Genomic DNA, 57,671 nt, shown 5'->3' on the forward strand with positions numbered 1-57,671 from the left:
AACGCCCTAATAAATTAGCTGCGCTCGAGCCTCCACAACTAGACATTACTATTTTTTGTGTACTATCTATTTCTACTAATTCTACCATAGAAGAAATCGTATCTGGCAAATCCTGCCAGTTTTCTTCTAATCCTTCAAAATCCTTATCTGTAAGTTCTAATAAATGTTTTCCTTCTTTTATAGACGAAACTAATTTTTTATGAAGAATTGATTGTATCGAAGACCATTTAACCTCTTTTACAGCTACTTTTTCTTGTTTATATGGTAGTAAAAGGTCATCAATAATCTGACTCACATCTCCAGAGTCTTTATCTTGTAAAAAACCAATTCCTAGTTCTACATCAAGCGCTTTTGATAAAGACACCTCTCTACTCTCATAACGTTCATAAAAAGCTGATTTAAATCTAGAAATAAATGTTTCTTTCGGAGGCAAGGTCAATTTGTTAAGTAATGATAACCCTCTTCTTATTTTTCTTATCGTATCATAACTCAGTGTGTTCTTCTCCACAGACAAATTCATATCCGTTTGAAACATATATTTTAACTCAAAACCAGTTTCTAACTTCTTAAGAGATTCGCTAAGATTGATATATTCTTGGGCAGAATTACCCATTTTTTTATCAATATGTTCCAACGTTTCTCGAGCATTTTCCAATTCAGAAATAATATGATCAGTTCCTGATAATTTCTTTAAAACCGGCATTATCTGATCCAAAAATTCTGGTCCAGAAACAGAAGGTTCTAATTCACTAATTAATAATTGACTTTCTACCAATTGATCAATATATCCAGAAGCTTCTTCATAAGTAATTTCATCGTCTACTAATACTTCCGCTAAATCACTAAGTAATGCTCCTTTTTTTACTTTAGTTAGTACCTTTTGTAAATATTCTGAGTCCTCTACTGCAACAATATGATGCACCCTTCTACTGTTTATATAAGAATATTCTACATACCTAAGTTGTTTTCCTGCTTTATATATACTGGTATTAGGGTAAAACAAGAGTTGATTCCGGATTTTCTTATCTTTTACGATATCCTGAGATAACGCTACCAGATAATTCATATCTAATCGTGTATGCCGATTATTCTTAGACTTATCAGAAAGTTCTATAGATGTTATATTCGAAAATTCTCCAACCGCAGTACCGGCAAAAAGACCAAATGGAGTACATCTGGAAGACATCCTACTAAGATATTTCAAAACAGAATACATCATACGTTCTGATGCTGCTTTCTCCTTGATTTCTCCTTTTAGCCACTTTTCAAACTCCTGATATAATGAAGGAGATGCTAAAAAAATCGCTTCTTTAACAATTTTATCTGTACAAACTGCTTTTAGTTCTTCTTCACTTAGTTCTTCGTTTTTAGTTAACTCTTTATAAAATGAAAAAGAAAAGAGCGGTGTTCTTAAAACGTACTTAGAAAAGTTTTTATAGCTCATAGTTTTGCTACTTCGAATTAACTGATTAATAAACACTCATCCCATTTCGTCTCGAATGGTGCTAAATAAGAGATGATACTCAGTCCAATTCCTGCTACACCTTCTAATAAATTGATTTCTTTTCTCCAACCTTCATCCGTTCCCCCATACCATTGTTTATAACCTACATATCCATCTTCGTGAACAGCCATTTTAAGTCCTTGTTCCATCCAATAATCTGCTGTTTCTTTGAAAATTACTTTTTTTGTTTCTTTATACATATAATTATAAATCTGTACCATACCAAAGGTACCATGACATAGACCATTGTCTTTTACTTTAGCCTCTATAAGATCCCTTCTTTTACAAGAGTTTTCCACTGTGTCTATTCCTTTTTGAATAATTGTATCATTTTTTAAAACTTTTCCAACTCTCCATAAGGTTAAACCAATACCTAAATCCCCATAACACCATGCCAATCTCTCATTATCATTCTTTCCCTTTCCTTCATATACCCAACTTGGAAAAAACGAAGAACAAGATACATCTTTGTTTTCATTACTTAGAATAAACTGAGTAGCTTTCTCTATTATAGATATTACTTCATCATAAAAGTCATCATAAATTGCCAAACGCGATAAAAAGTTTATTATACTCGACATTCCATGAGAAAGACTTAAGTTACAGCCTTTAACTTCTTTATTTTCTACGAGATAACTTTCCCATTTCATCATACTATTTTCTTCAATAGCAGTTCTTTTAAGAGAAGCCACAATCTCTAAAAGTTTTACTTTATAGTATTCTTTTAAATCTACAGATTTTGTCCTCTGATATCTTTTAAAAAAATAAAATCCAATCCCTATTACTCCATGAAGAAAATCATAAAATTTATCTTTCTCTCCCATTTGTAAGATAGCACTGCTTAAATAATCATCCAGGTCCGATAGAAGTTCATCACTATCTACATCAATAAACTCTTCTTCCTCTAACAATTCTATTACCCAACCTGCTCCAGCAATTCCAGTACAGAAAGTAGGAAAACTATATCCTTCATTAATTTTTTCAATTACAGAAGATATCATCTCTACTCCTATATAAGCATGAGATTCTTGATTAGTAAACTTAGAATAATAAAAATTAAACAATGCAATTCCAGAAATACCTGATAAAACACCAACATGTTCATTCATCTTATAATTTTCAGAAAGAATGACACTAATTTTTTCTAATTTATCTAACAATATAGGTTTAAATGTATTCATTTATTTTTCTTAATGTAGTATTATAAAAAAACTGCCTAAAATTAAGGCAGTTTTCGCGTTTAAAATATTAAAAAAACTTGTATTAAGACACATACAATGACATCATTTTTAAAAATATGTCAAAGTATGACCCATTGGTTTTTAGAAACAATATCTTCCTGGAGGAGGACAGCTATTAAAAGCATCTAGGGTAGGACAACAATGTGTTGGATCAATACCACCCTTTATTTTATTAAGGTTTAAGTCACTAATCGTTTGTTTTTTAAGCTCCAATTTTTTCAATGATTTTTTCATGATATTGTATAATTTTTAAAATTACCTACTCTGTTTATGGTTTTCGGCTTCCCCATTTTTTTAAGAATTAATTCTAATCAAGAATTTTGCTACTTTAAAATTATTGACAAAATAGGGTGATATAAAATTTAACCTACGTATTTTAAACAAAATAAGGCATAAAAAAAGCCTCATTACTGAGGCTCTTCTTACTTATCTAATGATCTTTTATTTTAATATACTTCTTTGGTTGATTCACAATATACGTATGAATCACAGTGCACCTCTGTTGGCAGGCAATCTCCACCTTTTACTTTTTTCATAACATCTATATTTATCCTAGCTATAGTAAGCTTTTTAAGTGTAATCGTGTTTCTTTGTTTGTTCTTCATGAGTATATGTTTTATGTGTTATTTATTCCTTTAAAAAAGTTTGGAATAAATAATAATTAGACACAAGAAATATACTTTTTATCGCTATCAAATCATAACATGTAAACCTCATTTTGAACAAAATGCGGTGCTCATAACTTCATTTAAATATCATTAGATCCAGAAGGTAATTTTTCTATATTTTTTATATAATAAGATGGATTAAGCCCTGTTTTTGCTTTAAAATGCTTTGTAAAAGAATTATCACTTTTATAGCCTATTTCTGATGCAATCGAAGTTATCGAAAACGACCGGAATTTTTTATCATTCTTTAGTCTTTTAAGAGCATAGTCAATTCTAAGATCATTTATATAATCATTAAAACTCTTCGCTTTATAGGTATTAATAATTTTAGAAAGATACGTAGCATTTGTTTTTACCTTTTTTGCAATTGACCTCAAATTACAATCTAAATTTAAAAAATACTCTTGTTGTTCCATCTTAAGCAATCCTTTAAGAACTTCGTTGATTTTTTCATCATCTATTATAATCTCTTTTGCTACGTCTTTTCTGGATACTGGTTCTATTCTTTCTCTAGTTTCTAAATCTGATATTTTTTTTACAAGCTCATTAAATACAATTTTATTTGATTTCTGTTTTCGGAAATACACAATTAACACTGTAACCATTATTAAAAAAACTAATATCAAAATTCCTAAAATATACTTCTTATACTGTTGTTCTTTTACTCGTTTTTTTTCTAATTTTTTAATTTGATCGCCCAATTGTTGAGTGTTTTGATCATATATTTTGTTAACGGTTTTGTCTTTATCTTTTTGGAACTGATCCTGTAATTCTTGATGCTTAGTAAACCAGTGAATAGATGCATCGCCATCTCCTATCTCTTTATAACTTTTGGCCAGAAGTACATATGCATCAATAACTCTGTTCTTTCTTAAATCACTTTCTTTTAAAGCATTTATAGTTTCTAACAAATAACTAATTGCTTTATCATAGGATTTATGATCGTAAAAATAACTTGCCAAAAAATAATTAACGTTGATCCATTGATTTGATCTTTTACTAACCTTTAGGTTCTCTAAAATGCGTTCTGCTTTATATAAAAAATCTAACGCTTGATCAAAATCTTTACTTTGATAAAAAACAATACCTTTTTTAATATATAGATCAGCAATAGCTATTTGATAATCCAAAAGTTCACTCATTTTTATACCTATATTGGTATATTTAACAACAGAGTCAAATTTTTCTAAATCCAAATACACTTCGCTAATAATAGTGAGTACATTTACATGATTTTTACCATTCTTAAATGATGTTTTATCGATAAAACTTAGTAATTTATTACAATCAACTAATGCATTATCCAACTGATTCATGCGCCTTAAAACTATAGCAATATTAGATTTAGCAACAATCTCATTTTTAAGATCTCCTTTTTTCTGCGCCATTCCTAAGACCTTATGATACGCATCTAATGCTTCTTGATTTTGCCAATCTTGTAAATAAGAATTTCCTTGACGTTTATATGCCTCACATAGAGTTTTATCATCATTATTTGCTGAAGAAATTTTTATAGCTTTATCTAAATAAGATAAGCTTCTCTCGGATTCTTCTTTCTTATAGAAATAATATCCAATGTCGGAATATACAATGGCAAGATTTGTATTTGGTATCCTAGATTTATTTAGAGCTACTTCATAAACTGCGCTTTCATCGATCCTAGAAGTCTTGATCAAATCAATTAATTCTGTAACCGTTTTGTTTTTTAAACTATCAACTACTACTAAACCTTTTTCCTGAGCTTGAATTTTTATCGTAAAAAGACTTGATACAAACAAACAATAAAGTAGAAACTTTGGGATATATCTATTAACAAAAAAAAACATTCAGATTGATATTGTGTGATCATCCAAATGTAATGATTCTTTTTAAGCTGTTTTGAATGCCTTATTCTCAAAAAAGATTTCGCTTATCTAAAATTGATCGTACAACTTTGCGATTGCCCAAACCACTTTACTCTGTTACGAGAAGCTAATTTATAAATCCCATCACGGAACATTCTTGGTATAAACGCTAATAGAGCAGCTACTCGTTTCCATTTTGGGATTTTAGAAACAATTCTTAAAAAGCCGTCTGAATGTGTATGAGATCCATTTTCGTCAATAAGAATTACGGTATCTAATTGCTCTGTAGGATATCCATATTTTTTTAGGTATTCTTGACCTTGAGGTGATTGAAACGGAGTAAAATGGAAAAGATCTTCTGGAGCAAATTGCATTAACCAACCAACTACACCATTACACAGATTACATTCTCCATCGAATATAATAATACTTTTGTTTAAAGAAGTTTCCATTTTATTGATTTTTAAGTTTTTACAACTCTATAGTCGTATAAAACCATCAATCATTTCAATACTACGATGAGAATTAAGATAAATTTTAGGATTGTGCGTTGCAATTACTACCGCTTTATTTCTAGATCCGGTAATTTCTTTTAATAATTCAAATATCATTTCAGAATTTTTCTGATCCAAATTTCCTGTCGGCTCATCAGCTACAACCAAAGAAGGATCATTGATTAGTGCTCTAGCAATAGCTACCCGTTGTTGTTGTCCTCCAGAAAGTTGATATGATGGACGCTTTGCAAAATCTTTCATACCTACTTCTTCCAACAAGATAAAAGCATCTTTTTTAATTTCTTCTTTACTTTTTTCTGATAATTTCATCGCTGGAAGCATTACATTCTGCAATACGTCAAACTCAGGAAGTAAATAATGAAACTGATATACAAAACCGATATATTTATTTCTAAAATCGGTAAGTGATGAAGGCGTTAAGTCTTTAACATCTTGATTATGGATATTCAAAATCCCTTCAAAATCCATATCTAGGGTGGATAGGATATATAACAAGGTTGATTTTCCGCTTCCGGATTCTCCAAATACCGAAACCAACTCTCCTTCAGAAATTGATAAAGAAATATTCTTTAATACCTGATGCTTTTCTGGATTAAGAAAGTATTTGTTAATATGTTGTGCCTCTAATATCATATTCCTCTAATAATTGTTACTGGATCCACTTTACTTGCTTTTCTAGAAGGGAAATATCCAGAAACAATAGTGGTCAAAACACCAAACAAAAACCCTAAAATATAGTAAGACATTCTAAAATTAATAGGATATGTATCTACAATGATGAAATCAGAAGTATCCAATGGTGTTGTCGAAATCATATAACTAATTACATACCCTAAAATTCCGCCAAAAAACGCTCCTAAAACTCCAATGATCAATGATTGTATTAAAAAAATGAAAACAATATCATTGCTAGAATATCCAATAGTTTTTAATACTGCGATATCCTTTCTCTTCTGAATTACTGTAATATTTAGAATATTATAGATCCCAAATCCAGCAACTAAGAGTAAGGCAAAAGAAACAGACCAAGTAAGAATGTCACGCACCTTATTTCCTATTACAATAGTCTTATTACTATCTTTCCAATCTTCTGTGGTAATTGTATCTATGTTCTTTATGAGATCTTCCTTAAGATTCACATTATTTCTGTCTTTTAACTTAATATGAATATTGGTTATACCATTTTCGTTTCCTAATAAATTTCGCAAAGTACTTGCAGAAACATATGTTCTAACATTATCAATAGTGGTTATCCCAAAACTAAAAATACCAGAAACTTTTAACGCTTGATTCTTTCCATTGGGAAGTATCATTTTAATCGTATCACCCACGGATATTTCTAATCTCTTTGCCAAGCTTATCCCTAAAAGAATTGTATTTTCATTTAACAAACTAGAAAAACCTTCTCCTGCTATCAAACGTCTTTCTAGATCAACCACGGTTTGCTCTTGGTCAGGAAAAACACCATTGATACTTCCTGGAAATTGCTTTGTATCACTAATTAAAATTGCTGGTGAAATTATCTGTTGCGCAAAAGAGTGTACATTTTCATGATTTGCTAAAAACATATTGATTCTTTCACCGTTTTCTATATAGTTAGACGGTACTAATGAATTGTTTTTTAATTCGATGTTTGTTTTTTTACTAACAATAATATCTGGACTACCATTAAAAACAGCATCATCCAAAAAGTCATTGACACCCGTCATGAAATTAATCATTACAATAAAAGTAGTCACACCCAATAACACACCAATAGTAGCTAAAAAGCTTTGCTTTTTCCTTGCAGAAAGATATTGTAATGCAATAAATACATTGGTTTTATTAAAAACTTGATTTGACATATTTCTTAGGTCGCTATAGCAAGAATATGATTACACTAATTAATAATAGTATATTTCTGTAATTTCGAACCTTACCAATATTCAAAACCAAAAACTAACTATTTATTTCTTTTACTACTTTTTGCAATAGGGTTAAAATCCAGACATAATTGTATCCAATATTCTAGGTCCTTATCTAAATCGAACCCATCTGGAGTAACAAACGCATACCCTTTCATAGGTCTACCAGTAAAATCCATAGGATAACACCCTTCTCTTTTTATAGCATTTTTATATGCTTCCTCTCCAATACGGGCCATCAGTAAATCTGTTTCCTTTTTCTTGTCATAATGAATCCCACAACACATCTTATCATCCACCATAAAGCAAAGGCCTCCCATCATTTTTTTAGTATAAAAGTTAGCTCTTTTATCTCTAAAAATCCGGTTGATTCTATCCGCCAAATATTCATTATATGCCATTAATATATTGCTTTAGTTAAATATTCATTCATTGGACGCATCACCTTCCAATAATCCATAAGCTTATCTATCAAAGATTCACTGGTAATGAGATCTGGAGATTCTTCACCAACAAAATAAAATTGTTTATTAGCAATTAAAGGCTCTTTTTCGAAAGCTTCTTTCCACTCTTTAGGGACGCGCTTTAATGCTCGTCCTTTTATGCTACCAAATTTTTGAACAAAATCATCGTCATTTAATAATTTTCTAAATCCTGAAGAATCTTGGCTAATTTTAGTTCGTATACCGTGTAATTGTTCTTTCGAAACACCAAAACACCCACCCATCACACCTACCATTTCTGGAGAAAATCGTAAAAACATTCCCGGAACGCTCTTATCTTTGCGACCTCCTCTAGATACAAATGCTGTATAATGGATATTATATGGAGTTTTATCTTTAGAAAAACGAATATCCTTGTTAATACGAAGTATACAATCCTTTGCTTCAATTTCTAAAGTAGGATCATATTTTTGTATTTCCTGAATCATCCTATCCACAAAAACCTCGAAAGGTTTCTTAATACTTAAGTCGTATCTTTTCTTGTTAGCGTGAAACCATTCTTTATGATTGTTTTGTTCAAGTTCTTTAAAAAAGTTTACAAAATCTTCAGTAAAATATTGCATAAGTGAAGTTATTAATATTTAAATATAATCAAACTAGAAATTAGAACGAAATCAAAACGTATGTGTAATTCTTGTCCGTTTCAACAAAAAATCAATGGCGCTGTGATTTCGTTCTAGTAGATGGTTTTTCATATGTTAAGACATAGAATGAAATGCTACTCGATTACCTTCTGTATCAAGAAAAACGGCCATAAAGCCATTTTCTCCGATAGAAGTTTTAGGCATTAAAATTTTTCCTCCGGCCTTTTCCACACGAGCTAATGGAATAGATAAATCCTCCCCTCCGTTAAGATATGCAAAGGTTCCTTCTTGAGAAGGTGTATTACCATTTCCATGAGTAATACATCCTCCGACACCACCTTCTTGATATGGAAAAAAAGCCATTTTGAACTCCATTTCCATAGGTTGTAATTCTGCATCTAACAGTTCATTGTAAAATTTCACTGCTCTTTCAAAATTAGTACTTGGTATTTCAAACCAACTAATTGCATTTGACATAATAATATATTTTGTATTGATTAAGAATATCTCAAAGGTATATGATAAGGATCGTTTAGAAAAACATTATTTTTGACAAAACATAGGTTTCTAAAATGAAAAAAAATGAAGAATTATTCTACCTAATTAAATCACTAAGTAAAAGTGAAAAACGCTATTTCAGACTTAGCTCAAAAGGCGGAGAAGACTCAGAATACCTGTTATTGTTTAATGCGATAGAAGAACAAAAAACATATAACGAAGCTTTAATAAAAGAAACATTTGCAAACAAATCTTTTATAAATCAGCTAACTACCATAAAAAACTATTTAAAACAACGTATTTTACAATCTTTACGAAATTATCACGCTAGGATTTCTATACAGGCTGAATTAATAGACATCATCCGCAATGTAGAAATCCTATTTCATAAAGGCCTATATACTATTTGCAACAGTGAACTAAAACGTGCAGAAAAAAAAGCAATTAACTTTCAGCAAAATATTGTATTGTTTCAAATTAAAGATTGGAAAAGAAAAGTACATCAGGCATTGTACCCTCAGGATTTTGATTCTTTAAAAATTATTATTGTTGAACAGAAAAAATCACTGAATTCTGCAATTGAATATAGCAATCTTCTATTAGCTAATGTTGACCCCATAAACTCATCTTTATCACACAAGAAAACAAATCATTTACACAATAAGACCCTAAAGACCTTACATCTATACAGAAAACAACTTGCTTCAAAAAAATATGAAAAAGCAAAAAACACCATAGAAAAATTATTAAAAGAATGGGAACTGCAGCCTGAGTTACTCAAAGAATATTTTACCACCTATTTCTCTGTATACAACAACTACCTAGGATATCTTGTCTTTAAAAAACTACATAAAGAAGCTTTTGTTAGGATTTTAGTTTTAAAACAGAAAGTACAAGAAATCAACTCAAATTCTGCTTCATTAATTAAAGAAAAACTTCGACTTTATAACGTTGAGCTTGAAATTCATCGATATCTAAAAGACCTTCACAACACACAAGAGGTAATCGAAAACATCCAAACCTTTATTACACAAAACAATAAAGTTATTCCTCACAACTACTGGCTGTCATTTCGTTTTCAATTTTCTACCATTTATTTTCAGAAAAAAGACTATAAAGAATCACTTCACTGGATTAACAATATCTTAAACAATCAAACAAAAAAGGATCGAAAAGATTTGATTACATACACTTATTGGCTCAACCTTTTAGTTCATTACGAGCTAGGAAATGGGTTTACATTAAGGTATTTGGTTACAGCTATTAAAAAGCATATTAAAAAACAAAAAAACATAGCTTCCTATGAGTCGTTGATATTAAAATTATTATCCAAAACAGTTGAATACTCAGAAAAAGATAAAAAAAATGCTTTCCAGGAATTATCCTTCCGATTAAAAGAAGATCCGATTCCAAATTTTATAATAGGGTATGTCGATTTTAATGAATGGGTCGATCAAAAATTTTAGGTATTCTAAATTTCCAAAGCGAAATAAACTAGTTAGATTTTTGCTCGTAGTAGGAATAAAAACGCCCATAGCGCAAAACTATAGGCTTTTTAAGTTATTTATATAACTTTATTAATCAGAATCATCAGGTTTAGAATTTCCATACATTGGTAATCCTTCTATAGGATACAATATCTCTTTATTAAAACCATCAAACTTGTAATTAGACAATGTGAAATAATACACAAAACTATCTTCTTTCTTAGGCGATAGTAATTGTATACTTATTTTACTTGGTAAATATGCTCCAGAATCTGTTCTTTCACGATCAAATCTAACCGTACCATGTTGTAAACCTTTTGGCATAGTAATAAAAAAATCATTTATCGTAACTTCTGTAAGGTCTATAAAACCAGTTTCCTTATTAATATAAATTAACCAACGATCATACTGATCATTAGGCGCCTCGGAACCCCAAGTAGCATATACTAAATCATACTGTTTATTCTCGAACTCTTTTTCTCCCGCATACCTAATAATCGTTGCATCTAACATTCTAAATGGTGATTCTAATATATAATGATATGTTGCCAATCCCCAAATATATCGATCGTGCTCATGTTTTTTTATTTTGTTAGTCTTATCTTTGATTTTATATCCTTGCCAAGATTGTAATCCCTGTATAGTTCCTTTTTTTCTTCCTTCGAGGTATTGCAGCTGCCCATCAAAAGTATTGGTAGCAAAACGAAATTGAAGATCATTTTTATTATTGCCTGGGAAGGCATTCATAGGCATAACTAACCATCCTTTTTTCCAGTTAAATTGTGCTGTTACTTCATATACATCCATTTTGGAAAAATTATCATATCCCATTTTTTCCATAGAAGCCTGCAAAAGTTCTCTTCCTTTCCCTTCCGTTTGATTAGGATTACTTATTAAGTAGTCACTTCGTAAATCAACAGATGAGCAGGATTGAATGATCAAAATACCGGTTACAAGAGATATCAATTTGATAAATAATTTCATGATTCTTGGATTTAAATTAAACACTGGTTTTCTTTTGTAAATTTTTTAAAGCTTTCTTCATTACTGATGGTAACATGACATTTTTGGCCATCCATTTTTTTATAATATTTCCGTTAGGATCATAGTATTGAGTCCATATGATCTCTGTTCCTTCCATTTTTTCAATAAGCTTAAAATAGCCCAAATGATTCTTAACAATATGCATATCTGCGATCATATATGCATACCCATATGGCGGATCCCAATGCACTATTTTTTCTTCTAATAAGTCAGGACCGAATTGACAACGCCGCTCACATCCTTCTTTCCATTCACCGCTTTGATTGGCTATAGTAAGATCTACTTCTTTGATCATTGGCATCCAAGATGTCATTCCTTTGTGATCGGAAACTACATCCCAAACTTTATTAATTGGTGCCTTTATAAACCTCCCTATGTCAAGTTGCTTGGGAGCATTGGTAAATTGATTTACATCTAATGTTTTCATAACATATATTTTTAATTAGACCGTTCTACTTATTTTAATTTTAAAAAAATATTAAGCTCTTATAAACTTAAAAGTCATTTCTAACCAAGTATCCATATCTTTTCTAGATCTTTCTACTTTCATCTTGAAAAATGTTCCATAAAATCCTGAATGCAAATAATTAGCTATTTCTTTAGGAGTAAAACTATCTGTTATTTCCTTTACTTCCTGGCCCTTTCTGGCAACCTCAGCTATTACATCCAGCCATTGATCAAATTGTTCCTTTGTTTCTTCAGCTAATGAATCATATAATCTTCCTGTTTCAATCCCTAAATTGTTAATCAAACATCCACTACAGAAATTATCTTCTTCGTTATATCCAATTAATAACTTATAAAATGACTTTAAGGTATTAATAGGTGTTTCCTCTGATTTTTGAAATATATCCTGAAGCCATTTCCTATTTCCTTCTCCATAGTATTGAATTACCTGTCTTGCAAAATCTTCTTTAGATTTAAAAAAATTATAAAAAGATCCTTTAGGTATTCCTGCTTCTTTAAGAATTTGATTAATTCCCACATGATGATATCCATTCTTTCGGATTACCTGATATCCGACTTCTAAAATCTCTTCTTTATTATGCTTATATCCCATTCCAAAGCAAATATATAAAATGTTTTTTTAAATTAGACCAATTGGTTTATTTTAATTGTTAATCTAACTAAAAGGTTTGTCTTAACATAGACAAACCCTTTAGTTATAATGTCAAAATTGTTACTATTTAACAACTGTTACTTCTGGATATCTCCTTTTAATTTCTTTATATCTTCCATTACTAGCATTTACTTTTTCTCCAGTCTCAACATAATGTTTTAGACCAATCAGCGTTCCTATCAATGTCTTTTTAAAATTTCCCTTTGCAATTGCTCCGATAAATGCTGGTTTGGTTCTAAACTGAAACTCATAGGAGGCTGTACAAGTTCCATTTCCGTTGTCTCTAACTCTATAATAAGCTTGGGAATTATCTATATCCAACGGAAACTTTTCTGCTTCAATTACTATATTTCGCATTACTCTATTCTTATTATCAATCTGCTCAATTCGTTCATGCGTCCAACGTGTACCTTTTTCATTAAAACTACATTTACGTTTGGCCCCCAATTTACCCTTTAATGATCCTTTAATATAACTAGAGGTATATATATACGGAGAAAAATTAGAGATCTCCCCATAATCCAATACCATAGCTTCCCATACTCGATCTGCTGGTGCTTTAATTTCTATTTCTACCTTAATGATTCGATGTTTCTTCGACATGCTCTGAGAAAAAAGAATCGTACTACATATGGACATAAGGGTTATTAAAATCCAAGTTTTCATTGTTGCTCTCATAATTTATATTTTGATTTAGGATTAAACAGTTTTTAAAGGATGCTTTTTAAAATACTTTACATCGGATTTCAGTTTTGCTGCTGTCTGTTTGCCTGTTTCTATAAAATACCGTAGATCAACCATGGTCTGTATAATATCTTTTTTCAATTTAGGAACTATCATCCAACTCATCAATGCTTTTGGTATTGTTGTAAGTTCTATTTCTAAATCTATAGAAACCTCCGATGTATTTACACCTCTTTTATGAACCTTCCAAGTATTTCTAGCGCTCTTCATCATAACAGGTAATCCATCTGCATAATAGGTATATGTCATATTATACTCATCCACTTTTTCTATAATTTCACTAATCTCACCCCAAGTAGAATGACAACTTCTCCCTCCTTCTAATGTGTTAGCTACTTCACGTTTTTCTGAATGATTTACGGTACTTGCCCAATGGCATACTTGTCCATAATCTTTCCACAACACATCCCAAACTTTTGCCGCAGGAGCATCTATACTAATTGTTTCTTTAATCTTCATCTTATTTTAGTTTATACTTAGATGCAAATCAGAAAACAGTGTGACAAACGAGCATAAAAAAACCTAAACAAAAAGTTTAGGCTTTATATATATCGCGGTTTCTAATTAAGATTCATCAGCTTCTTTACATGTTCATCATTTACAATATCTTCTAAAAATGTTCTTTTATCAAAATTGTTTTTATATGGAAGTTTCTGATATAACTGAGCATACTTATCATCTACATAATCTAACATCGTATCCGCTTGAGGTTTTAATAGATTTCTAAATTCAGAATACTCTTTACGATTGAATAGCAAATTTTTACTGTCTATAGCCTTTCCTTTTATAGCATATGTAATTTTTTTATGACAACGACAGGGATTGTTTTTATTTACCAATCCACATTTATCATTCATAAAACTAAAAATATCTGCTCTAGCTCTTGATAATCGTTTTCTAAAATTACTCTTAGATATTCCCAAAATTTCTGAACCTATAGTATGATCTGCATTGAACATCTCTCCAAGTATAAATGTAATTCGCTGTTCTTTGGTCAAACATAATAACATCCCACTCATACACATGTAATTCATTTCACGAATTACCTTCTTATTTTCTTCTTGTTCTATTGCTGTCAATGTAACATCCGGAGTATTATTTAAAGCTTGTTCCATAGTATCAAAACTATCAAGTACAGTCTCTGCTGGCTTTCGTTTAGCCATTAAGAAATGATTGGCAACGATTCTATAAAGCCAAGTTCTAAACGAACTTTCTCCTTTAAACTGCGAAAGCTTGGTAATCACTTTAATATTTACTTCTTGTGTCAAATCTTCTGCATCAATAGGGTTTTTAACCATTTTCCAAGCAATATTATAGATATATGGTTGATGTTTTAGAATTAAAAACTCCAAAGATTTCTTATTACCAGATTTGGCTTCATTGACTAATTGAATATCCGTAGTATCACCACTATACTCTTTTAAAAAAGGATTCTCCATGATTGTTTTTTACTTGGATGCAATAAAACGATATGTGTGACAACGATTAAAGATACTCATTTGATGCTTCACTATTACAAGGAGTTTACCATTGGATTAACAGTGTATTAAACAAGCTATTAGTATCTTTAATTCACATAATAAACTACTTAAAACCAAAACCATGAAGACAGTACAATTCATTAAATTAGGAATCCTATCAATATCGATAACTTTACTAAGTTGTAATCAGAAAAAAGAAAAGAACATAACTACGGAAACTTCAACCACCAAAATTGCAGAAGAAAGGCAATCTGAGAAAAAAGAAATTACTTATGATGTTACTAAACCTAAAACCATTATTAACGCAATTGCCGAAGCTTCTGGAGGTTGGGATAGCATTTGGAATCTAAAGGATGTAGAATATACCTATACCTACCAGCAAGCAGATGGTAAAAAAGACGTCTCTCTCGAACGCTATATTTTTGATGGTGAATATTCTTGGGGTAAATACACCACACATCAAGTAAATGTACTACCAGAAGGTGAACAGACCATCGTACAGAATTTTTCTAAAGGAACAGCTTCAGTAAGTATGGACGGTAAACCAATGACTGATGAAAAAATGATTGGAACTTCAGATTTCCTGCGTCAGGTAAACTATTACTGGTTTATGATGAACTTTAAAATTGGTGATCCAGGAACTATTTATGAATATAAAGGTCAGGAAACCATTAACGGAAAAATATATGATAAGGTTTCGGTAGCCTACGATCCACAAAAAACGGGTAAAGAAGCCAATGATGCCTATATTCTTTACGTAAATCAGGAAACCAAACTGATAGATCAATTCTATTTCTCCCTACCAGCCTGGGGAATTAATGAGACGGTATTATTAATGAAAGTAACATATACCGAAATTGATGGTATACAAGTATCCACTCATCGATATGCATATATCCCTAATGAAAAAGGAGAGTATCCTAAAGAGCCATCTTTATCTGAGATTTCTACCAACTTAAAATTTAATAACGGATTTACTCCGGAAGACCTTAAAATCTAAGCAATTTTAAGAAACTAGTATAAAAAGGGATATCACGTGATATCCCTTTTTATATATGAACCAATATTTCTAATTCTATTAAAGCTGTCACACTTTCTTTTTTATAGAATCTAAAAAGTGTAATAACTTTTAAAATAATACATCATGAAATTTACAAAATTTTTATGCTTATTAGTAATAATACTATTAGGATCAAGGAATGTTAATTCTCAAAAATCTAATGCCAATATCACCTTAACAAAGGTTGTAGATACTTCTGCCGATAATGTTTGGGATAAATTAAGACAGTTAGATGATATTGATAAATATTCGTCTGCTATTTCTAAAGTAAAATGGATTGGCGAAAAAGGAATCGGTGGCCAAAGAGTATGTACATCTGCAGACGGACAAGGATACTTTAAAGAAAGTATTATCGCGTTTGATGATCAAAATCGTACTTATACATATGCATTAGTAGAAGGTGTTCCCACAAAAGGAATGATTAACAACTTTAAGGTAATAGACCTAGGATATCAAAAATCCATGATTGTGTGGACCAGTAACTATGATCAGTTTATGAAAAACCCACAAATGACTGAAAACCAATTCTTGGGATTTTTAAACCAATCTGCTAGTGAGATGATTACCAATGTGGCAATTGCCGCAGTAAAATAGTTTTGATTTGATACCTTTAAATGATGTTTGAAACATAACATCCCTATTGTCGCACTGAGCCTGTCGCAGTATAATATCAAAAAGTTGTTTTTAATCATCTTCGACAAGCTCAGACTGACATAAGTATATCAACTAAACCTTCCATATATAAAATCCATTTTTCTTTCTACTTGGGCTAATAATCCAAAAGTTATATTAAAGTGCTAAAAGCGGAGCATACTTCTAAAGCTATCATCTTAAAACGATAGAAATCAATGGAAGGTAAAATTTTAACAACTAGAATAGTCAATTGATACTTATTATTTTAAAGCTCTTTTTATCAGCATCTTAAATACAATAAACAAAACTTTAACACAATAAATTTTGGATTACTAGACGAGTGGTCATAATTTTGTTCTCTTAAAAGTTAAAAATGTCAAAGACCTTAAAACATGAAATCAAAGCAGATTATCTCCTAGAAAAAGGGGTAGAGATCATTTGGTCTAAAGGTTATAATGGCACTAGTGTAAACGACATTGTAAAAGCAGCAGATGTACCAAAAGGTTCCTTTTACTTTTATTTTGATAGTAAAGAAGATTTTGCAATTAAAGCATTGGACAAGTATTTTACTATGCAATTTTCTCCTGCTTTGGACATTCTTCAAAACAGTGATGGATCTCCCAAAGAACGGTTACTGAACTTTTATCAATTCCGTATAAAAGTTTTAAAAGAACAATTAGAATGTAAAATGGGATGTCTTGGGTGTAATTTGAGTAATGAAATGTCTGAGCATAACGAAAACATAAGGAATGCTGTATTAGATAGGCATAATTTGGTGAAAACTGAAATAACCAAGGTTGTTAAAGAAGCCCAACAATCCGGCGAAATAAATTCTTCTATTAATGCAGAGGATCTAGTTGGATTTATTGAAGATGCAGGAAAAGGGGCTATGATAACAATGAAAGAAATGAAGGATTCATACCCTGTCGATAATCATCTGAATATGGTAACACACTTATTAATTAAATAATTTTTTTTATTCTATTAATAGACGACTGGTCAATTATTTATTTATTTCAAAAATTTAACCAAAACTTGTCCAAGTAGAATAAATTAAAACGTCAATATATTAAACAATAACAAATCAAACTAAGTCAACATTATATGATATATAGTTGACTGGTCAACTAAAATTAAAAAAATGAATACAATAAGAAAATTAGGCAATGCTTTTTCAAAAAAATGGGCAGAATTTGTTATCAAATTCAAATGGCCAGTTTTGATCGCAACTTTAATCTTAGCGATGGGGTTAGGTTCGCAAGGAAATATGGAATTTGATGGAGATTATCATGTCTTTTTCAGTAAATCAAATCCAGAACTAGAAGCATTCGATGCTCTACAAGAAAAATATACCAAGGATGACAATGTTGTAATAGTCTTAACACCGTCTAATGGCGATATTTTCACAAGAGAAAATTTAACTGCAATAGAAGAACTTACTGCCCAAGCATGGAACACCCCTTACTCTTCTCGGGTAGATGCTGTTACAAATTTCCAATACACTAGTGCTCAAGGTGATGATCTCTATGTAGACGATCTTTCCTATGAATCTTCTAACAAAACTGAAGCAGAAATTGAAGTAATTAAAGAAAAAGCATTAAAAGAACCACTTTTGGTAAATCGTATTCTTAATGAAACCGGCACAGTAACAGCAATCAACGTAACAGTACGACTGCCTGGTGAAGATAGTGCGAAAGAAATACCAGAAGTTACCGCTTTCATCCGCAGTACTATTTCAGATTTTAAAAATAAGTATCCAAACTTTGAAATCCATTCTTCTGGATTAGTTCCATTAAATACGGCATTCTTCGAATCCTCTATGAATGACCTTATGCTGACCATGATTATGTTAATCATTGTTATTATTACAACCTTCATTCTTACACGAAATATCTATAGTACTATTGCAACTTTTGTAGTAGTTATGTTTTCAATTATGAGTGCTGTTGGATTTGTTGGATTAGCAGGTATAAAGTTAACTCCTCCATCTTCTGTATTTCCTACTATGATATTAACATTAGCGGTTGCAGATAGTATTCACATTTTGATCACCATGCTTCAGAAAATGAGAAAAGATGGATTCTCCAAAAAAGATGCATTGGTAGAGTCTATGCGACTTAATTTCATGCCAGTTTTCATTACCAGCTTAACCACAGTCATTGGGTTTTTAACTATGAATTTCGGAGATGTACCGCCATTCTGGGATTTAGGAAATATTACTGCTTTCGGTATGACTATGGCGTTCCTATACTCCACTACGGCCCTGCCAGCATTAATGGCAATATTACCAATAAAAGTAAAAACTAAGGAAATAGCTACTTCAGAAAAAACAAGTTGGTATACTTCTTTAGGACATATGGTTGCTAAACAACCCGTAAGACTTACCATTATCTCAACAATTATTATCGGTATTTTGACATTTTTAGCCACAAAAAATAGATTTAACGATGAGTTTATTAACTATTTTGATGAGACTGTTACGTTTAGAACTGATACTGATTATATCAGTGAAAACCTGACAGGTATCTATAATGTAGAATTCTCTGTAGGTAGCGGAGAAAGTGGAGGGATTAACAACCCACAATACCTAAACAAACTAAATGAATTCGAAAATTGGCTCAATGAACAACCAGAAGTTGTACATGTAAACGCTTTTAGTGAAGTTGCTAGAAGAGTAAATCGTTCTATGCACGGTGATGATCAAAACTATTATAAGATCCCAAAAAGTCGTGAAGAAGCAGCTCAATACTTATTGCTATATGAATTATCTCTTCCATTTGGATTGGATTTAAACAATCAAATTAATGTAGATAAATCGGAAACACGTGTAACAGTTACCATCGAAAATATCAAAAGTGCCGATATGATCGCTTTTGCAGATCGTGCCGAAACTTGGCTACAAAATAACACACCAAAACCGATGCACGCAATAGGTGTGAGTCCAACATTAATGTTCTCTACGCTCGGTTTTAGACAAGCCGACAGTATGTTTACTGGTAATATTATTGCCTTGATTCTGATATCCCTTGTATTAATGTTTGCATTAAGAAATTTCAAATTAGGTATGCTAAGTATTATTCCAAATGTAACTCCTGTTTTAGTTGGTTTTGGTTTCTGGGCTTTATATAAAGCCCAAATTAATACGGGAATGGTAATCGTATTCGGAATGACATTAGGGATCATAGTAGATGACACTGTTCATTTTATGAGTAAGTTTTTACGAGCTCGAAGAGAATTAGGCTATGATGCTAAAGAAGCCGTGATTTATGCTTTTGAAACTGTAGGTAAAGCATTAGTAACTACCACTATTGTCCTACTAGCAGGATTTGCAGTGCTTTCTACTTCTTCTTTTGCATTAAACAGTTATATGGCAAGAATTACGTTAATCATAATCTCATCAGCCCTAATCATTGATTTTATATTGCTTCCTTCACTTCTTATTCTAACGAGCAAAAAGAATGAATCAAGAGATGTCGTAAAAGATTTAAAACCACAAATACAACTCGATAAATAATTGTAAAAAATAAAATAATGAAAAAAATAATTTTAATAGGAATCGCTTTGCTAAGCGTTTCCATGGTACAAGCACAAAATGCAGAAGAAAGAGGTTTACAAATTGCTAAAGAAGCTGATAAAGCAGACCAAGGTTTTAATAGCTCAATAGTAAATCTAAAGATGACTTTAAAAAATAAAAATGGTCAAACAAGCGAACGTTTATTAATCACACGAACCCTAGAACAATCTGATGACGGTGATAAATCCATGATAGTATTTAATAGCCCTAAAGATGTAAAAGGAACTTCAACACTTACTTTTACACACAAAATAGGGTCCGACGATCAATGGCTTTTTTTACCATCTATAAAAAGAGTGAAAAGAATTTCATCAAACAATAAGTCCGGTCCTTTTGTAGGTAGTGAATTCGCTTATGAAGATCTCTCCTCACAGGAGGTGGAAAAATATAGTTATAAGTTCCTAGAAGAAAATGGCAATTTACTTATTGTAGAACAAGATCCTGTAGATCCAAAATCCGGATACACCAGAAGAGTAGTTACATATAATAAGGATAAAGCGTATCGTTTAGAAAAAGTAGAATTCTATGATCGCAAAAACTCTTTACTAAAAACACTTACCTACAGTGATTATAAATTATATAAAGGCAAATTTTGGAGAGCATTAACCTTAGATATGGTGAATCACCAAAGCAATAAAGAAACACAATTAAAATTTAGTGATTACAATTTCGAATCCGAATTATCCGAAGATGATTTTACACAAGTAGCTCTTAAAAGAGCTGGAAAATAATCTCAAAATCCTAGCACACATAAGACACGTTTTTAGTTCTGATCTTACTCTTTACCAAATGTCCTTCTAGTAATAAAGACGGTCTATGTGTGCTTAATAATATTATAAAAATGAAATTTAAATCCTATTTACTTCTTCTTACTCTACTACACACCTCATATATAATTGCCCAAGAAGAGGATAAAAAAGTTACGCAAGATTTTGAATTGGAATTGGAAGGTGAATATCGTTATTTTTATGACAATGCCCTTTTTGAGGGGCAAAAAGATCATTTTCCTTCATTAGGTATAACCCCAGAATATTCAATAGCATGGAATAAAGGGTATGAAAGCATTAATTTTAAGGGGTTTTTCAGGCTTGATGTTGATGACGAAAGAACGCATTGGGATATCAGAGAACTCTATTACCAAAAAGCTAATAAGAACTGGGAATTAAGTCTTGGGCTAAAAAAAGTATACTGGGGCGTAACTGAAAGTAATCACTTAGTCGATATTATTAATCAAACAGATGCCGTAGAAACTTTCGACGGAGAAGAAAAGCTAGGACAACCCATGGTTCAATTTACTTGGACTACTGAAAACCTCGGTTCTTTTGATTTTTTCTACCTCCCTTATCATAGGAAACGAACTTTTTCTGGCACCAAAGGGAGACTAAGATTTCCTGTTGTAATTGATAAAGACGATTTAACTTATGAAAGTAATGCAGAAGAATGGCGACAAGATATCGCATTTCGCTGGAAACATTACTTCAGCATTTTAGATATAGGAATATCTCACTTTTACGGAACAGGTAGAGAACCCTTATTTACATTTGATAACCTAGGAAATGTCAGTGCATTTTATCCGGTAATTAACCAAACAGGATTAGATTTACAAATAACGCATGATGCTTTTTTATGGAAACTAGAATCTATCTATAGACACGCGGATGCCCAGGATTTCTTCGCTCTGGTAGCAGGATTAGAATACACATTTTCCAATATTGATGGAGATGGTTTAGACATTGGTATCTTAGGTGAGTACCTATATGATGAGCGAGATGCACTTGCATTAAATGCACTACAAAATGATATTTTCATAGGAAGTCGTATTGCATTTAATGACACACAGGATACTTCCATACTAATAGGTGGAATTGCTGATCTAGAATCTAGTAGCAAAATTTTCAGTTTAGAAGCTTCTAGACGTTTCGGAAGTACTTGGACAGCAGCGGTCGAAGCTAGAGTATTTAGTAATATAGACACAAATGAATTTATATTATCAAACTTTAGAGAAGACAGTTTTCTTAGAATTTCAATTTCAAAATACTTCTAAACTAAGTTGAACATTTTAACTATTTTTTCTAATCAAAAGTTAATTTGTTACAAAAAAATAATATTTAATAATCATTTGGGTTTAACATATTGTTAATAATTTAAACACAAACTCAAATGAAAATCAATCTTATTGATGGGTGCAGCCTTGGCTGTACTCTCATGTTCAGAAAATGAACCAATTTCTGAATTAGAAAACCTGGAACCAGACAATCAAGTCTTTGATGGCGCCGAAAGAGCAAGTTTTGACAAAATTGGAACAACCGAAGAAGGCTTTTATGCAGGATTACCCATCAACTATGAACTAGTAGATGGAAAAAGAATTTTTGAAGGTGACATTATTCTTCCCAAAGACGAAGTCTATACGGAAGATTCTAATTTTGTACTAGAAGACGGACAAGATCCTTCCTTAAGCAGAAGTGTTGGACGTACCTCTGGAAGGTGGCCTGATAATACAGTTTACTATACCATAGCAAATGATCTTCCTAACAAAGCCAGAGTTACCAATGCAATTGCTAGTTGGGAAAACAATACCAATCTTACTTTTATTGAAAGAACTAACGAATCCAATTACATATACTTTAGACCTGGTAGTGGATGTTCATCAAGTGTAGGAATGGTTGGTGGAAGACAAAACATCAATTTAGCAAGTGGTTGCAGTACTGGAAATACTATTCACGAAATTGGTCATGCTGTTGGATTATGGCACGAACAAAGTAGAGCTGATAGAGATCAGTATGTAACTATTAATTTTCAAAACATACAATCTGGTAGAGATTTCAACTTCAAAACCTATGTAGAACAAGGATATGACGGAGACGAATATACTAGTTCTTTAGATTTTGGATCAATTATGATGTATGGAGCGTATTCATTCTCTAAGAACGGTCAACCAACAATTACCAAAAAAGACGGAAGCACATACTCTGTACAGAGAAATGCATTGTCTACAGCTGATTTAGAAGGAATAGATAAAATGTATCCCGATGGTGGAGACGGCGGTGGTGAGCCGACTTATCAAAATGGACAATACTATACAGTTTATGGACTAAGAGTATACCGATATAATGATAAATGGTACTACTACAGCTCCAGAGGATGGAGAGAAGTAGTTTATGTTAATGGGGCTTGGTATTATGCATAATCTATAATATTATATTAATGAATTGTTTTAAGCCTTAGGTTCATAATACCTAAGGCTTTTAATTTTTAGTTGCAACGATATTCCCTATTTTTGGTCTGTTATTGAAAATCTTATGATGAGATCATTTTTATATACAGTACTTACTCTTACAATCATTTGTGTAAGTTGTAAAAAAGAAAATACTACTATACAAGAAGAAGTTGAAATAGTTAAACTAGATAGTTTATCTAAGGAAAAAGCCGAAATAGATGTATTAAAACTATCTCCACAAGCTTCAAAAGACATTGAAAACTTTGAGGATTTTCAGAATCTTAAAAAGTTAATAGTCTCTATGAGCAAATCAAACCCTTTTCATATCAAAAAATACGCTGATAGTGTGAATTTACTTGTTCAGTCTTTTAAAGAAAATGTTTCCGAAGATTTAAAGGTAAATAACATCAGTTCTAGAATCGCGGTACTAACAACAGAATCAGGTTTATTGCTACAACTTACTGAAACTACTAGTCAAGATTCTCAAAAACTTATGGACGCCAATATTAGATTGCTTACAGCTTATAATAGTCTTATTATTCAGCTAAATGAATTATCATTAGCAATTCCAGAAAATATTGAAAAAGAACTTCTTAGAGAACGTGACATCCTAAGAGATTCCATTTTATCTCCAGAAGAAAAGAATATTGAAATCGAAGAATAAAATAGTATGAAGAATTTAGTAATTTTTATATGTTTTGCAATTGCCATTACTTCTCAAGCTCAAACAAAAAAAGAAATCAATACCGTATTAGAACAATGGCATAAAGCCGCAGCTGATGCATCATTCGATTCTTATTTTGGTTTGATGACCAATGATGCCATATTTATTGGAACTGATGCTACGGAGAACTGGGATTTAGCTTCCTTTAAAGCATTTTCTAAACCTTATTTTGACAAAGGAAAAGCATGGAGCTTTAGCACATTAGAAAGAAATATATTTGCTCAAACTGACAGTAAATTAGCTTGGTTTGATGAATTATTAGATACTCAAATGGGAATCTGCAGAGGTAGCGGTGTGTTAGAAAAAACGACTGAAGGCTGGAAAATAAAACATTACGTCCTATCCATTGCAATACCCAATGAAAATGTAAAAGAAATTACTATACTTAAGGAAAGTTTTGATAGTGATTTAATAAAAAAATTAAGAAGTAAGTAATATTTAAAAACTAGAATATACTTTTACTAAATTCTTCTATATTAGAATAACATCTAGTAGCGCCGTTTTGTAGTAGTTTTTCCTTATTCCTATCTCCAATACCAACAAAATCTAAAGATAAGTTTTGGGCTGTTTTCAGATCCCAAAGCCCATCACCCACTGAGATAATCTTAGAAAACTGCGATATATTATAAAATGCTTTTGCTCTTTCTAATGCATCCATTACAAATCCTTCTCGTGATTCATGTGTCATAGAAGTAGCTAGTAATAACTCATCGTACCATATATCACATTGCTCTAATTTAAGCATTGCAGGTTTAGGAAGTGCTCCGGTAGCAAAACAAAAGGGAATAGACTTATCTCTAAAAGATTGTATTAAAGATTGAGCTCCTTTAATTTCTTTTACTGGATCGAATTCCAGCATTTGCTTTACCAAATTATTCTCAAAATCTCCTAAAAGATTCTCCGAAAGATCTTGTTTAAAACTACGCTCATAATTATATCGTAACGCATAACTATCCGTATGATGCTTATAATTATTATAGTCTGTATCAATATTATTAATCCCCATACTCATCATAGCTTTGGTTACAGAGATTAAATACATAGGTACACTATCTGTTAATGTCCCATCAATGTCAAATATGTATAATGTGTCTTTCAGAAGTATTATTTTTATATTATAAAGAATACTTTAAAGATAGAATAAAATTTCTTCCAGCTCCAGCGATACCAGATGAATATGGTCGATAACGTTGATCAGTAATATTCTCAATGGTTAAAGTTGCTTGCAAACTTTTAGTAAACTGATATCTTGATCTCACATTAAGGGTATACCAAGAAGGAGAATATGGATTTCCGTTTTCATCTAATGCATATAAAAAGTCATTGTTTTGTTGAGAAGGAGCCAACTCTTCAAAATCAAATTGTCCATTATAAATTGCAGAAAAATCAATCATCCATTTATCATTTGTATAATTAAGATTTGTACTACCAAATTGAGGAGCTACATGTCTCGATGGTGATACTGAACCATCATCTAGTTCTTCTTCTCCACCTGTAAATGTGTATTTAGAAGAAAGATTAAAATTCTTTATAAAATCATAGCTAAAACCTGCCTCAAAACCATAAATCTGAGCATTAGCTGCATTCTGAATCGCCTGTACATTGCTTAGTTCTCCTCCAAAAATAATCTCAGTTTCTCCATTAAGAGAAAAATCTCTTCGAACTAAAGCATTGTCCAATTGTGTATAATAAGTTGCTAAATCAATCTTGAAATTCTTACCAATATTAGCAGTCAATCCAATTTCTCCATTATAAGCATATTCTGGTTCCAAATCTGGATTTGGCACCACCACCGAACCTGGTTCGGAATCAAAAATTTTACCTACATCATCAATATTAGGTGCTCTAAATGCCGTAGAAAAATTAAACTTCCATTGCAAAATATCATTTGGTAACCAGCTAATTCCAGCTGTCCCCGTAAAAGCCTCTGTATCAATATTTGCCTCTCTAAATGGGAAATCAAAAAATGCGTTGTCGAATTCTGAATAAAGAATAATTCTATTATATCGTAACCCTCCTTGAAACCTTACTTTTTCGCTCAACTTACTTTTTAAACTAGCGTATGCTGCAATAGATTGCCAAGTAGACCCATCTGGATATCTTGATGGTGCAGCTACAACCTCATTGGTAGAAATGTTAAATTCTGACCCTTCTGATAAGACTTGATTCAAAATATATTCTAAACCGTAATATACAGTAGTTTTATCGTCAAATTTCTTTTCAAAATCAAGGTTTGCAGAATAAGCATCTACATCTTCTTTGGTTCTTGACAACGTATCATCCCCAAAATCTCGATCATTTCTACTTTCTTGAAAATTCTGATACGCAGCTGTAAACTTTACTTTATCGTATAATCTGTTTTTCCATTTATTGGTTAATTGTATATTACCCATTAACCATTTTTGGGGTCCATAATACCATTCGGCAGATCTTAAATCACCATCACTTCGACGAATCAAACGATCATACCTAGGATAATCAGAAGTTTTCGTATAAATAAATCCTGCATTTATATCCCATCTTTCATTGGGAATAAAATGTACTTTTTGTAAAAGATTAAATTGATCATACCCTGTAAAAACCTGACTTTTAGGATCGTCATTTTCAACTACTGTATCTACGCCATCAATTGTTTCCACATATTCATTTCGCAAATAATCATCTGGACCATGACTTCCCATAGTAAGGTCATCAAAATCGGTATAACTCACACTAGTTAGGAATGCCCATTTCTCTAAACCAATATTAAAATCAATATGACCTGTTTTTTCGTTGCTTGCACTAGCATACCTAGCTATGGCATTCCCACTAAATTTATTTTTTCCTCGAATAGCAATCTTAGGTTGTGCGGTATAAAAGTTCATTACACCACCTATTGCATCACTCCCATATACTACAGAACCAGGACCTAAAATCACTTCAGTTCTATCTATAGTAAACGGATCTACCGATATTACATTTTGGACATTTCCTCCTCTAAAAATGGCATTATTCATTCGAACTCCATCCACAGTTAGTAATAATCGATTAGTAGAAAATCCTCGAATTATTGGACTACCTCCTCCCAACTGACTTTTCTGTATAAACACTTGTCCACTACTCTGTAGAAGGTCAGCTGAAGTTTGTGGCGTAGAGAAAGAGATTTCATCAGATGTAATACTAACAATCTTTTGAGTAACATCTTTTTTATCCTGTTCCCATTTAGAAACTGAAATCACTACCTCCGATAATTGATTTTCATCCACCTCCAAATACACTTTATTTGATAAAGCTAGAACTTCAGACTTAGTAATAGTAAAAGTTATGTGGGATATGTGAATAAAATATAGAATTTCTGTTTCCGAAAAATCGGAAATATCCGCTATACCATCAAAATCCGTTATAACAGTTTTTGACTTAGTTTTATTATGAATTGTAACACTAGGAATAGGTTGGTTATTTGACCTACTTAGCACAGTAATACTTTGAGCAGCATTATCCGTTACAAAAAATAAAGTGAATACAACAATTAAAAATAAGCGCATTACTTAACTAAAAATTTCATTCAAAATCGAAAGTGACTTTGGTTTTTTAAAACCGTGCAAATGTAGCTCAAAATATACTAATAACGTATTAAGAATCTCATTTCTTACCATTCTAGACATTTTAATACTCATACTTTCCTCAAATGTCGTGCCCAAAAACTTCTTAAGCACCAAAACACTATTTCCTTCGAGACAATAGATGTTAGAAGAATCTTCCTGAAAGCACCCATCTTGCATATTAAAAACTGACGAAGAAATATTGGATGTATCTGGATAAAACCCTAAATATTGTGTCAGCTTTATTAAAAACGAAATATGGAAATTACCAATATTATCATGTGAATCTAACCACAAAAAAGTTGTTTCTAAATAATGAAAAAGATCCTCATTTATTTCTTGTTCTTGAATTGTGTTTTTTAATATTTCTGAAAGAAAAAACACAAGTGAACTTTTAACAAAATTAGTATGCAAAGATTGATATGGGATTAGAACTTTAGCTTCTTTAATTCTTTCTAAAGTACCTTTGTCTTTATGATTTGCTTCAATTTCTAGTAACGTTAACGGTTGAAACAAAGAAGATCGTATTTTTCCTCTTTTAGATTTTAATATTCCTTTTAGCAAATAAGAACGTAAGCCACTTGTTTTCGTTAATAAGGAAACTATTAAATCACTTTCTCCATAACGCAAAGAATGAATTACTATGGCTGGAGTATTAACAATCATTACCTAACTATCAAAAGCTTAGAAACAGTCGTTTCTGCTTGATCTTCTCCTGTAACTAAAATAAGATAAACTCCAGATGCTACCTTATGTCTCCCAAAAGCAGTAGTATCCCACTGAATACTTCCACCTTCACTAATTTCTTCATATACTAAGTTACCTTCAATATCAGTGATTTTTACATTTGATCTACTTGTTAATCCTTTTATTGTGACCTGCCCATTAAATCCTGGACGTACCGGATTAGGAAATGCAACTACATTATCCAAGTTATCTTCTGGTCCGGTAGCGGTACCTTTAAACTCTAATAAACCTTTCTCAGTTGCAAAATAAACAGAACCTGTAGAATCATCTACCGATATATCTAATACATTATTTGTGGGTAATGGAGAATTATCAGCTGTAAAATGAGCTAATGTCTCTTGTCCATCAGAAGAAAAATAAAATACTCCCGATGATGCTGTAGCTACCCATTTATTATTAGATCCATCTGCTTCGATATCAGTAATTGTCTCATCAAATAATAATTCTTGAGGAACACCTTCATCATCTAAAATAATAATCTGACTTGCTTGAGGGTTACTTTGCTGAAACACTCCAGAGGTATTAAACAAAACTCTTATACCTCTAAAAGTACCAATCCACAATTGATTATTCCGATCAACCTCTAAAGCAAGTACATAATCACTAGGAAGATTAGAACCTTCTGTTTCACCAGATAATTGAATTTGACTTTCTGTATCAGTATTGTAACCAATCACACCTGAATTAAATCCACCAACAAACAAATTTCCGTCTCTATCTATCACCGTATCCGTAAAACCTAAATTATTTAAAGGATTAGGTATCGATCTGCTTAAATTAACATTAAGTGTTTGTGTCGCACCAGGAGAAAATCTTTTCAAACCATTGTCAACCCTAGCGTTATTAACCCACAGATTTCCTTCATTGTCAAAAACAGAGCCATTAAGAAACACAAAAATTGGATCATTTGTTACAAATGACTCAAAACCACTATTAAGGTTGTTATATAAATTAGTTACTACATTATCATTAATCTCTAATAAGCCACTACTTAAACTACTAATAAAAACCTGATCTTCATTATTGGGATTAATAGTAATATGAGATAAAGACGTAGCACCCAAAACCTCATCTTTAGAAATATTTAACCATCCTTCAGAAGTGAGTTTACTTATCCCTCTTTGTTGTAAAGGAAACGGGTTAAAATTGACATCATATTGACCAAATACAACCCATAGTGTGTTATTTAATGCCTCTATACCAAAAGTAAAATTACTTAATGGTCCCGCTGGAGATATTGAAGTTTTATTAGTAAGATCATTAAAATCAACTTGTAATAATCCTCTACTATCTGTTCCTAGATATAGTGTATTATTAAAAGATAACGCGGTATTTAATAAAAAAGAATCTCCTGTTGTACTAATAGCCGATGTAGTTTCATTAAAGCTTGTATCAAATACCGATGCTCGATCTGTATTAGCAACTATTAAATTGTCAGAATCGATAGAAACATCTATTACATTACTAGAAGCAGTTACAACTGTAGTTAGAACTGGTCCATCAAGACGACTGATAAGGTTATTATTCTCCCATACCAAAATCTGCTCATTAAATAATGTAATTCCTCTATACTGTCCTGGAACTAAAGTTATCCATTGGTTAAAATCAACTAAATTAGGGTTGTCAACATTTGCATTTAAAATTCCATTATTCGAAGTAGTTGCATAAATCACATTGTTTGAAACTACCGTTCCAGTTATATTTATTTGTGATCCAGCTGGACCCACAAAAAACGTATCACCAAATTCTATTCTTTCTAAATTAAACTCTACGATCCCAAACTCTGTGGAGACGTACAATATATTACCATTTTCAAAAAAGTGATTGATCCTTTTCTGTGTTGGAGGAATCGTTGGTTTCTCTAAAATATCGATAAAAGTTATTACCTCATCATCAACTATTAGCTCTAACAATCCATTATCATAACCAATAACAGTAATATCAAATACTGAACTATGATAAATGGAAGATACTGTTTCTCCAGACAAACCATTTACAGTAGTAAAGGTTTCCGAAGTTCTTGTATCCGTATCATAGATAAAAATTGTATTCACCGAAGCAACATAAATTTTATTTTCTGTTGCATAGGAATCGTTAATCTGAAAATAGGAATAATGCCCAGTCCATTGATTGCTAAAATCTTGGGAAAATAGAAATACCGGAAAAATTAGAAGTATTAACTGTCTGAAGTATCGCATAATTATGGAGTGATATTAACGCTGCCTTGATAACACGCTAAAATACTAATTATTGCTTTCAAATAATGAAAAAAGCCGTTCTTTATAGTAAGAACGGCTTTCATAATAAACACTTATTATTATTTATATAACTCCTTGAGCTAACATAGCATCAGCAACTTTTACGAAACCTGCAATATTTGCTCCTTTTACATAATCAATATAACCATCTTCATCTGTTCCGTATTGAACACATTTTTCATGAATATCATTCATAATCTGCTTTAGTTTCTCATCAACTTCTTTTCTAGTCCATTTAAAACGTAAAGAATTCTGAGTCATTTCCAATCCAGAAGTAGCAACTCCTCCCGCATTTGACGCTTTACCTGGCGCAAAAAATATTTTAGCTTTATGAAAAGCTGCGACAGCATCCGAATCGCAAGGCATATTAGCTCCTTCACTAACACACATACATCCGTTATCAATTAATCTTCGAGCGTCATCACCATTCAATTCATTCTGTGTTGCGCAAGGCAATGCGATATCACATTTTTCATCCCAAGGTGTTTTTCCTTTATGAAACTTGGCAGAGCTATATTTATCCGCATATTCACTTATACGACCTCTTTTTTCATTTTTAAGTTCCATAACAAACTTAAGCTTATCATTATCGATTCCATCTTCGTCATAGATATACCCAGAAGAATCAGACAATGTAACTACTTTAGCTCCTAATTGAATAGCTTTTTCTGTAGCGTACTGCGCCACATTTCCAGAACCAGAAACTAATACTGTTTTTCCTTCAAAAGAATTATTTTTAGTCATAAGCATATTTTCGGCAAAATATACAGTACCATATCCTGTGGCTTCTGGACGAATCTCAGATCCTCCCCAGGTTAATCCTTTTCCTGTTAAAACTCCCGTAAATTCATTACGCATTTTACGATACATCCCAAACAAGAAACCTATTTCACGTGCTCCTACTCCAATATCTCCTGCTGGAACATCAGTATTAGGACCAATATGTCTAAAAAGCTCACTCATAAAACTATGACAAAAACGCATAATTTCATCATCAGATTTTCCTTTAGGATCGAAATCAGAACCTCCTTTACCACCACCCATCGGAAGTGTAGTCAAACTATTTTTAAATACTTGTTCAAAAGCAAGAAACTTAAGAATACTTAAATTTACCGAAGGATGAAAACGTAATCCTCCTTTATAAGGACCTATAGCAGAATTCATCTGAATTCTATATCCTCGATTTACGTGTATTTCACCTTTATCATCTACCCAAGGCACACGAAACATTATAGCTCTCTCTGGTTCTACCATTCTCAAAAGAATGTTTTTTCCATTATATATTTCCTGCGTAGCTATATACGGTATTACAGTTTCTGCAACTTCTTGTACCGCTTGTAAGAACTCTGGCTCATGCGCATTACGAGCTCTTACTTCTTCCATAAATGCATCTATTTTTGCTTGCATATGTTAATAGGATTAAAAGATTCTTATTTAATGGTTAATTTATTTGGTCAAATATATGATATTATCAAAAAATTACATCTAATTTTTTGAATTTAATAACACTCTATCCAATAGCTTTTTCTAGATCAGAAATAAGATCATTGACGTCCTCAATTCCCACACTTAGTCTAATCAAAGAATCGACAACACCAGTCTTTTCTCTTTCTACTTTTGGAATTGACGCATGTGTCATACTTGCTGGATGTCCTGCTAAACTCTCCACCCCACCAAGTGATTCTGCCAATGTAAAAATCTTCAAATTTTCAACTATTCTTATCGCTTCTTTGTAATTACTATTTTTTGTAACAAAAGATATCATGCCACCAAAACCATTCATTTGTTCTTTAGCTACATGATAACCAGGATGATCCTTAAATCCTGGCCAGTATACATTTTCAATTTTAGGATGATTTTTTAGATAATTTGCTATGGCTTCTCCATTTTCACAATGACGCTGCATTCTAACGTGTAATGTTTTAATTCCTCTAAGCGCTAAAAAACTATCTTGCGGACCACAAACCGCACCACTTGCATTTTGAATAAAATACAGGCGATTCGCAATTTCATCATCCTTAACTATCAAAGCGCCCATTATCAAATCACTATGCCCTCCAATATATTTAGTAACACTATGCATTACGATATCAGCACCAAGATCTAAAGGTTGCTGTAAATAAGGTGTTGCAAATGTATTATCTACTGCTAATAGAAGATTATGTTTGTTAGAAATCTTACCAATTGCTTTAATATCGATAATATTCATCATTGGGTTTGTTGGTGTCTCTACCCAAATCAGTTTTGTTTTCTCATTAATGTATTTTTCAACGTTACCCGCATTTTTCATTCCAATAAAATGAAATTTTATTCCAAAACCTTCAAAAATTTTGGTAAACAATCTATAGGTTCCCCCATAGAGATCATTTGTTGAAATCACTTCATCGCCAGGTTTTAATAATTTAAGTACCGCATCAATAGCTGCTAATCCTGATCCGAAAGCCAATCCATGTTTTCCGTTTTCAAGACTTGCCAAAGCATTTTCTAAAGATTTTCTAGTTGGATTATGTGTTCTACTATACTCAAACCCTTTGTGTCCTCCAGGAGTAGTTTGAGCATAGGTAGAAGTTTGATATATTGGAGGCATTACAGATCCATAAGCAGGATCAAGTATTTGTCCTCCGTGTATTGTTTTGGTATTAAACTTCACGATTCCTCGATTTTTATCAGTGTTCTTATTTTTTAGATGTTCTTTCGATCAATTCTTATATTTCAGAACTGAAAAAAACCAACTTGTAATCTATTTTGTTAAAAAACTAAAACAAATTTATAACTTAATTCGTTCTAATCATATTTCAATGAATATCTTTAGTAGATGATTAACACAAAAACTAACACCAATCTTAAGTCACTTTTTTTAGCAGTAATCTCTATTTGTTTTTATAGCTGCCAAAAGAGTGAACCTTTAAGTTTTCATAAACGCACTATCGCCATTGATAATTATTTTGACTGCAATAGCTCTGATTGTGCTATTACAGAAATTTTTCTTCTAGAATCTATAAATGAAAATGAAATTGCAAAAAAAATCAATATTCAAATAGAAAAGGCTGCTAGTACTAGCTTAAACGTAGAAGATGACACTTCTATAGATAAAATAGAAGAAGCTCTTAAAAATTTTAATAACTCCTATCAAGAAATAAAAAAGGAATTTCCCGAAGAAATTATTCCATATGAAGCAAGTATAAACTGTGACATCAGTTATCAGAATAAATTCATTCTTTCTGTTCTAATAGATTCTTATATATTTACTGGAGGTGCTCACGGAAGTGGCAATTCGAACTACATAAACATTGATGCAAAAACTGGTGCAATTATACCGCATGAAAAACTCCTAAAGGATGTGAACAACTTTTCAATATATGTCGAAAAAATATTTAGAGAGAAGTACGCTATTCCTAATAAACAATCTATAAATAGTACTGGTTTCTTCTTTGATAATAACACTTTTAGTTTACCAAATAACATTGGGTTAACAGAGACCCATATTATTCTTTTCTATAACCAATATGAAATAAGTTCATACGCTGAAGGACCTATAGAGTTAAAACTTAAAAAAGAAGAAGTAGCGAATTATTTTACAACTACTATTTTATAATGACTTTTTGAGTGCTAAAATGTAACCGAGATGTATTCCCTCATGAAAATTATTAAAATTGATAGCATCCTCTACAGATTTTAATACAAAACCAGTACTAGTAGGATATTCTTGATACCCTTGAAAAATACTACCATCTATGTCTTTTTCAGTTTTATCAATGGTAGCAAAAAGAAGTTCTTTTACTTTTTCTACCTCTTCTTTACTTACCAAACCTTCTGTTTTAGTCCCTTTACGATATTTAGCAATCATCTCATCATCAATCATCATTGGTAATCCACTTAAATTATAAGTAAGCAACTGTTGCGTAACTACTACATGAGCAATATTCCAAATCAAATTATTATTAAACCCTTCTGGAACTTTATTTAGATCTTCCAATGAAAAGTTATCCATAATTTTGGCTAGTAATTTTCTATTGGTTCTTGTGATTTCTAATTGATCTTTCATATGTAAGTAGTAAACGTTCTTAATTTTTACCCAAAAATATGAGTTTTCAAAGAGAAATGAATTTCCTTTGTGTTGATTTTGACATTTTAAATAAAGATCTGTGAAAAAAGTATATTACCTATCAACCTGTGATACTTGTAAACGAATCATGAATGAACTAAACCTTTCTTCTGATTTTATTTTGCAAGACATTAAATCAGAAGCGATTAGCTTATCTCAAATAGAAGAAATGAAATCGTTAGCTGGTTCATATGAATCCCTTTTTAGTAAAAGAGCACGGCTTTATAAAGAAAGGAACCTAAAAAATCAAGTGTTAACAGAAGATCATTACAAAAATTTAATTCTAGAACATTATACATTCTTAAAACGTCCAGTAATATTATTTGATAATCAAATATTTATTGGTAATAGTAAAAAAGTAGTAGAAGCTGCAAATATTGCTATTAATGGATAAAAGAACGGCAGCATTACTAGCAGCTTTTGGCGCAAGTCTAATTTATGCAATCAATCACACCTTAGCAAAAGGTGTAATGCCAACCTATATTAAACCTTTTGGCTTTATTCTTCTTAGAGTAATTGGTGCCGCGGCGCTTTTTTGGTTAGCATCTATATGGGCTCCTAAGCAAAAAATTGATCACGATGATTGGTTAAGAGTATTTGGGTGTGCAATTTTTGGTATGGTGATTAATATGTTGATGTTTTTTAAAGGACTTCAATTATCTACACCGATAAACAGCTCAGTTATGATTACCATCTCTCCTATTTTGGTATTTGTGTTATCAGCTATTTTTCTTAGTGAAAAAATAACTTGGTTACGAACTGTTGGAATTCTACTTGGTTTTTCTGGAGCTTTGGGCTTAATTCTTTTTGGGTCAGAAACTAGACAAGATGCTCCTAATATTCCACTAGGTAATGTTCTTTTTATTGTCAATGCTGCTTCTTATGCTATATATCTTGTATTGGTAAAACCACTAACCGCAAAATATCATTCTTTTACTTTAATGAAATGGTTTTTCCTAATAGGGGTCATTGTTAATTTTCCTATTACCATTTCAGAATTTAGCGAAGTACAATGGACATCACTACCTTATGATGTCATATGGAAAATGGCTTTTGTAGTTGTTGGAACTACTTTTTTTACTTATTTGTTAAACGTATTCGCGCTAAAAACATTAAAAGCATCTACAATTGGTGCCTTTATCTATTTACAACCTTTATTGGCAATAAGTTTCGCCATGGCAATGGGAGCAGATTCTCTTAATGCCGTTAAAATAATCTCTGCGCTATTAGTTTTCTTAGGTGTGTATTTAGTGACCAAAAAACCTAAAAAACTAACTTAGGTCTTGTGGTATTTTTGCAAATTTTCTAGTGTCTTCTTTGGTAAGAATTTTAAAATTATCAGGACGCTCCACTTTATCCATAAACTGATTCATTTCTTCAGGAAGCGGTATTAATTTGCGAGTATTTAAATCTATCCAAGCACCCATCATCTCACATCTTGCAAAGTTTCTTCCTTTATAATCATAGAAATTATGTAAAAATTCAAAGAATTTTCCATCCTCGCTCATTCCAGATAATTCCAAAGAGACTTTTACAGGTCTACCATAAAAAACCTCTTTAAAATAATAGATATGCTCGTAGAAAACTACCGGTCCAATATTGAATTTTCCTAAAGATCGTTGATCAAAACCCAACTCAGACAAAAATGTCATTCTGGTATGTGCCGCATATTCTATATATGCTTTGTTAGCTAAATGACGATTTGCGTCAATATCATTCCATCTAATTTCGAATTCCTTCAAATACATAACTATTCATTTTACACTGTAAAAATACGAAAGACTTATTATGCTTGCATAATAAAACCTTGTTAAAAATAGCACTAGTATTCAACACCTGAAACATTTTTGAGTATAAAAACCTGTAGTAAATTAATATTTCTAAAATCTATAACTTCAAAATAAGACTCTTAAGGTTTTGAAAACCTTTAGGGTCTTCTTATTTTAGAAAAAAAATTAACGAATGTACATCAAACGTAATATTGGTTGGGGACTTATTCTTCGCTTTGCTTGGAGAAACTTACTATTTTTTACTATCTATACCGCAGCTATTTTTTCATTATATCATTTTTTAGGTTTACACTTTATTGACATTCCTTTTCAGCCACTTACAGTTATTGGAATTGCCGTAGCATTTTACATTGGTTTTAAAAACAGCCAAAGTTATGATCGTTTTTGGGAAGGTCGTAAAATTTGGGGAGGCATTGTTAATTATAGTAGAACGTGGGCAAATCAAGTTTTATGTCTAGTAAATGATAACCCTGAAACAAAAAAAGCACTTATTTATAGACACATAGCTTGGATTAATGCACTACGTATACAACTTAGACAACCTACTTCATTTTCCATAAAAGAAAATCCTTCCGTAGAACGTCTTGTTAAAAAACACGGAGAAAAAAACCCTGCATGTAATGCCACTAAAAATTTTATTTCAGACGAAGAGTATTCTGATTTACTACAAAGAAAAAATGCGGCAACTCATTTAGTAAAAAACCAAGGATTACATCTAAAAGAACTATTAAACTCCGGAAAAATTACAGAATTCGACAAACAACTTTTACACGGAATATTAGAGGAATTATATAATTTACAAGGAAAATGTGAACGTATCAAAAACACTCCTTTTCCTCGTCAGTATGCATATTTCAGTACTGTTTTTACTTGGATTTTTGTGCTATTATTGCCTTTTGGACTACTTAATGTTTTTGAAAATGAACTCAGCGATATGGCATACCATATTAAACCTTGGTTTATCTTCTTAATGATTCCTTTATCAGTATTAGTGTCTTGGATATTCACTACAATGGAAAAAGTAGGAAGTAATAGCGAGGATCCTTTTGAAGGAAGAATTAATGACGTTCCGATGACTGCACTTTGTAGAACAATTGAAATAGATTTAAGAGATATGTTAGATGAGAAAGATCTTCCGGAAAAAGTAAAACCGAAAGACAATATTCTTTACTAATGCCTTTAATAGAATCCACATACACTCCACCATATTTTTTTAAAAATGGTCACTTCTCTACTATATACCCTAATTTACTTAGAAAAGTAAACGATATTCTTCAGACGCGAGAACGTATAGAATTAGAAGATGGTGACTTTATTGATATCGATTGGAGTTATCCGTCTAATGGTGAATCTAATCAAAAAGTTGCTGTCTTAATTCATGGTTTAGAAGGCAATGCACAACGTCAATATATTGTCGGTTTGGCCAGGCACTTAAATAATAATCATTGGGATGTAGCTGCAGTAAATCTTAGAAATTGTAGTGGAGTCGTTAATAGACTATATAGATCTTATAATGCAGGTGTGAGTGAAGATTTAAGTTCAATTATCACCCATATCATCGAGAAAGAGTACAATACTATTTCGATATGTGGGTTCAGTCTTGGAGGTAACATAACGCTAAAATATTTAGGAGAGAGAGCAAGCCCTACTCAAGTTAAATCTGCAGTTGTAGTATCTGTACCTTGTGATCTATATGACTCTTTAAAAGAGATCAATAAACCAAAAAACTTTATTTATCAAAAACGATTTATTAAAAGCTTAAAAGAAAAACTGCACGAAAGGCAACAGGTTTTTCCAGAGCAAATCAGTAAATCAGATATCAATGCTTGTAAATCATTGATTGATATTGATAACTTATACACAAGCAAAGCTCATGGCTATACAAATGCTATTGATTATTATACAAAATGTAGTAGTAAACAATTTTTAAAAAATATTCAGATTCCAACATTAATTATTAACGCTAAGAACGATACTTTTCTGGGAAATGCTTGTTACCCAATTAAAGAAGCGCAGGAAAACAATAATTTATTTTTAGAGACACCTAATTTTGGTGGACATGTAGGCTTTTATCTTAGAGGTCTAACTTATTATAACGAGTATAAAACCGTACAGTTTCTAAATAAATGGTAAGCGAACCAGATGTTTTTACCGTAATTTGTAATATTTTACCTACACATGCGGATTGATGAAACAAACGTTAAGTCAATGTTAAGGTTTTGTGTAGTAATTTTTTATCCCTTTATCGAAAATCTTTTTTTAATTAGGAATATTTTAAGAGTTTTGGTCGTTTCCTTATAGAATTATCAGGGAAATCAAATTATCGCTAACTCAAACTCAATAAAAATGAAAAAAAGTTACAAAAACCTTACTGGGAGAAGGTTTAAAAAACTACACATGTTAGTTTTTTCTATGATGATACTTCTTTCGGCTGGAGCATTCGCTCAGGATAAAGCCCAGAGGTCAAAAATCATGTCGGAAAGTAATCTTTCTAAACTTAATCAACTACAAGTTGAGAATGCAGAAAAAGCTGCAATTCAAAAGAAAGAAGCTATACAAGCTGCAAAGCAAAATGGATGGCCTATTAAAACCACGCTAAAGGATGGAACTTTTTCTGAGCTGCAAAGACTTGCTCCAGATGGAAGTGCACTTTATTATACTACTTATAACGTAGACGCTGCGGAATCCACAAGAACGAATCATCTTAATATTGGAGGATCACTTGGATTAAACCTAGATGGTCAAAATATGACTGCCCATGTATGGGACGGTGGACATGCAAGAGAATCTCACCAGGAATATGATGGTGCTGGAGGAAACAATCGTGTTACTATCCAAGATGCCGCTTCAGAAGGAGGCACTCAATTAAACTTTCACGCTGCTCACGTAACTGGAACTATTACAGCTTCTGGTGTTCAAGCTGCTGCAAAAGGAATGGCTCCTCAGTCTAAAGTAAATGGATATATGTGGAACAATGATGTTGCTGAAGCTACAACTGCTGCTGCAAACGGAATGATCATATCTAATCACTCTTATGGATTTAGAGGAGATCTTGTACCAGATCAATATTTTGGTGCATATATAGACACTTCTAGAGATTGGGATGAAGTAATGTTTAATGCACCTTTCTACCTAATGGTAGTAGCTGCTGGTAATGATGGTAACCAAAATGGATATAACGGACAACCACTTGATGGAAACTCTTCTTATGATAAATTAACAGGACATTCTACTTCTAAAAACAATTTAGTAGTCGCGAATGCTCAGGATGCTAATATTAACTCGGATGGATCATTAAGTAGTGTTTCTATAAACAGTTCTAGTAGTGAAGGTCCAACGGATGATTATCGTATCAAACCAGATATTACCGGAAACGGTACTGGGGTTTACTCTACATACGAAAGCAGCAATACAGCTTATGCTAGTATTACTGGTACTTCTATGGCATCACCTAATGTTGCAGGATCATTACTATTATTACAACAACATTATAATAATACAAATGGTAGTCTTATGAGAGCTGCAACTCTAAAAGGTTTAGCTCTTCATACAGCAGACGATGCCGGACCTTCTGGTCCTGATGCAGTTTATGGATGGGGATTATTAAACGCTAAAAAAGCTGCTGAAACTATCACTAACAATGGAAATGAAACCAAAATTGAAGAACTTACGCTGAATAGTGGACAAACATATTCAATTACTGTAGATTCTGATGGTGTAAATTCTTTGATGGCTTCTATCTCTTGGACGGATCGTGCTGGAACGGCTGTTTCTGCAACTAATTCGAATGCAGCTGTGTTAGTAAATGATTTAGATATTAGAGTTACAAAAAACACTACTACATACAATCCTTATAGATTAACTGGTATTACTACAAATGGAACAGGAGACAATACTGTAGATCCATATGAAAGAGTTGATGTAGCTAATGCTACTGGTACATATACCATTACTGTAACCAACAAAGGATCTTTAGTGGGAGGAAGTCAAAACTTCTCTCTTATCGTAACTGGATTAACAGGAACACCTGTTGTTTGTAATGCTACTGTTCCTGTAGGAGTAGGAGCTTCTAACATTGGTTCTGATTCTGCAACTATAAACTGGACTGCGATTCCTGGAGCATCTTTTGATGTAAGATATCGTCAAACAGGAACTTCAACTTGGACTACACAAACAGCAAGTGGTGTTTCATCTGTAATTTCTGGTTTAGCTGAAACTACTTCATATGAAGTACAAGTAAGAAGTAACTGTTCTGATGGATCTACATCTTCTTACAGTGCATCTACTACTTTTACGACTACCGAAATTCAATTAAACTATTGCGCATCTAATGGTAATAGTGTTGCTGACGAATATATTGGTAATGTTCAATTAGGAACAATTAATAATGCTTCTGGAGCAGGAAGTGGAGGTTACTCAGATTTTACTTCGATTTCTACCTCAATTTCCAAGGGAAGTGATTATACAATTACTGTAACACCTACCTGGACAGGAACTACATATAGTGAAGGATATAGTGTATGGATTGACTATAATCAAAATGGAGTTTTTACAGATTCTGGTGAGCAAGTATGGACACAAGCTGCAACACAAACTACGCCGGTTAGTGGAAGTTTTACAGTACCTTCAAGTGCATTAAACGGAAATACAAGAATGCGTGTTTCTATGAAATATAATGGAGTACCAACTTCTTGTGAATCTTTTCAATATGGAGAAGTAGAAGACTATACTGTTACAATTGGAGCTTCTACTGGTGATACACAAGCACCAACTGCACCAACAAGTTTAGCTGCATCTGACATCACTGAAACTACTTTAACTTTATCCTGGAATGCTGCTACAGATAATGTAGGAGTTACTGCTTATGATGTATACCAAGGAAGTACTATTTTAGGAGAAGTTACTGGAACAACTGCAAACGTTACTGGATTAACAGCAAGTACTGCATATCAATTTAGTGTAAAAGCAAAAGATGCCGCTGGAAATGAATCAGCGTTTAGTAATACAATTGATGTTACTACTGCGGACGCTCCAGATACACAAGCACCAACTGCACCAAGCGGATTATCAGCTTCTAATATCGAGGAAACAACCTTAACACTATCATGGAATGCTGCTACAGATAATGTAGGAGTTACTGCTTATGATGTATACCAAGGAAGTACTGTATTAGGAGAAGTTACAGGAACAACAGCAAATGTTACTGGATTAACTGCAGACACTACATATCAGTTTAGTATTAAAGCAAAAGATGCTGCTGGAAATGAATCAGCATTTAGTAATACTATAAATGTAACTACTACTGGAGGATCTGGTGGAGGTGGTTGTACTTCAGGTATTTCCTCTTTCCCATATGATGAAGGATTTGAAAATACTTTAGGAGCTTGGACTCAATCAACTGCTGATGATATTAATTGGACTGTTGATGCTAGTGGAACACCTTCTAGTAGCACTGGACCTTCTAGCGCCACTCAAGGTTCTTACTATATTTTTGTTGAGGCTTCAGGAAATGGAACGGGATATCCTAACAAACAAGCTATCTTAAATTCTCCTTGTTTCGACCTTTCTGGTCTTTCAGAAGCAAGCTTCTCTTTCAGCTATCATATGTATGGTGCTACAGACATGGGAAGTATCGCTGTAGATGCAAGTACTGACGATGGTGCTACTTGGACAAATATTTGGAGTGAATCTGGAAATAAAGGAAATTCTTGGTTAACAGCTAGTATTGACCTTGCAACTTATGTTGGAGGAGGAGTTCAATTAAGATTTAACAGAATTACAGGATCTACCTGGCAAGCTGATATTGCAATTGATAATGTATCATTAACCAATACTTCTGGTGGTGGTGGATCAACAGATATCTGTGAAGGAGTTGCTGAATGGAGTAGTTCTCAATCCTATCAAACTGGGGATCAGGTTACGTATCAAGGAAACCTATTCGAAAGAACGGCTACAGGATGGACAAACCTTGGAGCATGTGGAACTACAACATCTTTTGTTACCACTTCTGATGACCCACAAGGACCTCCAACAGAATTACTATCTGTATATCCTAATCCATTGAAAGGAGCAATTCTTAATGTTCGTGCAGGAAACTACGGAACTCAAGAATATTCAATTCATAACATGTTGGGGCAAACGGTTCTTAAAGGAACTTTCTCTAACACAATTGATGTTCAAGGATTGGAAGCTGGAGTATACATGTTAAAAGTAAATATGGGAACGGTTCGTTTCATAAAAGAATAAAAATTTAAGACAGATAACCTTAATTTTTAATAAAGCCCTGAAACAAAATTGTTTCAGGGCTTTTTGTATACTTGTAATTCATAACTAGCTGATTTTAATCAATCATGAAATATTACGAAACTGACAGACTTAAATTACGCGCTGCAACTATAGAAGATGCTGATTTCTACCTAAAACTTCTAAATAGTCCTAAATGGCTTCAAAACATCGGAGATCGTAATGTAAAGACCACTAAAGACGCAGAAACTTATATTACAGAAAAAATGACCCCTCAATTAGAGCGATTAGGGTATTCAAATTACACAGTAATTAGAAAATCTGATAATATAAAAATTGGTTGTTGCGGATTATATGACAGAGATGGTATTGAAGGCGTAGATATCGGTTTTGCTTTTTTACCAGAATTCGAAAAAAAAGGGTATGCCTATGAAAGTTCATTTAAAATAAAAGAAATTGGAATTAGCAAATTTGGAATTAAAAAAATTAGTGCTATTACAATACCAGAAAACACATCTTCACAAAAGTTATTAGAAAAACTGGACTTTACTTTTATAAAAATGATCAAAATTCCAAACGATGATGAGGATCTTATGTTGTATGAATATCAAATAAATTCCTAAAAATTTTTGGTATAAGAATTCTCTAAATTGATACAATTATGAAAAACATCACACTTGTTTTATTTATAGCACTTAGCGTCGCGCTCACAGGATATATTCCAATTCATAAGTCAAGTATTGAGAATAAATTTTTAAGTCATGAAATAGACCTAAAACATCAGTGTTTAAAGTTTTATTGGAAAGATAAGTATGGAAAAAACTTTAGAAACTTTCAAAATCTCAAATCAGCATTGCAAAAAGAGAATAAAGAGTTAGTTTTTGCTATGAACGGAGGTATGTACAACAAAGATTTATCACCACAAGGATTATACAATGAAAACGGAGTGGTAAAATCCGAGACAGACACTCTTGACAAGGGTTACGGAAACTTCTACCTACAACCAAACGGCGTGTTTTATATAAACAAGGATAACAAACCTATTATTATTCCTACCAATAATATTAAAAAACTTGATCATATCGCTTATGCAACACAGTCTGGCCCAATGCTATTGATTAATGGAAAAATTCATTCTAAATTTAATCAAGGTTCTCCTAATATTCATATTAGAAATGGAGTTGGAATTCTACCAAATGGAAATTTACTTTTTGCAATCTCTAAAGAAAAGGTCAATTTTTACGATTTTGCTAGTTATTTTAAAGAGAAAGGATGTAAAAATGCTTTATATCTTGATGGTTTTGTTTCTCGAGCATATTTACCATCTTCCAAATGGGAACAATTAGATGGTAATTTTGGCGTAATCATCGCAGAAATCAAATAATTAAAAATAAAAAACCTGTTAAACATTATAGGCTAACAGGTCATTCATCGCGACTTGGGGAGGTTGCGATTAATTAACAACAAAAAATCACATAACAAAAATTATCTTTTTTGTTAAAACAAAAATACTTTCTTTGCTAAATACATACAGTTAGAAATCAATTCGATTGTAGGTTTAACTGATTTCTGTAAACGATTTATACGCTTTTTCATAATAGGGCAATGTGTGAGGGTTAAAACTTAATTAAAATTTTAAAAGAGAACAATAATAAAAACTGTACTTCTTTATAGGGAATGCTAATATGCAAATTATTTTTCAAAATAACGTTTAAATGCCATTAAAATCGACAAAAAACACAAAATTTTAACATTTGTTAAGATTTTTATAGAATTTACAGGTTAAAGCAAAGGTTTAGGTAAGTAAAAACAACAGTATCAAAGTAGGTTTATTCCTACATTTTAACTGTTTTATAACCTCTTTTACACATAACGTATTATTATTTGATTTATTATTCGTTCGTAATTATTTAATAAGCGTTCAGAATTATATAGTATCTGATTAAATCAATCCAAAATCATTTCTGGCACATTTCCTTCAATTATTAGATTCCCCTCTGTTGCATTTTGTATATCTTCTACACTAACACCCGGAGCTCGTTCTAACAATTTAAACCCCTCATCAGTCACTTCTAAAACCGCCATATTGGTTACCACTTTTTTAACACAACTTACCCCTGTTAAAGGCAAGGAACATTTTTTAAGTAACTTAGAAGCCCCTGCCCTATTCGTATGCATCATTGCCACTATAATATTCTCTGCACTAGCCACCAAATCCATTGCTCCACCCATTCCCTTAACCATTTTACCAGGGATTTTCCAATTTGCAATATCTCCATTCTCAGCAACTTCCATTGCTCCTAAAATAGTTAAATCAACGTGCTGCCCACGTATCATATTGAAACTAGTTGCAGAATCAAAAAAGGAAGCTCCTGCCATTGTCGTAATAGTTTGTTTACCAGCATTTATAATATCAGCATCTTCTTCTCCTTCAAATGGGAAAGGTCCCATTCCCAAAACTCCATTTTCACTTTGAAACTCCACTTCTATACCCTCTGGTATGTAATTAGCAACTAATGTAGGAATTCCAATTCCTAGATTCACAAAATATCCATCTTCCAACTCCTTAGCGATACGTTTTGCTATTCCATTTTTATCTAGCATAATATGTTTTCTTATAAAATTTATTTGAAATGTCTATAACTTAATAAGCAAAAAACCTATCTCTTCCGTACAGTACGTTGTTCTATTCTTTTTTCATAAGTATTACCTTGGAATATTTTTTGAACAAAAATTCCTGGTATATGAACTTGATCAGGATCAAGACTACCTGCAGGAACTAATTCCTCCACCTCGGCTACCGTAATTTTTGCAGCACCACACATACAAGGGTTAAAATTTCTAGCAGTTCCTTTAAAAATAAGATTACCAGCTTCATCACCTTTCCAGGCTTTTACAAAAGCGAAATCCGCATCAAAAGCCTTTTCAAGTATATACATTTTACCATTAAACTCTCTAGTTTCCTTTCCCTCTGCTACCTCTGTTCCATAACCAGCAGGTGTATAGAATGCAGGAAAACCACCTTGCGCGGCTCTACATCTTTCTGCTAATGTACCTTGAGGAATAAGTTCCACTTCTAGCTCTCCACTTAACATCTGGCGTTCGAATTCTTCATTTTCTCCAACATAAGAAGAAACCATCTTCTTAATTTGCTTTTGCTGTAACAAAAGCCCTAAACCAAAATCATCCACACCGGCGTTATTAGAAATACAGGTTAATCCTTTAATATTTTTCTTTACCAATTCTGCAATAGAATTTTCAGGTATTCCACAAAGACCAAAACCTCCTAACATAAAGGTCATATTATCTTTTACTCCTTCTGTAGCTTCAACTACTCCAGCCACTGTTTTACGAATCATAGTGTTTAATTTTTAGCAGATTAAAAGTACCAAAAAAAACAGTACTAAAACGTTTGAATACTTATAGTTTTAGAAATAATTTGATTTTTATAAGGGAAATTAAAATTGGAATTCGTCTTGTACCTTATCTCTAGTTTCATAGATTTCACAATCTAACTGTACAGATAGATTTACAGGTTTTACAAACTCAGATTTAGACACCTGTAGACTTCTATCCTGATAACATTTTTTCATATACAGTGCCCATATTGGAAGTGCCATAGAAGCACCACTTCCATAAGTTATAGATTCAAAATGTATTGATCTACTATCTCCACCTACCCATACTCCTGTACAAAGGTTGGGAACGATTCCCATAAACCATCCATCACTATTATTTTGAGTAGTTCCAGTTTTACCAGCTATTGGATTATCAAACTTATAAGGGTGTCCAGTAATAACATTTTTATAAAGGTATTGATTCGAAGCATCCGTTCTTAACGATCTACCAGATCCAGTTTCTGTAACACCTTCCATCAAATTAAGTGTTATATATGCTGATTCTTTGCTAATAACATCCTTGCGCTCTGGGAAATTATCATACAGCAAGGTTCCGTTTTTATCTTTAATATGAGAAACTATAAAAGGTTTAATATATATTCCTTCATTTGCAAACGCACTATACGCCCCAACCATTTCAGAAAGCTTTATGTTTTCTGTTCCTAACGCAATAGAAGCTACAGCATTTATTTCTGACTGAATTCCTAGTTTTCTTGTTAAATTAATCACAGTTTCTGGACCTATTCTATCCATTAATCTTGCAGAAACTGTATTTATTGATTTTGCTAATCCATTCTTGAGTGTTACTGATCCAATATAATTACCGTCTGTATTTGTTGGTGTCCAATCCTGGCCAGATACTCCATGTTTTCCTACGGGTATAGTAATTTTAGCTCTTGGTATTTTATAACAAGGAGAATACTTTAATTGGTCTACAGCGGTAGCATATACAAATGGTTTAAAAGTAGAACCAACCTGTCTTGTACCCTGGTTTACATGATCATACTTAAAATACTTATTATTAATTCCTCCAACCCAAGCTTTCACCTCTCCAGTTTGAGGGTTCATCGACATTAATCCAGTGTGCAAAAACCTTTTATAATATAAAATTGAATCTCTTGGTGTCATAATGGTGTCAATTACACCTTCCCAAGAAAATATGCTCATCTTGGTTGGAATATTGAAAGAAGTAAGAATCTCATCTTCACTTTTGCCATTATCCTTCATTATTTTTCTTCTAGCTGAATTTCTAATAGCTTTATTTACAATTTTATCTTTTTGTTCGTTAGAAATCCCTCTAAACGGAGTTGTGTTATTTGTTTTTTCTTGCTTATCAAATTCTTTTTGAAGATTGGTCATATGTTCCTTAACAGCTAGCTCAGCGTATTTTTGCATTCTGGAATTTACAGTAACATAAATTTTAAGACCATCCTCGTATATATTATGATATTCTAACTCTCCATTTTCATTCTCACCAATAGGATTATGTTTTATCCAATCCTCTACAAATTGTTTCACTTCTCTCCTAAAATAAGTTGCAGTACCTTCTGCATATCCTTCAGGTCTATAATCAAGTTCTATTGACAACTGCTGTAAACTATCTTTTTCTTTATTTGTCAAATATCCATATTTGGCCATTTGGCTTAATACTATATTTCTTCTATCAATTGCATTTTCTAATCTCGTTTTTGGATTATATATGGTTGCGCTTTTAAGCATACCTATTAATACGGCTGACTCTTCTATTTTGAGGTTTTTAAGTTCTTTATTAAAATAAATTCTTGAAGCAGATCCAATACCTATTGCTTGTCTAGCAAAATCATATTTATTTAGATACATTACAATAATTTCATTCTTAGTATACTGTCGTTCTAAACGTGCCGCTATTACCCACTCTCTAATCTTTTGAGTGTACTTATCTAATTTTTTTGATCTAAGACCAATAAACAGTAACCTTGCTAGTTGTTGTGTAATTGTACTTGCTCCTCCTTTGCTTCCTAAAGACGCAAAAGCCCTAAATGTGCCTCTTGGATCAACACCAGAATGTCCATAAAAACGGACATCTTCTGTAGCAATCAATGCATCTACTAAATGTTTTGGTAAATCATCATATTTTATTGGAGTCCTATTTTCATTGGGTTTAAAAATAGTTCCTAACTGAACACCATCAGAAGAAATAATCTGAGAAGCAAGATCATTTCTAGGATTCTCTAAATCCTCAAAAGTCGGCATCTCCCCTAAAACACCCCAACTAGCCAAAAGAAACAAAAAAGGGACAGTAATAACTGCTACAATAAAACTAACCCAGAAATATTTAATATACCTCCGTTTGTCAGAAAACGATATTTTTTTACTTGTCGTTATTTTAGAATGAGATTTCTCCATTTTATTACTAATGGATTTGTTTACCTAAAGACCAAACTCATCTTCTATTGGATCTTCTATTTTAATGTTTTTCTTAAACTCTTTACAATCTACCTCTATTGTTAAATTTTCTGGCTTTTTAAAGGCTGCTTTCGACACTTTAAGTGTTTTGTCCTCATAACACTTCCTCATATACAAAGCCCAAATTGGTAATGCCATTGTAGCTCCTTGACCATATCTTGTGGAATTAAAATGCGTAGCACGATCATCCGCACCAACCCAAACACCAGTACACAAATTAGGAACTATACCCATAAACCAACCATCACTTTGATTCTGTGTTGTACCAGTTTTACCTGCAATTGGATTTGTAAATTGATAAGGATACCCTGTTACTACATTCTTTAAATCGTATCTATTAGAAGGTCCAGATCTAAGGCGAGCTCCAGATCCTGACTGCGTTACTCCTTCTAATAAGTTTAGCGTTACATAAGCTGCTTCTTTACTAATAACATCTCTAGTTTCTGGTTCAAATTGATATAAAGTAGTTCCATTTTTATCCTCAATACTAGTGATCATAACAGGTTTATTATAAATCCCCTCATTAGCAAAAGTACCATATGCACCAACCATCTCAGACAGTTTAAGATCTACTGAACCTAATGCAATAGAAGCAACTTCTATAATCTCAGATTCAACACCAGATTTTTTAGCGAGTCTTACTATAGGTTCTGGCCCAATTCGATCCATCAAACGTGCAGAAATTGTGTTTACTGACTTTGCAAGAGCTTCCTTAAGACTAAGATAACCTATATATTTTGCGTCACTGTTTTTTGGTGTCCAATCTTCCATCACACCATGCGATCCTGCAGGAATTGTAATCTGTGACATAGGTAATGTATCACACGGAGATAATTTAAGTTGATCAATTGCTGTCGCATACACAAAAGGTTTAAAAGTAGAACCTACCTGACGTGCTCCTTGATACACATGATCATATTGGAAGTGTTTTATATCGACACCTCCAACCCAAGCTTTAACCTGACCCGTTTGAGGCTCCATCGACATCATACCTGATCTTAGAAAACTCTTATAGTACAAAATTGAATCTCTAGGAGTCATAATTGTATCAATATACCCTTTCCAAGAAAATATTTTCATCTCTGTCTTAACATCAAAAGATTTTAAAATTTCCTCCTCACTTTTATTTTGAGATAACATTTTCTTTCTTCGAGCAGAACTACGAATAGCTCTTTTTATAATTCCATTTACTTCTTGTTTACTAAGATCTCTAAATGGTGCTGTTTTATTCTTAAGCTCTTGTTTATCAAACTCTTTTTGCAAGTTAGACATGTGTTCTTGAACAGCTTCTTCTGCATATTTTTGCATTCTAGAATCAATGGTTACATTAATTCGTAATCCGTCTCTATAAATATTATAAAATTGAGCATTCCCTTCTTCATCTTCTCCTTTTGGATTCTTTTTAACCCAGTTACCCATCCAACTTCTTACATATTCTCTAAAATAGGTAGCAATTCCGTCAGAATGTCCTTCTGGAGCATAATCAAGGTTTAAAGGTAATTGTTGTAAGCTATCTTTTTCCTTAGTAGTTATATACTCATATTTTGCCATCTGAGATAAAACCACATCTCTTCTATTTTTTACTAATTCTGGTCTTCTTAAAGGATTAAAGAGCGACGAATTCTTAAGCATACCAACTAATACAGCAGCTTCTTCTTTTTTAAGTTCCTTTGGTGTTTTATTAAAATAAATCCGTGAAGCAGAACTTACTCCAATTGCTTGATTTAAGAAATCATACTTATTAAGATACATAGCCATGATCTCATCTTTGGTATACTGTCTTTCTAATCTTGCAGCAATTACCCATTCCTTTATTTTTTGAGTATACCGTTGCCAACCTTTGGATCTCGTTCCTGTAAAAAGTAATTTTGCCAATTGCTGGGTAATTGTACTTGCCCCTCCCTTTTTACCTAAGAAAGCAAAAGCTCGAATGGTTCCTCTAGCATCGATTCCCGAATGATCATAATATCTAACATCCTCAGTTGCTACCAATGCATCTACCAGGTTAATAGATAAATCCTCGAAACTTACTGGTGTTCTATTTTCCTTAAAAAAAGTTCCTATTTGCTTTCCGTCAGACGAAATAATCTGCGTTGCTAAATCATTTTGTGGGTTTTCTAAATCATCAAAACCAGGCATTTCTCCAAAATACCCCCAACTTGCAAATAAGAAAATTAGGATCACTAAGAATATTCCTGAAGCAAAAGTGATCCAAAACCACTTAATATATTTAAGTACACTAATTTCTGAGGTTTTTGACTTTTTCCTAGTCGATTTGGGTGTTGCTTTAGCCATTTTATTTAGGATTTTGTGCAAATTCTATTCTAAAACCAATATCTGTAATTCCTTCAAGAGAACTTATACCAAACGTCTCTCCATTTTTTCTCATTGCGTGTTGAAGTGTAATTTTATAAATTCCATTTTCATTGAAATTTACATTCTCTTTATACCACAACTTACTTTCTTTTACATCTGAAAAACCAGTACCAAGCCATTCTCCATTTGATGCTGCCATATCATATTCTAAAGTATCCGTAACTATCTTCCCATTGGGAAACTCCATTTCACTAATCAAAAAAATATTACTATATCTATAGTCATTCGTATTCCTAAGATTAATAAACAAATCATAGGTTTGTAATGAATCTAAGACCGGTAAATCAAATGTGACTTTTTCATCTTTTTCCCACGAACTGGACACCGTTTTATATTCATCAAAAACACGGGTGTCATCACAAGAAGACAACACTATAAAAAGAAAAAGCAAAGTTAAGAACCTAAGATTTATCATTATTCTTGCGTTGCTGTGGTTTACGTTTCCTATTATTACGTTGGTTATTTTTTTTCTTATTCGAATTTTTGTTCTCAGAAGTATTTGTTTTTGATTTTTGAGGAGTCGGTTTATTATTTTCTGCTGCGACCTTCTTTTTATTTCTATTTCTGTTTTTATTTCTCCTTCTGCTTCTTTTTGGTTGATCAAAACGTGTTAAACTATCTTGTCCTACAACGTTCTCAAAATCTACTTTAGTATCTTCAATTAATTCTGAAGCAAAATCTTCAAGGCTCGCTACCTTTTCTTTCTTCTTATTTGCATCAATAATCTCATTTGCATGATCAGCAGAGATTTTATGCCAATTCATCCATTCTCCTTCATAGGCATACCACAAATAACCTTTAAAAATATCTATTTTCTGACATACTGCAGTACCCTTTTCTGTTTGTAGTTTTATCTCTGTTTTAGGGAATTCATTTAAAGCATCAATGTAGGCGTCTAATTCATAATTAAGACAACACTTTAATTTTCCACACTGACCAGCTAATTTCTGAGGATTTAAAGATAATTGCTGATAACGAGCAGCACTCGTATTTACAGATCTAAAATCTGTAAGCCAAGTAGAACAACATAATTCGCGTCCACAAGAACCTATACCACCCAATCGCGCGGCCTCTTGTCTAAAACCTATTTGACGCATCTCTATTCTGGTACTAAACTCTTGAGCGAATTCTTTAATTAATTGTCTAAAATCTACACGTTCCTCTGCAGTGTAATAAAAAGTACATTTAGAACCATCACCCTGAAACTCAATATCCGAAATTTTCATCTGCAACTTTAGACGAATTGCAATTTCTCTTGATCTTACTTGTATAGCTTGTTCGCGATCTCTAGCCTTTTGCCATATATCGATATCTTTCTGAGATGCTTTTCGATATATCTTCCTAACATCTTCGCTATCGATATCAACCTTCTTCTTTTTCATTTGAATACGTACCAACTCCCCCGTAAGTGTAACAATACCTACATCATGTCCGGGAGAAGCCTCCGTAGCTACAATATCCCCAATACTCAAAGAAAGATTTTCTATGTTCTTGAAAAAACTTTTTCTTCCGTTTTTAAAACGAACTTCTACACAATGAAAAGGTGCTACACCACCTGGCAGTGACATATTAGATAACCAATCAAAAACAGTTAACTTATTGCAACCATCTGTACCACATGTACCATTATTCTTACATCCTTTTGGTTGTCCGTCTTTCCCGGAGGAACAACTACTACACCCCATATTCTCTTGCTATATTGAAATTTGTCTATGACTAGTCATAACAAATATGATTCTTACTCAGATCAGATGCTCAATACATCCGACATCTTAATCGATAAAGATACTATGATTTCTGTTAAAACCATAGTATCTAAATCATTTTAGTATTATTGCTTATATTTCAGTACTTCTGAACGTCCTTTTTTAAAGATTTTATTACTATTTCCTTTACCTTTTCTCAATGCTTTTTGTTCTTCATAAGGCAAGCTGTTAATCTCTTGACATTCTACAGAACAACAACTATCCATTTTTGCTGCACAATCTTCACATTGAATAAATAAAAGATGGCAAGCTTCATTCTCACAATTAACGTGGGTATCACAAGGTTTTCCGCATTGATGACAGTTAGAAATCACATCATCAGAGATTCTTTCGGATCTTCGGTGATCAAATACAAAATTTTTACCAAGATATTTGTTCTCTAACCCTTTCTCTTCTACCTGTCTAGCATATTCTATAATCCCACCTTCTAACTGGAATACGTTTTTAAAACCTTTATGCTTATAATATGCACTAGCTTTCTCGCATCTAATCCCGCCAGTACAATACATTACCAATTTTTTATCTTCTTTATGATTTTTTAAATCTTCTTCAATTATATCTAAAGAATCTCTAAATGTATCTACATCTGGAGTTATTGCACCTTTAAAATGTCCTATTTCACTTTCATAATGATTACGCATATCAACTAAGACTGTATCAGGATCTTCAATCAACTGATTAAACTTGTCTGCATCTACATGAACTCCTTTATTAGTAACATCAAAAGTTTCATCATTTAAACCATCTGCCACAATTTTTTTACGAATCTTTACTTTCAATTTTAAGAAAGATTTGATATCCTGCTCTCTTGCAATATTCAATCGAACATTTTCTAAGAAAGAGATACTATCTAAGTGTTTTTTAAAGGCTTCAAAATTTGGAGCAGGAACGGATAACTGACCATTAATTCCTTCTGTAGCGACATAGATTCTTCCTAAAACATCTAGTTCATCCCAATGTATAAAAAGGTGATTTCTGAAAATCTCAGTATTTCCGATATGTGCGTATTTATAAAAAGAGAGTGTAAGACGATCAGTACCTGCCTCATCAATAAGGGCAGCTCTCTCTTTTGCACTTAATTTGTTGTACAGTTGCATGCTATACTAATTTTTTAAGTTAAAAAGAATTTATTTTAATTTCTGCAAAAGTACAAATCATGGTTTAATATACAAGGATTGTATCATATAGGAATAAAAAATGCCTTGAAAACCACTTCAAGGCATTTTTTGGGCTAATTCGTTATTTAATTAATTTACTTAATCTAAAACGACTAAAAATTAAATAACGAAGCTAGCCACCTTCTACTATACAATTACTAATAGAAGTAATCGTACACCCAACAAGGTTATGTCTTACGACTCTTTTAAGAAATTTCATCTACATCCTCCTTCTTCACTGTTTGTTCTAGTTTTGCTTTCTATGTAGATGCAGAAAAATAAAAAGGGTTGCGTTGCGAATTAAAAAAATATCAAAATCCCATTTTATTGAATGAATAATCATTGTTAATAAATTAGTTAGATAAGTACAATTTTTAAAATGTGTATGCAAAAAACTTGTAGTATTTTAGCCATTATCAATAACAAAAGAAAGTGAGCGCATGAGTACTGAAAAAGAAAAAGATGCAAAATTAAAAGCGTTAAAACTAACTTTAGACAAGCTAGACAAAGCATACGGGAAAGGTACCGTAATGAAGATGGGGGACGATGCAGTTCAGGAGGTAGAAGTTATATCGACAGGATCACTTGGATTAGATTTAGCTCTAGGAGTTGGAGGTTATCCAAGAGGTAGAGTAATAGAGATATTTGGACCTGAATCTTCTGGTAAAACAACCTTAACATTACACGCAATTGCACAGGCTCAAAAAGGAGGTGGAATTGCTGCTTTTATAGATGCAGAACACGCATTTGATCGTTTTTATGCAGAAAAACTAGGTGTAGACATAGACAATTTAATTATCTCTCAACCAGATCATGGTGAGCAGGCATTAGAAATTGCTGATAATTTAATACGTTCGGGAGCAATTGATATCATAGTTATTGACTCAGTAGCTGCATTAACTCCTAAAAGTGAGATTGAAGGAGAAATGGGAGATTCTAAAATGGGGCTTCATGCAAGATTAATGTCTCAGGCCTTAAGAAAACTAACAAGTTCAATTAGTAAGACTAACTGTACAGTTATCTTTATCAACCAGCTTCGTGAAAAAATCGGAGTAATGTTTGGTAATCCTGAGACTACTACGGGTGGTAATGCTCTTAAATTCTATGCTTCAGTTAGATTAGACATACGTAGGTCTACTCAGATTAAAGATAGTAATAGTGCTGTACAAGGAAATAAAACCCGAGTAAAAGTTGTAAAAAATAAAGTTGCTCCACCATTTAGAACTGCGGAGTTCGATATTATGTATGGTATGGGAATTTCTAAAACTGGTGAAATTATTGACATCGGTGTTGATTATGAAATTGTCAAAAAGAGTGGTTCTTGGTTTAGTTATCAAGACACAAAACTAGGACAAGGTAGAGATGCTGTAAAGAACCTATTAAACGATAATCCGGAACTTATGGAAGAACTGGAGGAAAAAATCAAAGAAGCTATCAAGATTGTAAATGAATAACATACAATAGCATTATATAAAAAAATCCCGGACATCCGGGATTTTTTTATACCTTATATCTTAGTTTTATCCAATAAGAATACTTTTAAAAAGTATTCTTATTAAAAAACATCATCGAAACGCAACCTTATCTATTTACAAACATCTATATAATAGTATTTGGTATGTAACCCCAAAATTAGTGGTATGAAAAATATAAAAATAGTAGCACTATTCATTTTTACAATTTGCTTATCCAGCTGTTTGAATGATGATGATGCAGGGATCAATTTTTCTTATGAATTGGTTCCAATTGAAGAAGTGAGTATTCCCGATCAATTTATTAGAGGTGAGACTTATGAAATTACAGTTTCTTATTTTAGACCTTCTGACTGTCATTCTTTTAGTGGGTTTGATTATGATAGATTATCCAATGAACGTACTGTCTCTGTGGTAAATGTAGTAGTTAATGATCGAATTTGTGAAAATCTAGAACAAACAGATTTAGTCAATGTTTCCTTCAATTTTTTAGTTGGTTTCGAAGACTCATATGTTTTTAGGTTTTGGCAAGGTAGAAATGATCAAGGCGAAAATCAATTTTTAGTTATGGAAATTCCCGTTGTGGAATAGACATTATATATATTCTGTTAATCAAAATAAAAACTATTAGTGAGTTTAGACCAACTCATAAAAAAGTGTAAAAAACAAGATGCCAAGGCACAAGAACAACTGTATAGACTATACGGCAGTAAACTATTTTCTATCTGTCTTAAATATTCTAACAGTTACGTTAATGCCGAAGACACCTTGCAAGACGCTTTTATTACAATTTTTGATAAGATAGAGCAATATCGTGGTAAAGGTTCTTTTGAAGGATGGATAAAGAGAATTACTGTAAATACTGCTTTACAAAAATATCGTAAACAAAAAGTTTTTGAAATTATTGGAGAAGAACAGATAGAAGAGGTAGAAGTAGAAATCGATGAAGATACCATTTCATTAGATTATCTATTAGAAATTATCCAGCAACTACCGGATAGATATAGATTAGTATTCAATCTATATGTGTTAGATGGTTATTCTCATAAGGAGATAGCTGAGATGCTAGATATTTCTACAGGTACTTCTAAATCCAATTTGGCGAGAGCCAGAAATATTTTAAAAGAAAAAATAGAAACCAATCAAGAACATCGCGTTCAATCAATTGAAGGATGAAGATGAATGATAAAAAAAATATAGACAGATTATTTCAGGAGAAATTCAAAGATTTTGAAGTGTCTCCCAATGATGATGTTTGGGAAAAAATTCAAGCTCGAAAAAATAAAGATCGAAAACGAATAATTTTTATACCATTTTGGTATCGTATTGCTGGTGTTGCAGCCTTACTAGCAATTATTCTATCAGTTGGATCCGTGTTTTTTACAGAAAACCCTATAGAAGACACCATTGTTAGTACTGAAACTGAAGAAGAACAAAATGACGTAAAACCTTTGTCTTCCGAAGACAAAAATTTAGATTCCAAAAACTCCAATGATGCACTTGTTAACGCTTCAGATAATAATGAATTTGAATTCAATGATGGAACTTCGGAAAATGACAAAACAACCAACCAAGCCATTACTGAAAACTCTTTAATTGATGATAATAATAAAAAAACTTCATCGAGCAAATCAGAAGGTAAAATTGATTTTACAACTAATTCTTTTAAAAACCCTTCCGTAAATAAAAACGACACTGAAAGCATAACGAGCATCAATGAAACAAAAAAGGAAATCAATAATATCAATAACGATTACCTCAAAAAAAATCAGACAACTGATAAACAAAAGATAACAAACACGGATGCAATAACTGATCTACAGAAAACAGATACTCCACAGGAAAACACTAACAAAAAGACTTCTGTATTTAAAGAAACTAATACTGAAAATACCATTGCAGAAAACATACTATCAACAGGCAATAAAAAACAACAAAGTATTGAGATTAAAGATAACACCGACTTTAAAGATTCGGAGGATTTAATA

General features: G+C 32.3%; 53 protein-coding genes and 1 pseudogene (2 of these 54 cut by a window edge). 22 read left to right on the forward strand and 32 right to left on the reverse strand.

The annotated features are described in order from the left end of the window. From NMK29_RS19720 to NMK29_RS19770, 11 genes are all read right to left on the reverse strand, one after another. A protein-coding gene (locus NMK29_RS19720) for a lantibiotic dehydratase family protein (protein WP_159092168.1) crosses the window boundary here: on the reverse strand, positions 1-1,444 show its 5' portion. Its footprint begins 791 nt before the window's first position; only the first 1,444 of its 2,235 coding nucleotides appear in the window; its start codon is at positions 1,442-1,444; the stop codon falls past the left edge of the window. Positions 1,445-1,461: 17 nt separating this feature from the next. Next, the gene (locus NMK29_RS19725; RefSeq protein ID WP_108802838.1) at positions 1,462-2,685 is read right to left on the reverse strand and encodes a lanthionine synthetase C family protein; all 1,224 of its coding nucleotides are present in this window, start codon (positions 2,683-2,685) and stop codon (positions 1,462-1,464) included. A 141-nt stretch (positions 2,686-2,826) separates the two neighbouring features. Next, positions 2,827-2,979 (reverse strand): hypothetical protein, encoded by a 153-nt coding sequence (locus tag NMK29_RS19730; protein WP_155839727.1) that lies wholly within the window; start codon positions 2,977-2,979, stop codon positions 2,827-2,829. A gap of 212 nt (positions 2,980-3,191) precedes the next feature. Continuing rightward, positions 3,192-3,350, reverse strand: coding sequence for a hypothetical protein (locus NMK29_RS19735; RefSeq protein WP_159092167.1), 159 nt, complete (start codon positions 3,348-3,350; stop codon positions 3,192-3,194). A 143-nt stretch (positions 3,351-3,493) separates the two neighbouring features. Beyond that, positions 3,494-5,191, reverse strand: coding sequence for a helix-turn-helix domain-containing protein (locus NMK29_RS19740; RefSeq protein ID WP_159092166.1), 1,698 nt, complete (start codon positions 5,189-5,191; stop codon positions 3,494-3,496). Between the two features lie 131 nt (positions 5,192-5,322). Next, a complete protein-coding gene (locus tag NMK29_RS19745; protein ID WP_108802836.1) occupies positions 5,323-5,709 on the reverse strand; it encodes a thiol-disulfide oxidoreductase DCC family protein in 387 nt (128 codons plus the stop codon). A gap of 27 nt (positions 5,710-5,736) precedes the next feature. Continuing rightward, the gene (locus NMK29_RS19750) at positions 5,737-6,405 is read right to left on the reverse strand and encodes an ABC transporter ATP-binding protein (protein ID WP_108802835.1); all 669 of its coding nucleotides are present in this window, start codon (positions 6,403-6,405) and stop codon (positions 5,737-5,739) included. Next, the gene (locus NMK29_RS19755) at positions 6,402-7,616 is read right to left on the reverse strand and encodes an FtsX-like permease family protein (RefSeq protein WP_108802834.1); all 1,215 of its coding nucleotides are present in this window, start codon (positions 7,614-7,616) and stop codon (positions 6,402-6,404) included. Before NMK29_RS19755 ends, NMK29_RS19750 begins: the two co-directional genes overlap by 4 nt. A 98-nt stretch (positions 7,617-7,714) precedes the next feature. Then, positions 7,715-8,077 (reverse strand): TfoX/Sxy family protein, encoded by a 363-nt coding sequence (locus NMK29_RS19760; RefSeq protein WP_108802833.1) that lies wholly within the window; start codon positions 8,075-8,077, stop codon positions 7,715-7,717. After that, positions 8,077-8,742, reverse strand: a complete 666-nt coding sequence (locus tag NMK29_RS19765; RefSeq protein ID WP_108802832.1) for a DUF2461 domain-containing protein — start codon at positions 8,740-8,742, stop codon at positions 8,077-8,079. Before NMK29_RS19765 ends, NMK29_RS19760 begins: the two co-directional genes overlap by 1 nt. A gap of 135 nt (positions 8,743-8,877) precedes the next feature. After that, positions 8,878-9,240 carry a VOC family protein gene (locus NMK29_RS19770; RefSeq protein ID WP_108802831.1) on the reverse strand — a complete coding sequence of 121 codons (363 nt, stop codon included), beginning with the start codon at positions 9,238-9,240 and terminating at the stop codon, positions 8,878-8,880. 95 nt (positions 9,241-9,335) lie between these two features. Here NMK29_RS19770 and NMK29_RS19775 point away from each other — a divergent pair, with 95 nt between their 5' ends. Beyond that, a complete protein-coding gene (locus NMK29_RS19775; RefSeq protein ID WP_108802830.1) occupies positions 9,336-10,727 on the forward strand; it encodes a hypothetical protein in 1,392 nt (463 codons plus the stop codon). Between the two features lie 111 nt (positions 10,728-10,838). Here the strand turns inward: NMK29_RS19775 and NMK29_RS19780 are convergent, their stop codons facing one another. From NMK29_RS19780 to NMK29_RS19805, 6 genes are all read right to left on the reverse strand, one after another. Then, positions 10,839-11,732 carry a hypothetical protein gene (locus NMK29_RS19780; protein WP_159092165.1) on the reverse strand — a complete coding sequence of 298 codons (894 nt, stop codon included), beginning with the start codon at positions 11,730-11,732 and terminating at the stop codon, positions 10,839-10,841. A gap of 16 nt (positions 11,733-11,748) precedes the next feature. Continuing rightward, positions 11,749-12,219, reverse strand: coding sequence for an SRPBCC family protein (locus tag NMK29_RS19785; protein ID WP_108802828.1), 471 nt, complete (start codon positions 12,217-12,219; stop codon positions 11,749-11,751). 51 nt (positions 12,220-12,270) lie between these two features. Continuing rightward, positions 12,271-12,852 carry a TetR/AcrR family transcriptional regulator gene (locus NMK29_RS19790; protein ID WP_108802827.1) on the reverse strand — a complete coding sequence of 194 codons (582 nt, stop codon included), beginning with the start codon at positions 12,850-12,852 and terminating at the stop codon, positions 12,271-12,273. 123 nt (positions 12,853-12,975) lie between these two features. Continuing rightward, entirely contained in the window at positions 12,976-13,590 is a 615-nt protein-coding gene (locus NMK29_RS19795; RefSeq protein ID WP_108802826.1) for an SRPBCC family protein, read from the reverse strand. 21 nt (positions 13,591-13,611) lie between these two features. Beyond that, positions 13,612-14,115, reverse strand: a complete 504-nt coding sequence (locus tag NMK29_RS19800; protein ID WP_108802825.1) for an SRPBCC family protein — start codon at positions 14,113-14,115, stop codon at positions 13,612-13,614. A gap of 101 nt (positions 14,116-14,216) precedes the next feature. Beyond that, the gene (locus tag NMK29_RS19805) at positions 14,217-15,095 is read right to left on the reverse strand and encodes an RNA polymerase sigma factor (RefSeq protein WP_108802824.1); all 879 of its coding nucleotides are present in this window, start codon (positions 15,093-15,095) and stop codon (positions 14,217-14,219) included. Between the two features lie 163 nt (positions 15,096-15,258). Here NMK29_RS19805 and NMK29_RS19810 point away from each other — a divergent pair, with 163 nt between their 5' ends. The 9 genes from NMK29_RS19810 (at position 15,259) to NMK29_RS19850 (ending at position 24,780) form a co-directional block, all read left to right on the forward strand. After that, positions 15,259-16,137 (forward strand): DUF6503 family protein, encoded by an 879-nt coding sequence (locus tag NMK29_RS19810; protein ID WP_108802823.1) that lies wholly within the window; start codon positions 15,259-15,261, stop codon positions 16,135-16,137. 144 nt (positions 16,138-16,281) lie between these two features. Next, on the forward strand, positions 16,282-16,791 hold the full coding sequence (locus tag NMK29_RS19815) for an SRPBCC family protein (protein ID WP_108802822.1): 510 nt from the start codon (positions 16,282-16,284) through the stop codon (positions 16,789-16,791). A gap of 412 nt (positions 16,792-17,203) precedes the next feature. Further along, positions 17,204-17,800 carry a TetR/AcrR family transcriptional regulator gene (locus tag NMK29_RS19820; RefSeq protein ID WP_027394278.1) on the forward strand — a complete coding sequence of 199 codons (597 nt, stop codon included), beginning with the start codon at positions 17,204-17,206 and terminating at the stop codon, positions 17,798-17,800. Positions 17,801-17,971: 171 nt separating this feature from the next. Beyond that, the gene (locus NMK29_RS19825; protein WP_108802821.1) at positions 17,972-20,344 is read left to right on the forward strand and encodes an RND family transporter; all 2,373 of its coding nucleotides are present in this window, start codon (positions 17,972-17,974) and stop codon (positions 20,342-20,344) included. A 17-nt stretch (positions 20,345-20,361) separates the two neighbouring features. After that, positions 20,362-21,135 carry an outer membrane lipoprotein-sorting protein gene (locus NMK29_RS19830; protein ID WP_108802820.1) on the forward strand — a complete coding sequence of 258 codons (774 nt, stop codon included), beginning with the start codon at positions 20,362-20,364 and terminating at the stop codon, positions 21,133-21,135. A 110-nt stretch (positions 21,136-21,245) separates the two neighbouring features. Further along, the gene (locus NMK29_RS19835) at positions 21,246-22,448 is read left to right on the forward strand and encodes a hypothetical protein (protein ID WP_108802819.1); all 1,203 of its coding nucleotides are present in this window, start codon (positions 21,246-21,248) and stop codon (positions 22,446-22,448) included. A 135-nt stretch (positions 22,449-22,583) separates the two neighbouring features. Beyond that, positions 22,584-23,591: a M12 family metallopeptidase gene (locus NMK29_RS19840; protein ID WP_108802818.1), complete on the forward strand. Its 1,008-nt coding sequence runs from the start codon at positions 22,584-22,586 to the stop codon at positions 23,589-23,591. Positions 23,592-23,706: 115 nt separating this feature from the next. Next, positions 23,707-24,285 (forward strand): hypothetical protein, encoded by a 579-nt coding sequence (locus NMK29_RS19845; protein WP_108802817.1) that lies wholly within the window; start codon positions 23,707-23,709, stop codon positions 24,283-24,285. A 6-nt stretch (positions 24,286-24,291) separates the two neighbouring features. Further along, positions 24,292-24,780 carry a nuclear transport factor 2 family protein gene (locus NMK29_RS19850; RefSeq protein ID WP_108802816.1) on the forward strand — a complete coding sequence of 163 codons (489 nt, stop codon included), beginning with the start codon at positions 24,292-24,294 and terminating at the stop codon, positions 24,778-24,780. A gap of 10 nt (positions 24,781-24,790) precedes the next feature. Here NMK29_RS19850 and NMK29_RS19855 read toward each other — a convergent pair whose 3' ends face one another. The 6 genes and pseudogenes from NMK29_RS19855 to NMK29_RS19880 form a co-directional block, all read right to left on the reverse strand. Continuing rightward, on the reverse strand, positions 24,791-25,471 hold the full coding sequence (locus NMK29_RS19855) for an HAD family hydrolase (RefSeq protein WP_371924111.1): 681 nt from the start codon (positions 25,469-25,471) through the stop codon (positions 24,791-24,793). After that, on the reverse strand, positions 25,461-27,869 hold the full coding sequence (locus tag NMK29_RS19860; RefSeq protein WP_108802814.1) for a TonB-dependent receptor: 2,409 nt from the start codon (positions 27,867-27,869) through the stop codon (positions 25,461-25,463). Before NMK29_RS19860 ends, NMK29_RS19855 begins: the two co-directional genes overlap by 11 nt. Positions 27,870-27,872: 3 nt before the next feature. Further along, positions 27,873-28,592 (reverse strand): DNA repair protein RecO, encoded by a 720-nt coding sequence (gene recO / locus NMK29_RS19865; protein WP_108802813.1) that lies wholly within the window; start codon positions 28,590-28,592, stop codon positions 27,873-27,875. Continuing rightward, positions 28,592-30,871 carry a two-component regulator propeller domain-containing protein gene (locus tag NMK29_RS19870; protein ID WP_108802812.1) on the reverse strand — a complete coding sequence of 760 codons (2,280 nt, stop codon included), beginning with the start codon at positions 30,869-30,871 and terminating at the stop codon, positions 28,592-28,594. Before NMK29_RS19870 ends, recO begins: the two co-directional genes overlap by 1 nt. 123 nt (positions 30,872-30,994) lie before the next feature. Then, complete coding sequence (gene gdhA / locus NMK29_RS19875) at positions 30,995-32,338, reverse strand: NADP-specific glutamate dehydrogenase (protein ID WP_108802811.1); 1,344 nt, start codon at positions 32,336-32,338, stop codon at positions 30,995-30,997. Positions 32,339-32,441: 103 nt separating this feature from the next. Further along, positions 32,442-33,587, reverse strand: a pseudogene (locus tag NMK29_RS19880) (cystathionine gamma-synthase); the annotation flags it as partial. 159 nt (positions 33,588-33,746) lie between these two features. On the opposite strand from NMK29_RS19880, the gene NMK29_RS19885 reads away from it, so the two are divergent. Beyond that, the gene (locus NMK29_RS19885) at positions 33,747-34,526 is read left to right on the forward strand and encodes a DUF3298 and DUF4163 domain-containing protein (RefSeq protein WP_108802809.1); all 780 of its coding nucleotides are present in this window, start codon (positions 33,747-33,749) and stop codon (positions 34,524-34,526) included. Here NMK29_RS19885 and NMK29_RS19890 read toward each other — a convergent pair. Next, positions 34,521-34,976 carry a DinB family protein gene (locus tag NMK29_RS19890; RefSeq protein ID WP_108802808.1) on the reverse strand — a complete coding sequence of 152 codons (456 nt, stop codon included), beginning with the start codon at positions 34,974-34,976 and terminating at the stop codon, positions 34,521-34,523. The two genes, NMK29_RS19885 and NMK29_RS19890, sit on opposite strands and share 6 nt — an antisense overlap. 100 nt (positions 34,977-35,076) lie before the next feature. Between NMK29_RS19890 and NMK29_RS19895 the strand changes: the two genes are divergently transcribed. Continuing rightward, positions 35,077-35,430: an arsenate reductase family protein gene (locus NMK29_RS19895; protein WP_108802807.1), complete on the forward strand. Its 354-nt coding sequence runs from the start codon at positions 35,077-35,079 to the stop codon at positions 35,428-35,430. After that, positions 35,423-36,316 carry a DMT family transporter gene (locus tag NMK29_RS19900; RefSeq protein ID WP_108802806.1) on the forward strand — a complete coding sequence of 298 codons (894 nt, stop codon included), beginning with the start codon at positions 35,423-35,425 and terminating at the stop codon, positions 36,314-36,316. The genes NMK29_RS19895 and NMK29_RS19900 overlap by 8 nt, the downstream gene beginning before the upstream one ends. On the opposite strand, the gene NMK29_RS19905 is transcribed toward NMK29_RS19900, so the two are convergent. Continuing rightward, positions 36,308-36,784 (reverse strand): thioesterase family protein, encoded by a 477-nt coding sequence (locus NMK29_RS19905; protein ID WP_027394294.1) that lies wholly within the window; start codon positions 36,782-36,784, stop codon positions 36,308-36,310. The genes NMK29_RS19900 and NMK29_RS19905 overlap by 9 nt on opposite strands. 214 nt (positions 36,785-36,998) lie before the next feature. Here NMK29_RS19905 and NMK29_RS19910 point away from each other — a divergent pair, with 214 nt between their 5' ends. The 5 genes from NMK29_RS19910 (at position 36,999) to NMK29_RS19930 (ending at position 44,453) form a co-directional block, all read left to right on the forward strand. Next, positions 36,999-38,000: a bestrophin family protein gene (locus NMK29_RS19910; protein WP_108802805.1), complete on the forward strand. Its 1,002-nt coding sequence runs from the start codon at positions 36,999-37,001 to the stop codon at positions 37,998-38,000. Further along, the gene (locus NMK29_RS19915) at positions 38,000-38,959 is read left to right on the forward strand and encodes a YheT family hydrolase (protein WP_108802804.1); all 960 of its coding nucleotides are present in this window, start codon (positions 38,000-38,002) and stop codon (positions 38,957-38,959) included. Before NMK29_RS19910 ends, NMK29_RS19915 begins: the two co-directional genes overlap by 1 nt. 213 nt (positions 38,960-39,172) lie before the next feature. Then, complete coding sequence (locus NMK29_RS19920) at positions 39,173-43,072, forward strand: S8 family serine peptidase (protein ID WP_234424234.1); 3,900 nt, start codon at positions 39,173-39,175, stop codon at positions 43,070-43,072. A gap of 104 nt (positions 43,073-43,176) precedes the next feature. Continuing rightward, on the forward strand, positions 43,177-43,692 hold the full coding sequence (locus NMK29_RS19925; RefSeq protein WP_108802803.1) for a GNAT family N-acetyltransferase: 516 nt from the start codon (positions 43,177-43,179) through the stop codon (positions 43,690-43,692). Positions 43,693-43,730: 38 nt separating this feature from the next. Continuing rightward, positions 43,731-44,453, forward strand: a complete 723-nt coding sequence (locus NMK29_RS19930; protein ID WP_108802802.1) for a phosphodiester glycosidase family protein — start codon at positions 43,731-43,733, stop codon at positions 44,451-44,453. Positions 44,454-45,016: 563 nt separating this feature from the next. Here the strand turns inward: NMK29_RS19930 and NMK29_RS19935 are convergent. From NMK29_RS19935 to NMK29_RS19965, 7 genes are all read right to left on the reverse strand, one after another. Continuing rightward, positions 45,017-45,673: a CoA transferase subunit B gene (locus NMK29_RS19935; protein ID WP_108802801.1), complete on the reverse strand. Its 657-nt coding sequence runs from the start codon at positions 45,671-45,673 to the stop codon at positions 45,017-45,019. 56 nt (positions 45,674-45,729) lie between these two features. Next, positions 45,730-46,428, reverse strand: coding sequence for a CoA transferase subunit A (locus tag NMK29_RS19940; protein WP_108802800.1), 699 nt, complete (start codon positions 46,426-46,428; stop codon positions 45,730-45,732). Positions 46,429-46,527: 99 nt separating this feature from the next. Then, complete coding sequence (locus NMK29_RS19945; RefSeq protein WP_108802799.1) at positions 46,528-48,852, reverse strand: transglycosylase domain-containing protein; 2,325 nt, start codon at positions 48,850-48,852, stop codon at positions 46,528-46,530. Positions 48,853-48,876: 24 nt separating this feature from the next. Continuing rightward, the gene (locus tag NMK29_RS19950) at positions 48,877-51,207 is read right to left on the reverse strand and encodes a penicillin-binding protein 1A (RefSeq protein ID WP_108802798.1); all 2,331 of its coding nucleotides are present in this window, start codon (positions 51,205-51,207) and stop codon (positions 48,877-48,879) included. A 1-nt stretch (position 51,208) separates the two neighbouring features. Further along, positions 51,209-51,703: a gliding motility lipoprotein GldH gene (locus NMK29_RS19955; RefSeq protein WP_108802797.1), complete on the reverse strand. Its 495-nt coding sequence runs from the start codon at positions 51,701-51,703 to the stop codon at positions 51,209-51,211. Continuing rightward, on the reverse strand, positions 51,690-52,973 hold the full coding sequence (locus tag NMK29_RS19960) for a regulatory iron-sulfur-containing complex subunit RicT (RefSeq protein WP_108802796.1): 1,284 nt from the start codon (positions 52,971-52,973) through the stop codon (positions 51,690-51,692). Before NMK29_RS19960 ends, NMK29_RS19955 begins: the two co-directional genes overlap by 14 nt. A 146-nt stretch (positions 52,974-53,119) precedes the next feature. Continuing rightward, positions 53,120-54,151: a rhodanese-related sulfurtransferase gene (locus NMK29_RS19965; protein WP_108802795.1), complete on the reverse strand. Its 1,032-nt coding sequence runs from the start codon at positions 54,149-54,151 to the stop codon at positions 53,120-53,122. A gap of 500 nt (positions 54,152-54,651) precedes the next feature. Between NMK29_RS19965 and recA the strand changes: the two genes are divergently transcribed. The 4 genes from recA to NMK29_RS19985 all read left to right on the forward strand — a co-directional run. Continuing rightward, positions 54,652-55,665: a recombinase RecA gene (gene recA / locus NMK29_RS19970; protein WP_108802794.1), complete on the forward strand. Its 1,014-nt coding sequence runs from the start codon at positions 54,652-54,654 to the stop codon at positions 55,663-55,665. A gap of 186 nt (positions 55,666-55,851) precedes the next feature. Beyond that, a complete protein-coding gene (locus NMK29_RS19975; RefSeq protein ID WP_108802793.1) occupies positions 55,852-56,274 on the forward strand; it encodes a hypothetical protein in 423 nt (140 codons plus the stop codon). Between the two features lie 39 nt (positions 56,275-56,313). Continuing rightward, positions 56,314-56,859 carry an RNA polymerase sigma factor gene (locus tag NMK29_RS19980; RefSeq protein ID WP_108802792.1) on the forward strand — a complete coding sequence of 182 codons (546 nt, stop codon included), beginning with the start codon at positions 56,314-56,316 and terminating at the stop codon, positions 56,857-56,859. A gap of 2 nt (positions 56,860-56,861) precedes the next feature. After that, positions 56,862-57,671, forward strand: the start of a protein-coding gene (locus tag NMK29_RS19985) for a hypothetical protein (RefSeq protein ID WP_159092164.1). Its footprint extends 888 nt past the window's final position; only the first 810 of its 1,698 coding nucleotides appear in the window; it begins with the start codon at positions 56,862-56,864; the stop codon falls past the right edge of the window.

It is taken from the genome of Aquimarina sp. Aq107 (genome assembly GCF_943733665.1).
Taxonomy (GTDB): Bacteria; Bacteroidota; Bacteroidia; order Flavobacteriales; family Flavobacteriaceae; genus Aquimarina.

What these genes read in the sequence shown, in the direction of transcription:
- recO (WP_108802813.1), bottom strand. Translation starts at nt 28,592, where the DNA reads ATGATTGTTAATACTCCAGCCATAGTAATTCATTCTTTGCGTTATGGA.
- NMK29_RS19930 (WP_108802802.1), top strand. Translation starts at nt 43,731, where the DNA reads ATGAAAAACATCACACTTGTTTTATTTATAGCACTTAGCGTCGCGCTC.
- NMK29_RS19915 (WP_108802804.1), top strand. Translation starts at nt 38,000, where the DNA reads ATGCCTTTAATAGAATCCACATACACTCCACCATATTTTTTTAAAAAT.
- NMK29_RS19965 (WP_108802795.1), bottom strand. Translation starts at nt 54,151, where the DNA reads ATGCAACTGTACAACAAATTAAGTGCAAAAGAGAGAGCTGCCCTTATT.
- NMK29_RS19810 (WP_108802823.1), top strand. Translation starts at nt 15,259, where the DNA reads ATGAAGACAGTACAATTCATTAAATTAGGAATCCTATCAATATCGATA.
- NMK29_RS19725 (WP_108802838.1), bottom strand. Translation starts at nt 2,685, where the DNA reads ATGAATACATTTAAACCTATATTGTTAGATAAATTAGAAAAAATTAGT.
- NMK29_RS19925 (WP_108802803.1), top strand. Translation starts at nt 43,177, where the DNA reads ATGAAATATTACGAAACTGACAGACTTAAATTACGCGCTGCAACTATA.
- NMK29_RS19940 (WP_108802800.1), bottom strand. Translation starts at nt 46,428, where the DNA reads ATGATTCGTAAAACAGTGGCTGGAGTAGTTGAAGCTACAGAAGGAGTA.
- NMK29_RS19800 (WP_108802825.1), bottom strand. Translation starts at nt 14,115, where the DNA reads ATGAAGATTAAAGAAACAATTAGTATAGATGCTCCTGCGGCAAAAGTT.
- NMK29_RS19745 (WP_108802836.1), bottom strand. Translation starts at nt 5,709, where the DNA reads ATGGAAACTTCTTTAAACAAAAGTATTATTATATTCGATGGAGAATGT.
- NMK29_RS19960 (WP_108802796.1), bottom strand. Translation starts at nt 52,973, where the DNA reads ATGGGGTGTAGTAGTTGTTCCTCCGGGAAAGACGGACAACCAAAAGGA.
- NMK29_RS19735 (WP_159092167.1), bottom strand. Translation starts at nt 3,350, where the DNA reads ATGAAGAACAAACAAAGAAACACGATTACACTTAAAAAGCTTACTATA.
- NMK29_RS19750 (WP_108802835.1), bottom strand. Translation starts at nt 6,405, where the DNA reads ATGATATTAGAGGCACAACATATTAACAAATACTTTCTTAATCCAGAA.
- NMK29_RS19755 (WP_108802834.1), bottom strand. Translation starts at nt 7,616, where the DNA reads ATGTCAAATCAAGTTTTTAATAAAACCAATGTATTTATTGCATTACAA.
- NMK29_RS19845 (WP_108802817.1), top strand. Translation starts at nt 23,707, where the DNA reads ATGAGATCATTTTTATATACAGTACTTACTCTTACAATCATTTGTGTA.
- NMK29_RS19765 (WP_108802832.1), bottom strand. Translation starts at nt 8,742, where the DNA reads ATGCAATATTTTACTGAAGATTTTGTAAACTTTTTTAAAGAACTTGAA.
- NMK29_RS19870 (WP_108802812.1), bottom strand. Translation starts at nt 30,871, where the DNA reads ATGCGATACTTCAGACAGTTAATACTTCTAATTTTTCCGGTATTTCTA.
- NMK29_RS19945 (WP_108802799.1), bottom strand. Translation starts at nt 48,852, where the DNA reads ATGGAGAAATCTCATTCTAAAATAACGACAAGTAAAAAAATATCGTTT.
- NMK29_RS19830 (WP_108802820.1), top strand. Translation starts at nt 20,362, where the DNA reads ATGAAAAAAATAATTTTAATAGGAATCGCTTTGCTAAGCGTTTCCATG.
- NMK29_RS19885 (WP_108802809.1), top strand. Translation starts at nt 33,747, where the DNA reads ATGATTAACACAAAAACTAACACCAATCTTAAGTCACTTTTTTTAGCA.
- NMK29_RS19835 (WP_108802819.1), top strand. Translation starts at nt 21,246, where the DNA reads ATGAAATTTAAATCCTATTTACTTCTTCTTACTCTACTACACACCTCA.
- NMK29_RS19790 (WP_108802827.1), bottom strand. Translation starts at nt 12,852, where the DNA reads ATGGGATATAAGCATAATAAAGAAGAGATTTTAGAAGTCGGATATCAG.
- NMK29_RS19775 (WP_108802830.1), top strand. Translation starts at nt 9,336, where the DNA reads ATGAAAAAAAATGAAGAATTATTCTACCTAATTAAATCACTAAGTAAA.
- NMK29_RS19905 (WP_027394294.1), bottom strand. Translation starts at nt 36,784, where the DNA reads ATGTATTTGAAGGAATTCGAAATTAGATGGAATGATATTGACGCAAAT.
- NMK29_RS19850 (WP_108802816.1), top strand. Translation starts at nt 24,292, where the DNA reads ATGAAGAATTTAGTAATTTTTATATGTTTTGCAATTGCCATTACTTCT.
- recA (WP_108802794.1), top strand. Translation starts at nt 54,652, where the DNA reads ATGAGTACTGAAAAAGAAAAAGATGCAAAATTAAAAGCGTTAAAACTA.
- NMK29_RS19815 (WP_108802822.1), top strand. Translation starts at nt 16,282, where the DNA reads ATGAAATTTACAAAATTTTTATGCTTATTAGTAATAATACTATTAGGA.
- NMK29_RS19975 (WP_108802793.1), top strand. Translation starts at nt 55,852, where the DNA reads ATGAAAAATATAAAAATAGTAGCACTATTCATTTTTACAATTTGCTTA.
- NMK29_RS19920 (WP_234424234.1), top strand. Translation starts at nt 39,173, where the DNA reads ATGAAAAAAAGTTACAAAAACCTTACTGGGAGAAGGTTTAAAAAACTA.
- NMK29_RS19785 (WP_108802828.1), bottom strand. Translation starts at nt 12,219, where the DNA reads ATGAAAACATTAGATGTAAATCAATTTACCAATGCTCCCAAGCAACTT.
- NMK29_RS19955 (WP_108802797.1), bottom strand. Translation starts at nt 51,703, where the DNA reads ATGATAAATCTTAGGTTCTTAACTTTGCTTTTTCTTTTTATAGTGTTG.
- NMK29_RS19795 (WP_108802826.1), bottom strand. Translation starts at nt 13,590, where the DNA reads ATGAGAGCAACAATGAAAACTTGGATTTTAATAACCCTTATGTCCATA.
- NMK29_RS19860 (WP_108802814.1), bottom strand. Translation starts at nt 27,869, where the DNA reads ATGCGCTTATTTTTAATTGTTGTATTCACTTTATTTTTTGTAACGGAT.
- NMK29_RS19910 (WP_108802805.1), top strand. Translation starts at nt 36,999, where the DNA reads ATGTACATCAAACGTAATATTGGTTGGGGACTTATTCTTCGCTTTGCT.
- NMK29_RS19780 (WP_159092165.1), bottom strand. Translation starts at nt 11,732, where the DNA reads ATGAAATTATTTATCAAATTGATATCTCTTGTAACCGGTATTTTGATC.
- NMK29_RS19760 (WP_108802833.1), bottom strand. Translation starts at nt 8,077, where the DNA reads ATGGCATATAATGAATATTTGGCGGATAGAATCAACCGGATTTTTAGA.
- NMK29_RS19950 (WP_108802798.1), bottom strand. Translation starts at nt 51,207, where the DNA reads ATGGCTAAAGCAACACCCAAATCGACTAGGAAAAAGTCAAAAACCTCA.
- NMK29_RS19730 (WP_155839727.1), bottom strand. Translation starts at nt 2,979, where the DNA reads ATGAAAAAATCATTGAAAAAATTGGAGCTTAAAAAACAAACGATTAGT.
- NMK29_RS19890 (WP_108802808.1), bottom strand. Translation starts at nt 34,976, where the DNA reads ATGAAAGATCAATTAGAAATCACAAGAACCAATAGAAAATTACTAGCC.
- NMK29_RS19825 (WP_108802821.1), top strand. Translation starts at nt 17,972, where the DNA reads ATGAATACAATAAGAAAATTAGGCAATGCTTTTTCAAAAAAATGGGCA.
- NMK29_RS19900 (WP_108802806.1), top strand. Translation starts at nt 35,423, where the DNA reads ATGGATAAAAGAACGGCAGCATTACTAGCAGCTTTTGGCGCAAGTCTA.
- NMK29_RS19840 (WP_108802818.1), top strand. Translation starts at nt 22,584, where the DNA reads ATGGGTGCAGCCTTGGCTGTACTCTCATGTTCAGAAAATGAACCAATT.
- gdhA (WP_108802811.1), bottom strand. Translation starts at nt 32,338, where the DNA reads ATGCAAGCAAAAATAGATGCATTTATGGAAGAAGTAAGAGCTCGTAAT.
- NMK29_RS19820 (WP_027394278.1), top strand. Translation starts at nt 17,204, where the DNA reads ATGTCAAAGACCTTAAAACATGAAATCAAAGCAGATTATCTCCTAGAA.
- NMK29_RS19805 (WP_108802824.1), bottom strand. Translation starts at nt 15,095, where the DNA reads ATGGAGAATCCTTTTTTAAAAGAGTATAGTGGTGATACTACGGATATT.
- NMK29_RS19935 (WP_108802801.1), bottom strand. Translation starts at nt 45,673, where the DNA reads ATGCTAGATAAAAATGGAATAGCAAAACGTATCGCTAAGGAGTTGGAA.
- NMK29_RS19770 (WP_108802831.1), bottom strand. Translation starts at nt 9,240, where the DNA reads ATGTCAAATGCAATTAGTTGGTTTGAAATACCAAGTACTAATTTTGAA.